The following is a 43,552-nucleotide window of genomic DNA, read 5'->3' as shown; positions in this document are numbered from 1 at the left end:
GACCGGCATCCTGGCGGACGTCGAGGCTTGAGTGGGGCTCGGCGTCGCGGTTCGGTGGCTTTCGGATGGCAGAAAGACATTCGTAAAAAAGAGACGCCGAAGTAATCAAACAAGCAAGACGGAAAGCCTGCCTATTCGCAGGTCTTCTTCTAGCGAGTTTTGCGGTTTAGAGCGCGCGGATCGAAGCGATGTCCGCCAAACATTGGAACAAGGAAAGGGATTCAAATTGACGCAGCATGCCATCATCACCGGCGGGTCCAGTGGCATTGGCCTGGCGCTTGCAAAAAAATTAGCGGCTGCCGGGTATAACGTTACGATTCTCGCGCGCGATGCGGAGCGTCTCGACACCGCACGCCTCGAAATTGAATCGGCGCGACGCGGCACGGATCAGCGTGTTCTAGCCATTAGCGTAGACGTGGTCGATCCGCAAGCGGTACAGGATGCAGTCAATAGCGCCGTGCATGCGTTTGGCGCACCTGCGTTGGTTGTTGCGAGTGCAGGCATTGTCATTCCCCATATTTTCGAAGAGTTGGCCATTTCTGCCTTCAAGCAGACGATGGACATCAACTATCTGGGCAGTGTCTATCTTGTGCGCGCGGCATTGCCATCGATGCAGCAAGCTGGCCAAGGACATATCGTTCTGATCTCCTCCGGCGCGGGACTCTTGGGGGTCTACGGACTTTCCGCATACACGCCGACCAAATTTGCGCTACGCGGCCTTGCCGAAGTGCTGCGCGCGGAGCTACGCCCCGAAGGCATCGACGTGTCGGTGGTCTATCCGCCCGATACCGATACGCCGATGCTGCGTGAGGAGATCAGGATCCGACCTGAAATCACGAGCCGGATCGCGGCCAAGGCAAAAGCCATGACCGCAGACGAAGTGGCCGATGCCATTTTGAAGGGAGTCGCGAAGAAGAGGTTTTCGATCACGCAAGGATTCGAGCTTGGTGCGTTGGCCTATTTTGCTGGCGTGATCGCGCCATTGGTCAATCGCTTTCAGTTTGACCCGTTGATTGCTCGCCTTCACAAGCGGGGAAAACAAGCCTGACGAACAGGATGAGCTCGCAACTAGCCAGGCGGCTGGACAAGCGGGCTCTACGACTTTGAGGTCGTGAAGTCCATCAACGCGCCCCGTCCTCGCTGGCTCAGGACACCGTCGCGCGCCAGCGGCGCAATATGCCGTATTCTGTCCGTGCAAAAGTTCGGACATCGCTGCGGTTCACCGCCATGACAGGAAACGCCCATTTACCCGTAGTGGACCCCGGCGTCCCATTCGACGTCGAATGGGACGCCGGCGAACTCGGTTGCGGGGAACTGCTGCTCAAGCTCCGTGTGACGCTGCGGACCATGCCTGGGCAAATCATCAAACTCGTCGCACTGGATCGCGGTGCGATCGAGGATATCCCTTCGTATTGCCGGATCACCGGACATCAGTTGTTGTTGGCGGAACCCGAGAAAGGAATCTTTTTCATCAAGGCGAAAGGCTGATGCCGTCCGTGGTGGAGCGGCGTTTGCCTTCAGCAATCCACCGCGCAAGAGAACCGGGAGAATATCGTGTCTGGAAAATTCGTAGTCAGTCTGACTCGAGCCAAGGACGACGCCGACAGGGCGACGGTTGCTTTCGTCGTCGCCAATGCGGCCGTTGCCAGCGAGAAGGAAGTGGTCGTCTTCCTGAACATCGAGGGTACGCGCCTGTCCCAGTCCGGTTACGCCGACGACATTCATGAACCCGGCTTCGCGCCGCTCAAGGAACTCATCACCAGCTTCGTCGAAGCGGGCGGCCAGATTTACGTCTGCTCGCCGTGCTTCAAAAAGCGCACGCTCGACGAAGACAAGCTGATCCCCGGCGCCAGGATCGTCGGTGGCGCCATGCTCGTCGAATTCATGAGCGACGCCTGTCCCAGTCTCAGCTACTGAGGGCGCCATGACAACTCGGCACACGTTTGCCGATGCGGCCGGCATGGCAGCGTCGTGGGCGCTCGATCCGTTCATCGATACGCCAGGCCGTCGGTTGCGCCGCGCCTGGTTGCGCGCCTGTGCATCGCCGCTACTGCTGACTTACACGCAGGCAGCGGGCAAGCGCGCAGAGAAGACAGGGAAGATCGGGGCGCCAGCATGATGAAACCTTCCACGCAACATTCGCATGAGCCTGCCGTCAGTTTCGACGGCGGCGATCTCGATTGCGGCAACGGCCTGCTACTGCTGATTCGCAAGCACATTGATCCGCTCGAACGCGGGCAGTTGCTGGAAATACAGTCGACGGAAACCTCGGTCGAAGCGGATCTGCCCGCATGGTGCCGCATGACGGGCAACGAACTTGTGTCGTGGACGAAGGACGGCAAGCGCCGGAGTTTTCTCGTGAGCAAAGGTGCGTTCACGGGCAAGGGGACCCAGTCACCGCGCAACGAGGCATCACCCGAACGCGATGCGCGTTCGCGTGTGTCGATCCGGATCGTGCCGGTGACGATTCCGGCTTCGTTGCCCGCGCCATCGCCGGCACCGTCGATCCGCCCGCTGTCGGTGATGGGCGTCGGCAGCTGGCCGCGACCGCGCTGGATGCTTCAGGCGCTGCATGAACACATGGAGGGCCGGCTCGACGACGCGACTTTCCAGGCCAGTGCCGATGATGCCGTGCAACTGGCGATCGCCGCGCAGCTACGCGCGGGTGTGGACGTGGTCACGGACGGCGAGCAGCGGCGTGACAGTTACGCGAGTTTCGTCGGCGGTCTGCTCGATAACTGCCAGTTGATTCCGCTGACGGATCTGTTGCCGTATGTGGATGACCCGCAGGCCTTCGAGCAGGAGTTGCGCGCGCTCGATGTCCCGGCGGGCGAGGTGCGTCATCCGGCGGTGTTCGGCCCGCTCGGGCGCAGCAAGCCGCTCGCGGTGCATGAAATGACTTATGTCCGCAGCTTGACTGATCGGCCCGTCAAGGTCGCGCTGCCTGGGCCCTATCTGCTGACCCGGACGATGTGGATGGAGTGCATTTCCGACCGTGCCTATGAAAGCCGTGCGGCGCTTGCGGCGGATGTGGTCCGCGTGCTGCGCGAAGAACTGGCCGCGCTGCTGGCGCAGGGCGCCGCGCTCGTGCAGTTCGACGAGCCGGTGCTGTCCGAAGTGGTGTTCTCCGGCACCACGAGTCAACGCAGCTTCATGTGCGGCGCGCTATCGGAAAAGGGCGACCCGCAAACCGAACTGGCTTTCGCGCGCGACCTGCTGAACGCAGTGGTCGACGGTTTTCCGCCCGAGCGGGTTGCGGTGCACATGTGTCGGGGGAACTGGACGACCGACGAAAGCAAGGCGATGACGGGCGACTATCGTCCGCTCGTCAATACCCTGGCCGTGTTGAATGTCGGCACGCTTTTCCTCGAACTCTGCACGCCGCGCGCCGGGGAAATGGCGATCCTCAAGACGCTGCCCGACTGGCAACGCATCGGCGTGGGGCTCTGTAACCAGAAGCACGCGCACGTCGAATCGCTCGATGAAGTGCTGCGCAAGGCCGAAGAGGCGATCGGCCTGTTCGGCAAGGATCGGGTGCTGTTCAATCCGGACTGCGGTTTTGCGACGTTCGCGGACGCGCCGGTGAATAGCGCCCAGATCGCGGAAGCGAAGTTGCGCACGCTTGCTCAGGCCGCCGCGATTCTGCGTGAGCGGCACGGCGTTTGATGGGTTTGTGGCAGAGCCCTGTCAATGAGCGCTGGGTTGGATCTGCCACCGAAGCCCTTTACCGGCGCATCTGCGTTTGCAGCGCCCTGATTCGCAACAGCGCGACGATGCTGATTGCCGCTGCCCCCATCAGATAGAAACTCGGCGCCAGCTTGTTGCCCGTGACGCTGATGAGCCACGCAATGACGAATGGGGCGAAGCCGCCAAAAATCGTCACAGCGATGTTATAGCCGAGCGACATGCCGGTAGTACGCGTTTGCGTGGGGAACAATTCACTCAACAACGCAGGCAAGGCGCCGTAATAAGCGACCATGACGATGCCGACGAAGATCTGGACGCCGAGCATGACGGCAAACGTGGGATGCGTCGCCAGCGTATGGAAGGCGGGCCAGGCGAGCAGCAGGAACAGCACCGCCGCGCCGAGCATGATGCCGGTGCGGCCATGCGTGTCCGACCACGCGCCCACGAGCGGTGCGCCGACCAGTTGCACGACGCCGGTCGCGATGATCGCGGTGAACGCCGCCGAGGACGGAATACCCAACTGCTTGACCGCATAGGTCGGCATATACAGGATCAGATAGGACGACACGGTTGCCACCACCACCGCACCGATCGCCAGCACGAGTCGCTCCTTCTGGTTCTGGAAGGTATCGGCCAGCGGCGTTTGCGTGGCTTCGGCGGCGAGAAATTCAGGCGTCTCGTCGAGCCGTTTGCGGATGAAGTACGCCACGGGGCCAATCAGTAGGCCGAATAAAAACGGAATGCGCCAGCCCCAGCTCTGCATTTGCTCGGGGCTGAGCGTGCCGGTCAGGAACGAGCCGAACAGCGCGGCCAGCAACGTGGTGAGGCCCTGGCTGGCCGCTTGCCAACTGGCGAAAAAGCCACGCCGATCCGGCGCGTGCTCGCTCAGAAAAGCGGTCGCGCTGCCGAACTCGCCGCCCGCGGAGAAGCCCTGGATCATGCGGGCCAGCACGATGCCCAGCGGTGCGAACACCCCGATCGAGGCATGCGTGGGCATCACGGCGATCAACAGGGTGCCCGTCATCATCAGCAAGATCGACAGGGTCAGCGCCGCCTTGCGGCCCGCTCGGTCGGCATACACGCCGAGCACGATTGCGCCCAGCGGGCGCATGAAGAACGAGACGCCGAACGTGCCGAGCGTGAGCAACAGCGACACCGAATCGTCCCCGGCCGGGAAGAAGAGCCTGGAGATGGTGACTGCGAAAAAGCCATACACCACCAGGTCGAACCATTCGAGTGCATTGCCGATCGACGCGGCGGCGATGATGCGCCAGGCGCGCGGGGGCGCTGTCACAGCGGCCAGAGAAGGGGCTGATGCCTGAGTCATAGTGTCTCCAGTTTGTCGTTATGTATTGGCGGTCGGGTTCAAACCAGGTCCCGGGGAGGAATGGGCTCGGCGACGAGGCCGCACAGCGCCTGAAGCATTGCGACCCGGCTTTGGCCCAACACCATGCCTTTCCAGACGTCGTGATCGCAGTAAAAGGCATCACGGATGGTTTGGCGGATCTGGCGTGCAAACGCTGCAGGTGCGTCCGGATGAGCGCGCAACCATGCCTCGCCCCGTAGGGTATCGACCATGCTCTCGAAGGGCACCGTGCCAAACTCAAGCGCCATCAGCGTGTGGCGGGCGTCCGGGCAGGCTGTGTAAATGGTCGACGCGAGATGCCCCGTAATGTCGGCCGACGTGGACGTTCCGGCAAACGGCACCGCAATGTCTTGTCCCCACCATTGTTGCGCACGCGCGACCTCGCCCGAATCGCGTCGTCCCGCGAAAATCTTTTCGCCGTGTCCGCAGGGGCCGAGCCCGGTGTGAACGTCGATCCAGCCGATATCGGCGAACCCGCTGGCATGGGTGCGCAACACCTGGTCTAGCGTGCGCAAGGACTGGCTGCGCCCCTTTCCGCCGAAGAAGATGCCGTCCGCGTGCGTGTACTGGCCTCGGGAAACGGCGTCGCGGTAGCGGGTCCGACCATGTTGCTCGATGTACGCAGCGATGGCTTGCTGATTCTCGCGGGTGGGAGGCCATTCCGGAGGCACCAGCAGCGGGTGCAGGTCCGGGTAGTCCGGGTTGTCGGGCAGCGGATCGGCGAAGGACTGCGCGTTGCGGTTCAGGTCGATGTTGTTTTCGTTGGTACGGCTCAGCCACGAAAAACCGTAGGGGTTGATCGCATGGATCAGCAGCAGCGCAATACCGGACTCGGCGGCCCGCGCCAGCAGTTCTTCATCGTCGAGCAGCGCCAGTTGGCAGGCGGAGCCGCAAAACCCTTCCACACCATGCGTGGCCGACGTGACGATCAACAGACGTTGCGCGTTCCGGGCTTCGATGATTGCGATATCGGTGGCGAGCGCCTCGCCCAGCGAGCCGATTGCATCGATCGGAAAAGAGGCTACGCGGGCCGGGCGTGCCCGCGCGGCGGCGAGGAATCGCTCACGCGCTTGCGCATAGTTCAGCGAAAAATAGCGATCGGCGGCTTTCATGTGTCTCCGGATGAACTGTCGTCGTTTAATCGGCGTGCACTGCGGAAGTGAGCAGCAGCTTGGCGTCACTCCGATCGTATAGATTGGGCATGATCAGAAGAAGATATAATTTTCGTCACTGTGATCAGCTTTTGTTGTCATCCGCAGGGGAAGTCTTGTGAAATTGCAGCAACTACGCACGTTTGTCGCGGTCGCGGAGCACCGCAGCATTCGTGCTGCGGCGCGTGCCTTGTTTGTGTCCCAGCCGGCAGTGACGCGCACCATTCGCGAACTCGAACGGGATCTCGATGTATCGCTGCTGCGGCGCAGTGTTTCGGGTGTCGAACTGACCGATGCGGGATTGGCCTTTAGCGTGCGGGCCAACCTCTTGCTGGAAGAAATGCGGCGCGCCAGGGAAGAGCTTTTATTCATGAAGGCGGGAGGGCATGGTCACGTTGCCGCGGCGGTGACGTCGACCGTCGGCCTGACCTTGCTGCCGGACGCCCTGGCGGCATTCAGGCAGCGGTTGCCTCAGGCCAGGCTCAGCCTCACGGAGGACGGCGGGGCAACTGCCCTGCAAAAACTACAGAACGGCACGCTCGACTTCGTTATTGCCAATACCGTTCCGGACAGCCTGCCGTCGGAGTTCGATCAACAGCCGCTGTTCCTGATGCAATTGATGGTGGGTGCAAGGAACGATCATCCCTGCGCGGCTGCTGAATCCATTCAGGAGTTGCAAGACCAATATTGGGTCGTTCCGTCGCTCAACATGGAATTCGTTTCCCGCTTGTTCGTTTCGCGAGGGCTGAGCGAACCGTCGCAAGTATTGAGTTGCGAGTCGTTTGGCATCGCGACCCACCTGGTTGCCAGTATGGATCTGATCGGACTGTTTTCGGCCGCGCTTTTCGATAAGGTGCTGGTGCCGCTCGGCGTGCGCGCGTTGGCGCTTCGCGAGACATTGCCGCCGATCGAAGTCAGCATTCTGACGTTGCGCGGTAGCCGCCTCACGCCCACGGCCCAGTGCTTCGTAGAGTGCTTGCAGGCCGTGCCGTTGCCAGACGGTATGCTGGCTTCTGGGCGTGAATGATTCGCGAGCGATCAGGGGTGGGCGCGACGAGCGTGCACGGCGCCGGAGAGGCCGCGCAGTGCCCAGAATAGCTTCACGGTACATGACGATGCGCAGGCGATAGCCCAACTCAGGCGACGCAACACTTCATGTTCGCAAAGCATGGCGTGTTACGCGACTGTCCGAGCGCGATTCACGTCTGCGATCGATGGGCGATCGCAGTTCGAGATTCGACCCGGACAGCTTCGCTCACGGTCAATGCATCGTTGACCTAATGAACGAATCAGGGCATCGGCACCCGTTTGACCATTCGAACGCAAGAGCTTGATGCTGCCCGCAACCGCCACGCTGAAACAGCAGCGGCTACGCGGCAGGCCTCGGCTCAAAAACCCTCTGCTTCCAGAGGGCCTTATTCGAAAGGTCGCAGCAGCTTAATGCCCGTGCGCTTCGCGGAAACCCGTGTCCTGTTCGAGGTGATGATCGGGGGTGTTGCCCCGCAATCCCACCGCGATGATGAAAAGGACACCAGCGAAGGGCCAGCCATAGATTGCCAACGAGAGGCAAAGCCAGCAGGCATCTAATGGGGGGTAAGTTTGGAGCGCCCAGACAAGGCAGGCGACGGGCAATATCAGGAGACACACCGCCGAACGATACAGAAAGACGGCGGCCTTTGCGTTCTTGAGCGTCTGGGTTTGCATGCCTGGCTCCATTAGGAATGGCACTGAGACATAGAGTCGCACGGTCGCCATTTCACGAACACTCAGTGAATTCCCTGACATTTGCCCTCGTACGAGGTGCGGCAATGCAGCAGGAAATAGCCTGAATATGCAGTGGTATTTCATCCATTGCTCGTTGCCGAAATCACTGCTCAAGTCGCACTGGATTGGCCGAGTGCGATGACAAGACGTCTTTTACTTCATCCATGCCGCCGCTTGTCGTGGTGCTTCGGCAAGCCTGTAAATGAAGTGGTTAGCGTGAGCATCAATGGCTGAAAGGCGCAAACGTACTATCTGGATAACGAAACACCATTCGCGCTTAGACATTCACGAGACCCTCAAAACAGGCCGATTTGTGCATCGATATGATGCTGCGTCGCGACGAATTCGGGTGCTTGCCCGTTAGCGAGTTACATGAAAAAAATGAGGCGTTATGGCCCTACCAGACGCATGACAGATCGCGGGAGGTATCCGCGCGATGCGAATTCGCTGAAATGCCGCAAAGGCCTGGAAAATCGCCGATAGCAAACACCTGCACCGCTGCGGTTTTTCATGCATCGTTTCATGTGATATTTGCGAACATCGCGAACCGTTCGAAGTCCCGATGTTTTGATTCCGGCGATCCAGCAAGGATGTCTGGCGACGAGGTCGGTGCCGAAAGATGGCGGGTTGACCGCTTGCCTCGTGCTCGCCTACGATCTGGGCTTAGCGGTGCAGGCCGCTTCCGGGTCCGCGGAAAGGGTTGAACCCACCTGTCGTCGCGAAGCCAGGATTGTCTCCATCCTTTGTGCTGCCGGTATTGCGGACCTTCGGCCAGACTGCACGAGGATGTCCATGAAAACGCTGCCCCCCAGGGCCAATGCCGAACACCTGAAAAAGCAGGCCAAAGAACTTCTGGGCCTGTACCGCAAAGGCGATCCGCAAGCGGTCGCACGCTTCATCCAATCGCTCCCGTCCGCCGCCCATCGCACGCCTGCCGAGGTGCTCGCCTTGCAATTGCGCCTGCATGATGCACAGTCCTGCATCGCGCGCGAGTATGGCTTTAATGCGTGGGCGGATCTCAATGCCTTCGTGGAGGCGAACGCGATCGCACAGCAGGCGCAATCGACGCTGGTTCGCCGCTGGCTCGATCTTGCCTATGGCGGCGATGTGACCGGCAGCTACGACGCCGCCCGCCCACGCGTCGCCGCACAATTGCTGCGCGACCACCCCGAACTGATCGCCGCCGATGTCTGGGTTGCCTGCGCGGCGGGGAATCTCGACGCCGTGCAACGGGCGGTGCGCGCCGATCCCGCATGGGTCGGCCGCGCCGGGGGCGCGCTCGGCCTTGTGCCGCTCGTGGCCGTGACGCATTCGGGCCTCGGACAACTGCCGGACTATGCCGGCCGCTTGCGCGCGTGCGCGCGCTATCTGCTCGATGCGGGCGCCGACCCGGACCAGCGGATCGGCAACCGCTTTGCGCCGGCCTCGCTCGCCGCGCCCGACGAAAGCGCGCCGCTTTCCGCGCTTTACGGCGCGGCGGGCGTCATGCGCGATCCGGTGCTCACGGCGATGCTGCTGGAGGCGGGCGCCAATCCCAACGATGGCGAATCGCTCTACCACTCGCTCGAAAATCCGGCGTGCACGCGTCTATTGCTCGATCACGGCGCGCGGGTGAGCGGCACGAATGCGCTGCGCCGGGCGCTCGACATGCCCGATGCTGAGGCGCTCGAATTGCTGCTGGCGCACGATGGCGACCCGAACGAGCCGGCGGGCGAAGGCCCCACGAAAATGTGGGGCGCGCCGTTGCTGCGGGCCATTGCCGTGCGTTGCCCGGTTCGCCACATCGACGCGTTGCTGAAGGCGGGCGCCGATCCGCGGGCGCAGACCGCCGCGGGCGTCAGCGCGTATCGCCTCGCCATGCAGACCGGGCTGCCCGAGGTGGCCGAACGCTTGCGCGCAGCGGGGGCGCAGGAGACCTTGAGTGCGCAAGACCGCTTCGTCTCGGCCTGCGCGCGCGCCGACGCTGTCGAGGCTCGCCGCCTCCAGGCGAGTCATCCAGAATTGCCGCGCGCGATCGAAGGCGAGCCGTTGCGGCTGCTGGCCGATGCCGCCGCATGGGGCTCGGGCGACGCGGTCAGACTCATGGTCGAGCTGGGCTGGCCCATCGACGTGCGTGGCGGGGACTGGGACGCATCCGCGCTCAATCACGCGATTTTCCGCGGCGATGCGGCGCTGGCGGCCTTTCTGCTGGCGCATGGCGCAAACTGGCGCGAGCCGCACGGCTATGGCAGCGATGCGCTTGGCACGCTGTCGTGGGCGTCCGTGAACGAACCGGTCAGCGTCGAGCGGCCCGATTGGCCGTCGTGCGCGCGTGCGCTGGTCGCGCATGGCCTGCCCGCGATCGGGCGCGCTCCTGCGGACCCGGAACGGCTGTTGGTCGACGGCCGGCCGATGCGGTTTTCGGAAGACGTGACCGAGGCGTTGCTGCAAGCGGGTGATTCAACACCCGCTTCGACTTGATCAGACGGAGCGACGCACGCTCAGTGGTAGACCGTTTTGGAGGATTGCAGCTTCGTGAGCGTGCCGTCCTTGAAGCGGAACCAGCCTTCCGGGCCTTGCATCACGACTTCATCGGGTTGCCAGAACACGCGCTTGACGCTCATTTGGGCTCTCACGTGCTGCACGAGCGGCGGTTGGCGGCGCAGGTCGTACAGCACGGGGCCGTATGCGGACTGCACGAGCATGCGCGAGACCGTGTCGGGGTTGGCGCCCGGTTCGTCGAAATGCGTCAGCGTTTTCGCGTCGAAGCGGTCGATCATGTCATGACCGAGCATGGCCACGAAATCGTGGTCGTCGCGCACGAATTGGAGCGCGCCCGCAGGGGTGGCGAACGGGCCAGGCGCGCTGGTTTGCGCATGAGCGCCAGTCGCGAAAGCGGTGGCGCAGAGGGCGGCGAGGAACAGGTGTTTCAGTCGTTTCATGTTGCTTTCCAGATAGGGGCGGATTCGTCATGCTCATGTTCGTTATGCTGCACCGATCATGCGAGACGCCGGACGCGACACTGTAATCGCAATGCACGGTTTCCGGTGAACGGCGAGGGGCACAGCGCGCACCTGTGCGGGTTCCCTCGCCTCGATCTGGAATGCGGCTCGCCGCTGGGAGCCCAGCCTAGTGGCGGGTTTCTTGCGCCGGCATTTCGATCACACGCTGACCGCCCGCAGTGGGAACCGTGGACGCCGCTGCGGCCCGCGGCTTGTACGCCGTGGACCCAACGGTGACGGGAATCGACAGCACGCTGGTTCCCGATGGCGTTGCCGCAAACACGTTGAGGAAGTACGCGCCATCGGTCGCGGCCTGCACGACGACCTTGTCCTCAACGGTCCCCTTGCCATCCGGCGTAAGCCGCTTCTGGTCCGCTCCCGCGAGCTTGAGCGCCCCCTCGGTCGCATACGTCACATTGGCGCCTGATGCCGGCAGGCCGGTATAGCGGACAGTCACGCCGATCGGGCTTCCCGCCGCACCGCGCGCGGCGGCGGCCTGAACGACCACGCCGCCGTAACTCTTTCCGGTGAGCGCGGGCGTTTGCGCGCAACTCACCTGCGCGCCGATCAGCAAAGTGGCTGCGAGCACGAGCAGATTCATTTTCATGGTGTGTTCCTTGTTATGGATTGGCCGTCTTCATCAAGACGTTTGCGCAGTAGGACATCGGCGCTGTCTCTGTCGACGAATCGAGAGCGCGCGCCGACATCATGTCGGCGGCGTAGACGCCTGCAGCCGGGAATACATAGGTCGAGACCGTTGAGCTGGTCGACGTCAGGTTCAGTAGGGGCTTGCCCTGGCTGTAGACGATCACGCCAAAGTCGTTCACGCTCTCGTCCCTGGCTGCCGGTACTGTCGTGAACTGGTACGCGCCCGCCGCAGGAACCGTCACGCGCAAATGGCGATAGACGCCGAGCTTGTTGTCGGTCCCATACTCCGTCGTCACGCACGCGGTGATGGACTGGCCAACGGTGAGCGGCAAATAGACCGGTACGGCCGCGCTATTGTCGCCGCCCGGATCGCCCGAGGACTTCGTCTGTGTTCCCCACGCATCGAGCTGGCTACCTCCCTGTACTGCGATGTCGCCAAGAAGCGCATCGAGCTTGCTCTTGCCGGCGTCGGTCAGGGCCGGCCGCAACGCGGTCGCAAACGAAAATGCGCTGGTCAGCGCGGGCGTGGTTCTTTCGCCATTGAGCAGCGCGTGGTAGAGCGGCGCAAAGCCAATGTCGGCCGACTGGCTGGCCGAATACAGGAAATTGCCGACGGCGGCCTCGTTCGCCCACGATTTTGCGTCCGCAGGCGGTACCTGATCGAGGTGCAGGGAAACACTCAATACCGACTGCCTCGCGCCGGCCGTGTCCGTGTAGACCGGGGTGCCGCGCATCATCGACGAGAACGCATTGCCGAAGCCCTCACCAAACGCGACGCGTATGTCGAGCATGTTTGCGGCGCTGTGATCGCCGCCGATACTGTCCGAGCGCGAGAGGTTCGCCTCGACGTAATGGCCGAACTCATGGACGATCACGCTGCTGTCGTATTCGTCGGTATCGACGTCTTCTGCGCCGAGGATATAGAGGCCTTTGCTCTGATCCGCCCGCTGATAGTGACTCGTTGTGATGAAGCCGCTGTTCGCGTCGCCCGAAGTGGGGCGGTTATTGATGCTCCAGAAGATGTTGAGCGCGGGCAACGCGACACCCGGTTCGGCGCGATGAAGTTGCCGCGCGGCGTTGACGGTCTGGTCGAGAATCGCGAACGGCGCGGCAGTGCGCGCGCCGCCGTAGTTCGCGCCGGTCCACCCGGAGCCGGCGTTCAGGTCGAGCTTCGTTACGCCCGTGGTCGGGGTGAATACGCTGCCGCGCATCGAGTAGAGCGGTGCCGTATCGGGCGAAGCGCTGTATTCCGGTGCGGTGTTGTCGCGAACCTTGATGGTGTAATCGGGTGTGCTGGCCGGGCCCTCGAAAGCCTGGGCGGTCACACGCACGTAGCCGGGCTTGCCTGACGGCGCGTTGAGGGTGTAGGCGCCGGTATCGTCGGTGGTCGTGTTGCCGAGTATGGTGGCGCCGTCGCTCGATACGAGTTCGACCAGTGCATGGCTAACGGGGAGCTGGGTCGTTTTCGAGTAGTCCAGACCGCCCGTGCTGCCGGAGGTGGAGGCAGTCGTGGGAACGCTGTCGTAAGTGATTTTCCCTGAGATTGTGGGGGTGGCGACCGCGGGCGGTGGCGAAGGCGGCGAGATATTGTTCGTCGCGCCCCCGGAAGTCGATGAGCTGTCTGAACCGCCGCCACATCCCGCCAGCACGGCTGCGGTCAAGGTGCAGAAGGAAAACCGGAACGCTCGTTTCGTTCGATTTAATGGTTTTATTCTATGCATCGCCATTTCTTACAATCTCCTGATGTTTTCAGGGTCGCGATAGTAGATAAGTCATGCCTGCGCTACGATCAGACAATTCCGAATTGAGATGAATTGTCAAAAATCGCAGTCATGCTGGGAGATTCGGTGCAATTAAAATCAATATGGATTGCTTATGAATGGATGGTGAATCACGAGGACGAAGGTGCGCGGTGGCCGTGATGAGCGGCTGGTTTCCCGCGACGCAAGCCAGGCAAGACGCATGATTGCGGCTGGTGTGTAGCCGCGTTGCTCCGGCAAGCGACGACGCTCTCGATATAATCGACGCTCTATCCAACGAGGACCTCGCATGAAATCCCTGATCGCCTTGATCGCCGCGGCCACCGTCGCATCGACCGCATTCGCCGCCAACCCCGTCGTGAAACTGCCCTCGGGCGTCGTGGTCGAGCAGCTCAAGCAGGGCACCGGCCCGCAGCCGAAAGCCGAAGACGTCGTGCGCGTCAACTATCGCGGCACGCTGGCCAATGGCACCGAGTTCGACAGCTCGGCCAAGCATGGCGGCCCGGCGAGCTTCCCGCTCAACCGTGTGATCCCGTGCTGGACGCAAGGCGTGCAGACGATGAAGGTCGGCGGCAAGGCGAAGCTGACCTGCCCGGCGGCGACCGCCTACGGCGATCGCGAAGTCGGCCCGATCCCGGCGAACAGCGATCTCACGTTCGAGATCGAGCTGCTGGGCATCGGCCAGTAAGCGTGCATCTGCCGCGCGCGGCGTGAGGCCCAGCCATGACGCGTCTGGCCAGCCCGATCGACGCGGACCGCCTCGACGACGAATGGCTCGAGGCGGACGGCGCGGGCGGCTTCGCGTCGGGCACGCCCGGCACCGCGCGCACGCGCCGCTATCACGCGCTGCTGCTTGCGGCCACGCAGCCGCCCACGGGGCGCGTGGCGCTCGTGAGCGGCATCGAAGCGTGGCTCGAAGACGGCGAGCGCAAGATCGCGCTGACGGCGCAGCGCTACGCGCCCGATCTGCTCTCCGTCGATATCACGCCCTACCTCGCGAGCTTCGACACCTTGCCGTGGCCGACATGGCGCTACCGGCTGGACGGCGGTGCGGTCCTCATCGCCGAAGTGTTCGTGGCGAAGGCGAGCCGCGAGACCGTGTTGCGCTGGCGTCTTGAGGCGCCAGCCGGAACGCCTGACGATACCCACGCAATCACCCTGAAAGTCCGCCTGCTGATCTCGGGCCGCGACTATCACGGGTTACATCACGAGAATCCATCGTTCGCGTTCGATGCCCAGATCGACGGCGAGCGGGTGCGCTGGCAACCCTACGGCAATCTCCCCGCGATCGTGGCGCTCTCGAACGGCCGCTATACGCACGCACCGGACTGGTATCGCAACTTCTGCTACACGCGCGAACAGGAGCGCGGTCTCGACTTTGTCGAAGACCTTGCGACGCCAGGCGTGTTCTCGTTCGACCTTGGCAAAGGGGACGCGGTCCTGCTGCTGCGTGCATCCATGCGCGACGCCAACGATGAGAACGATGAAAGCGCTTCAAGCCGCGCGCAGCGGCTCGCGGGCCTCGAAGCCTTGCGCCGTGTGTCGCGGGGCTCGCGCCTGCACGGCTCGGCCAATGCCTACGTCGTTGCGCGTGGCGATGGCCGAACGATCGTCGCGGGCTACCCCTGGTTCACCGACTGGGGGCGCGACACCTTCATCGCCATGCGTGGCCTCCTGCTCGCGAGTGGCCGCACGGAGGATCACGAGGCTGCCGGCGCGATCCTGCTCGAATGGTCGACGACGGTTTCCGAAGGCATGCTGCCCAACCGTTTCCCCGACGTAGGCGGCATGCCCGAATACAACTCGGTCGACGCCTCGCTATGGTTCGTAATCGCGGTGCACGACTTCTTCGCGGCGGCGAATGTGCCACCGGAAACGCGGCGAGTGCTGCAAGGCGCGGTCGACGCCATTCTCGACGGCTATGCGCGCGGCACGCGTTACGGGATCGCCGCGGACCCCCGCGATGGCCTGCTGCGAGCGGGCGTGCCAGGCGTGCAACTCACGTGGATGGACGCGAAGGCGGGCGGTTGGGTCGTCACGCCGCGCATGGGCAAGCCGGTCGAAATCCAGGCGCTATGGATCAACGCGCTGCGCATCGCGAGCGCGTGGGATGCGCGCTGGCATGAACTCGAAGCGCGCGCGAGCGCTGCGTTTGCGGCGCGTTACGTCGATGCCGCCACGGGCGCGCTGGCCGATGTGATCGACGTCGATCATGTCGACGGCAAGATCGACCGCGCGATCCGGCCCAATCAGATTTTTGCGGTGGGCGGCCTGCCGTTCGCTCTGCTCGAAGGCGACGCGGCGCGCGCCGTGCTCGCGCAGGTCGAGGCGCATCTGCTCACGCCGATGGGCTTGCGCACGCTCGCGCCAACCGATCCCGCGTATCGCGGCCAATATCGCGGCGGCGTGCTGGAGCGCGACGGCGCGTATCACCAGGGCACGGTGTGGCCCTGGCTGCTCGGTCCGTTCGTCGATGCCTGGCTGCGTGTTTACGGCGATGATGCGGCGCAGCGAGCGAATGCGCACGCGCGCTTCGTCGCGCCCCTGCTCGCGCATCTCGACCACGCCGGGCTCGATCACATCAGCGAAGTCGCCGATGGCGACGCGCCGCACAGGCCGGGCGGCACGCCGTTCCAGGCGTGGTCGCTCGGCGAGTTGCTGCGCATCCTTGAACGGCTAGGCGAGCGCGGCTAGCGCGGGTCTTGCCGCCGCGCTGCGGCTCTGCTGGCAAACCGCGTAGCATGAGGCTCTCGACGCGCCGGAGCGTCGTCCATCGCCCGCCGCTCGACGGGAAGGGGATCCCATGCTGCAACGTGCCGCCGGTCTCAACCTCACTGCCGAAGGCCAGCGCCTGTATTCGGACGACTACGCCCGCTGGCAGCGCTGGGGCCCTTACCTGAGCGAGCGCCAGTGGGGCACGGTGCGCGAAGACTATAGCGAGTACGGCACCGCCTGGGATTACTTCCCGCACGATCACGCGCGCATGCGCGCCTATCGCTGGGGTGAAGATGGTCTTGCCGGTTTCGCCGACGAGCGGCTCGGCTGGTGCGTGTCGCTCGCGTTATGGAACGGCCACGATGCGATCCTCAAGGAGCGGCTGTTCGGCCTCACGAACCAGCAGGGCAATCACGGCGAGGACGTGAAGGAGTTGTACTTCTACCTCGACGGCACGCCGACGCATTCGTATATGCGCATGCTCTACAAGTACCCGCATGCGGCGTTTCCCTATCAGGATCTGATCGACGAGAACGCGCGGCGCGCCACCACGCTGCCCGAATACGAGATCCTCGATACCGGCGTGTTCGACGACGAACAATATTTCGATGTGCAGATCGAATACGCGAAGCACACGCCGGAAGACATGGTCATGCGTGTGACGGTGGAGAATCGCGCCGGGCACCATGCCTCGCTCGATGTGCTGCCGCAGATCTGGGCGCGCAATACGTGGTCGTGGAAGAACCAGAGCGGCAAGCCCTCGCTCACGCGCGTTTCATCGGCCGGGAAGGAGGGGGAGCACGTTGTTGCGCGGGGCGATCGGCACGAGCCGCTGGTCGTCACGGCCGAATCGAAAGACGGCCAGGTCGAGTGGCTTTTCTGCGAGAACGACACCAACGTGCAACGGCTCTTTGGCATGAACGGCGTCGGGCCGTTCAAGGACGGCTTCAACGACTATGTCGTGCACGGCGAAGAAGGGGCGATTCGCCGCGACGCGGGCACGAAGGCCGCCGCCCGCGTGCATGTCGAACTGGCCGCGTACGGTCGCGCCGTCGTCACGTTTCGCTGGCGGCCGCTGTCCGTGCCGAAGGAGGAGGTGCCGCTCGACATCGACGCACTCTTTGCCCAACGTCTTGCCGAGGCCGACGCGTTCTACGACGCGCTGCAACGCGACATCGAAAGCGCCGACGCGCGCCTCGTGCAGCGCCAGGCGCTGGCAGGCATGCTGTGGTCGAAGCAGTACTACGAGTACGACGTGCACCGCTGGATCGAAGGCGATCCGCTGCAACCGGTGCCGCCCGCGAGTCGCCAGTACGGGCGCAACGCGGACTGGCGGCATCTGTGCAACGGCGACATTCTGTCGATGCCCGACAAGTGGGAGTACCCGTGGTACGCCTCCTGGGATCTCGCGTTCCAGGCGGTGGCGTTCGCGCTGGTCGATCCGATGTTCGCGAAGAAGCAGATGCTGTTGCTCGTGAAGGATCGCTACCAGCATCCCAACGGCCAGCTGCCCGCGTATGAATGGGCTTTCGGCGATGCGAATCCGCCGGTGCACGCGTGGGCGGCGTGGCGTGTCTATGAGATCGACCGCTCGATCACGGGTCATGGGGATCGCGAATTTCTCGAACTGATCTTCCACAAGCTGCTGCTGAATTTCTCGTGGTGGGTGAACCGCAAGGACGCCGACGGCCACAACATCTTTCAGGGCGGTTTTCTCGGACTCGATAACGTTGGTATCTTCGACCGGTCTTCGCCGCTGCCAACAGGCGGCCGGCTCGATCAGGCCGACGGCACCGCCTGGATGGCGGCCTATGCGCTGGACCTGATGCGCATTGCGCTGGAACTCGCGTTTGCCAATCACGTATTCGTCGATATCGGCGTGAAGTTCTTCGAGCACTTCCTGTACATCGCAGGCGCGGTGAGTTGCGACGATGGCTGCGATACGGGCCTGTGGGATAGCGTCGACGAGTTCTTCTACGACAAGCTGCGCTTGCCCGACGGCACCATCGAGCCGTTGCGGATGCGCTCGATCGTCGGCCTGATTCCGCTTTTCGCGGTACGTGTGCTGGAGGAGCAGGTGCATGGCGGCCTGCCGGGTCTGCGCGACCGGCTCGTCTGGTTCCTCGAACATCGCCCCGATCTGGCGCGGCTGGTTTCGCGCTGGAATCAGCCGGGCAAGGGCAATGCCTTGCTGCTCTCGCTATTGCGCGGGCATCGCATGAAGGCGCTGCTCAAGCGCGTGCTCGATGAAAGCGAATTCCTGTCCGCGCATGGCGTGCGCGCGCTGTCGCGCACGCATCTGGACGAGCCGTTCGTGTACCGTTACAACGGCTGCAATTTTGGCGTGAAGTATTTGCCGGGCGAATCCGATTCGCGCGTGTTCGGCGGCAATTCGAACTGGCGCGGCCCGATCTGGATGCCGGTGAATTATCTGCTGATTGAGTCGTTGTACGAGTTTCACCGCTATTACGGCGACGAATTTCTCGTCGAATATCCCACCGGGTCGGGCAAAAAACTCTCGCTTGCGCAGATCGCCGACGAACTGGCGCGGCGCATCACGACGCTGTTCTTGCTCGACGGCAAGAGCGAGCGTCCGGTAATGGGCGCTTATCCGCAACTCCAGGCCGACCCGCGCTGCCGCGACCTCGTGCTGTTCCATGAATACTTCCACGGCGACAATGGGCGCGGTATCGGCGCATCGCATCAGACGGGCTGGACCGGACTGGTCGCGTTGATGTTGCAGCCGCACGTCATGAGTCCGTCGGGCAATGTGCCCGCCGCGGGCGAACTCAAGGAAGCGTGATTGTCTCGCTTAGCTCGTCTTGCCGGGCGACGTGCCATGACGCGCGAGAAACCGGTCGAGCTGGCTCGCGAAGGTATTGCTGTCGCGTGTGGAGAACGGCGCGGGGCCGCCCGTTTCGATGCCCGCGCTGCGCAACTGGTCCATCACGTCGCGCATCGTCAGGCGTTCCTGGATCGTTTCCCGCGTGAACCAGTTGCCGCGTGGATCGAGCGCGTGGGCGCCCTTGTCGAGCACCGCGGCGGCAAGCGGAATGTCCGCGGTGACGACAAGGTCGCCCGCCGAGGCGAGTTCGACGATGCGGGCATCGGCAACGTCGAACCCCGCCGGAACCTGAATCGCCTTGATGAACGGCGACGGCGGCGTGCGCAGGTACTGATTGGCGACCAGCGTGACACAGACCTCGACGCGACGCGCGGCCCGAAACAACATGTCCTTGATGACCGACGGGCAAGCGTCAGCGTCGACGAAAATCTGCACGAGGGGGTGTCCGGAAATTCAAACGGCGATCATATAGCAAAAATCAGGCGAAAATGATCGCGCCCTCGTGAGAAAACGCTGGATCGCGCGCATTAGTGATGGCAGCGCGTTTCCCAGTGGTGATGGACCTTCACCTTGTGGCAATTGTGGTGATCGTAGGCGAAAGCCGGCTGGATCGCGGCAAGCGAGGCCGCCATCGTGGCGGCAATCAGAAGCCATTTCTTCATTGCAGATTCTCCCTGTAGTGAGGCGGCCGGAAAGGGTTGGCGAGGCCGCGCACTGCTGGAGCAATTGGCGCGCCTGGCCAGCCGCGCCTTGCCGGCCGCGCCTGACGCAACCGTGGTAGGGTGGCTGCCGGGCGGCATGCGGCCCCATCACCCCTAACCCCGGATCATGGACAATCTCGCAGACATACGGCTTTTCGTCGAAGCGGCCGGTCAGGGCAGCCTGTCGGCGGCTGGCAGGAAACTCGGGCTGTCGCCCGCCGCCGCCAGCGCGCGCCTCGTGAAGCTCGAAGGCGTGCTACGCACGCAACTCTTCGAGCGCTCCACGCGCAGGCTGCGCCTCACCGACGAAGGCCGCATCTATCTCGCGCATTGCCAGCATGCGCTGCAAACGCTCGAAGATGCACGCGCGGCGCTACAGGCGGGCCACGCCACGGTGGGCGGCGCGCTGCGCGTGTCGGCCACCTCGGACTTCGGGCGCGCCGTGCTGCGCCACTGGCTCGACGAGTTCAACGAGCAGCATCCTCAGGTCACGCTCACGCTGGTGCTCTCCGATTCGCTTTCGCATCTGTTGCAGGACGATATCGACATGGCGATCCGCTTCGGCGTGCCTGCGGATAGCGGCATGGTCGCGAAGCGTCTCGCCGACAATCGCCGCGCGCTGTGCGCGTCGCCCGACTATCTGGCCGCGCATGTCACGCCGCAGCATCCCGACGAACTAGGTGAGCTGGACTTCATCCTGCTCGCCTCTGCTTCAGGCGTGGCCAACCAATGGCGCTTTTCGCGCGGCGACGAGACCGCGTTGTTCACGGCGCCGCCCGAGCGCTCGCGGCAGACCAACGATGGCGCGCTTGCACGCGAATGGGCGATCGAAGGGCGCGGCGTGGTCATGAAGTCGATCTGGGATATCGGCGCGGATCTTCAGGCCGGGCGGCTGGCGTTGCTGCTGCCCGAATGGCGCTGCCCCGAGGTGCCCGTGAACGCGCTGTTCCAGCGCACGCCCTATATGGCGCCGCGCATACGCACCTTGCTTGATTTCCTCGAACAAAAATTCGATCAGGCATCCGAAGTATTGAAGCCTTATCTGTCGTAGGCTCGCTCCTTACCCTTCATGATCCGACTCGAAGACCTCGTGATTTTCGTTTCTGCCGCCGCCAATGGCAGTCTGTCCGCCGCCGCGCGCCAACTCGATCTCACGCCCGCCGTGGCGAGCGCGGGTCTCAAGCGGCTGGAGGCGGAACTGGGCGTGCGGCTGCTGGCCCGCTCGACGCGCAGCCTGCGCGTGACCGCCGACGGCGAGCGCTACCTCGAATTCGCGCGCAATGCCATCGAACAACTGGAGGCGGGGCAAAACGCCGTCGCGCATGGGCGCAAGATGATTGGCGGCACGGTGTCGTTGTCGATGCCTTCGGATCTCGGGCGCAACCTGCTGGTGGGCTGGCTCGACGCATTCCAGGCGCTGTATCCGGCCGTTTCGTTGCAGGTGCGCATTGGCGACCAGATCGCGGACATGTTCCGTGCGCCCATCGGTCTGGCGATCCGCTACGGCGTGCCCGAGGATTCGAGCCTCGTGGCGCTGCCGCTCGTGCCCGACAACCGGCGCGTGCTGTGCGCCACGCCCGATTACTTCGCGCGCCACGGCCGGCCTGCGACGCCCGCCGATCTGTCGCGCCATAACTGCCTGCGCTTCGCGTTGAGCGATACGCTGCACGACCGCTGGACCTTCTTCCACGACAACGAACCCGTCGTCGTGAGCGTGCACGGCAACCGCAGCAGCGACGACGGCGAACTCGTGCGCAAATGGGCGCTGGCGGGGCTGGGCCTCGCCTACAAGTCGCGCCTCGACGTCCTCGCCGATCTCAAGGCCGGTCTGCTGGAGAGCGCAATGGAGCACTACGGGACCGAACACGCGCCGCTCCATCTGGTTTGCGCGCATCGTGCGATGCTTTCGCCGACGGTCAGCGCCCTGCGCGACTTCCTTCAGCAGCGCTTCGCCGCCTACCTCGCCTGATTGGCCGGACTCTTCCCCGGCCGCATTTTCAATCCTGCGTTGAAACTGATTGCGCGCCTGCCTGCTGGGTTGGACGCGCGAATTCGCTCATCATGCCCCCATGACGAACAGCGAACGGGACGGAGGGCAAGGTGCTGATCGCAATCGCGCGTTTTCATTTGCGGCCCGAGCGGGCGATGGCGTTCGAGGCGGTATGGCAGATGGCGAGCCGTGTCCTGGCGAACCAGGGCGGCTATCGTGGGCACCGGCTCGGTCCTCAATGCGAAGACGCTGGCTGCTACGTGCTGGAGATCGAGTGGGACAGCCTCGATGCGCAAAGCGCCTTCATGGCGCACGCCGATTTCCCGCCGTTTTTGCGCATGCTCTGGCCGTACTTCGCGGCGGACCCCGAACTGATTCACTTCGAACCGCTGCATGGCTCTTGATGTCCCGTCGACGTTTCGCTGATTCGCCGTGCTTTTTCTTGCCGATATAACTGGAGCTACATGATGAAAGCGATTGGTTACCACCGCAGCCTGCCGATCACCGACCCCGACTCGCTGATCGATCTGGAACTGCCCGAGCCGACGCCGGGCGCCCACGATCTGCTCGTCGAAGTCCGCGCGGTCTCCGTCAACCCTGTAGATGCGAAGGTGCGTGCGCGCATGGCGCCCGAGGACGGTCAGGCCAAGGTGCTGGGTTGGGACGCGAGCGGCGTGGTGCGCGCCGTCGGCCCGCAGGTGACCCTCTTCAAGCCGGGCGACAAGGTCTGGTACGCCGGTTCGCTCGTGCGCCCGGGCACCAATAGCGAGCTGCATCTGGTGGACGAACGCATCGCGGGCCCGATGCCCGCGACGCTGGACTTCGCACAGGCCGCAGCATTGCCGCTCACCACCATCACCGCGTGGGAGTTGTTGTTCGATCGCCTTGGCGTGCCCGAAGGGAAGGACGCAAGCGGCAAGGCGCTGCTCGTGATCGGCGCGGCGGGCGGCGTGGGCTCGATCCTCGTGCAACTGGCGCGTCAACTGACCGGCCTCACGGTGATCGGCACGGCCTCGCGTCCCGAGACCGTGCAGTGGGTGAGCGAACTGGGCGCGCATCATGTGATCGACCATACGAAGCCGCTTTCGCAGGAACTCAAGCGCATCGGGATCGACGGTGTGGAGTACATCGCGAGCCTGAACCAGACGGATCATCACTTCGACGAGATCGTCGCTTCGATCAAGCCGCAAGGGCGTCTCGCGTTGATCGACGACCCCGAGGTATTCGACTTCCGCAAGCTCAAGAGCAAGAGCGTGTCGTTGCATTGGGAATTCATGTTCACGCGTTCGATGTTTGGCACGGCGGATCAGATTCGCCAGCACGAGTTGCTCGGCCGTGCCGCGCGCCTGATCGACGACGGTGTGTTGCGCACGACGCTCAACGAGCGCTTCGGCACGATCAACGCGGCGAATCTGCGCCGCGCCCATGAATTGATCGAGACCAATCGCGCACACGGCAAGATCGTGCTCGAAGGCTTCTGATCGCCTTCGATCCTCTCGGAGGCGTGTGGACGCCGGGATATACTTCGCTTCGTGAGCGGGCGCGCCGGTTGGCGCGCCCGCGTTATTTCATCCTTCATACGAAGCTTCGATCTTCCGGCGGTGACCCATGGACCTCGTCCAAAGCATGCGAGTCTTCATACGTGTCGTGGACGCGGGCAATTTCACCGCGGCGGCCAACGCGCTGAACACGACCACGGCCTATACCTCGCGCGCGGTGTCCGAGCTCGAAGCGCATCTGCGCACGCGCCTGTTCAATCGCACGACGCGCAAGATCACCCTCACTGAAGCGGGCGAGCGCTTTCTCTCGCGCAGCCGCCTGATCCTCGAGGATCTGGAGCAGGCCGAATCCGAGGCCCGCAACGCGACGCTCGTGCCCTCGGGGCGGCTGCGTATTCACTCGATGAGCGGCTTCGGCACGCGCTATGTGGTACCGCTCGTCACGCGTTACATGGAGCAGCAGCCGCTCGTCGAAGTGGATCTCACGCTGCATCAACGTATGCCGGACCTGCTCGAAGAAGGGCTCGACATTTCCATCGTGCTGGCGCAGTCGCTGAAAGAGTCGAACTATGTCTCGCGCACGCTCGGCAGCATCTTTAACGTCATGTGCGCGTCGCCGGAATATCTCGCCCGGCACGGCATGCCGCAGACGCTTGCGGACCTCGACCAGCATGCGTGCCTCAAGCTCGTGATGCCCTCGGGCGAATCGGAGTCGTGGGTATTCGAGAGCGACGCGGGCGTGGAAACTTTCGCGCCACAGAAGATGCCGTTTTCGGTGAATCTGCCCGAGGCGCTGGCGGAGGCGATCGCATGCGGCATGGGCGTGGGCGTGCTGCCGGTCTCGACCTTCGTGCGCGAACTCGCGGCCGGGCGCCTTGCGCGCGTACTGCCCGAGTACCGGCTCGATGTGCGCAACATCTACGCGATCTATCCTTCGCGCAAATACCTGGACGCGAAGGTGCGCACGTGGATCGAGTTCGTGAGCGAACATTTGCCGCCGTTGCTTGAAAGCGACACGGCGGCCATCGCGTAAGCGGTACTTAAGCCTTGTTTGATGAAGTATCGGGCAAGGCTGACCACTTGATTGCGTGCACAACCATCGTGCTTTTATGCACTCGTGTTGTGCAGGCGCGGCGCGCTCATCTTGAACCAGGCCTTCGCGATCTTGCCGTCGACGACCTCATAGACGGCGAGCACATCGACTTCGCCCACGCCTTCGGGAAAGTCGCGTGTGACGCGCTCCTGATCGATCACGGTATTGCCCACCACGCCCCGATGGAGCAGATGACCATGCAGATGCGGTTCTTCGAAGCGCGTGACATGACGCGCGCGAATCTGCTGTGCGCCGCTCGCGAGCAGGCGCGAGGGGAACTCGTAGTACTCGGCGTCGTCGGCCCAGCAGGCCATGAAAGTGTCGATATCGCGCGCGTTATAGGCGACGAGTTGCCGCTCGACGGGCGCGACGAGATCGGCGGGAAGGGTGTTGGGGAGGGGCGTATCGGGCATCGCGTCGTTTCCTTATATGAAAGAGCGTTGCCGATTCTAGCTTGCGAAGGAGCGGGCTGTGACCGGGATCGATGCGCGGGCAACGATCCCGGTCAAGAGAGGCGACCGGCGATGCAGGCATCGCCGGTTGCGGGGAGGCTGACGACTTACTTCGTCGCGAGTTCGCCTTCCACGGCGCTTTGTTCGGCTTGTTCTTGATGCGCGCGCGAGAGGCGGCCCATCAGCGGCAGCAGCAGGATCGCGAGCAGGGCGCCCGCGGCGGCGAGCCAGCCCAGACCATCGAACAGCTTCGTGTAAAGCGGCAGCGATTCGAGCGGCGAGAGATTGCCTTGCGGCATCTTCGCGAAGGTCGCGACCACGCTGCCCAGGTATTGCGACACGCCGGTGGCCACGAAGTACGCGCCCATCATGAAGCCGCTCATGCGAGCCGGCACGTAGCGCGCGATCATCGCAAGGCCCAGGCCGCTCACGAGCAGCTCACCCAGCGAGTAGAGGCCGTAGCCCGCCACCATGAACCACGACGACACGCGGCCGTCGACGGCGTAGCGGCCGCTCGCCGCGTAGACGAAGAAGCCCGCGGACACCACGACGAAGCCGAGCGCGTACTTGGCCGCAACCGGCACGTCGCCGCCACGGCTCGCGAGGCGCGAGTAGATCGTCGCGAGAATCGGGCTCATGACCATGATCCAGATGGGGTTGAGCGCCTGGAATTGCGCCGCGCTCCAGCTGAACAGCGTCGTGCCGAACAGGCGGAAGGCCGGATCGACGTTGTGCACCGCGAACAGCGTGAGCGAGGTGGACATCTGCTGATAGAACACGAAGAACAGGATCACCTGCAGCACGAGGATCAGCGCGGCCACGAGACCCGAGCGCTCCTGGCGCTCGCAGGTCATCAGCATCCAGCCGAAGATCGCGAGGATCGCCACGCCAGCGGTATAAACGCACGCCACGGCGAGCTTCTTGTCCTGCAGCACGAACATGGTGAGCGCGCCCAGCACGACGCCGCCCGCGAGCACCCACGCGAGACGCTTCCACTGGATCGGTTCCGCATCGGGAATCGAGCCGATCTGCGCGAGCGTGCGTTGCATCAGGAAGAAGTTGGCGATACCGAGCAGCATGCCGCCGCAGCAGACCGCGAAGGCCGCATGCCAGCCCCAGTGATCCTTGATCCACGGCGTGAGCAGCATCGACACCGTCGAGCCGATATTGACCGCCATGTAATAGATCGTGAACGCCGCGTCGATACGCGACTCGTCGCCTTCATAAATGCGGCGCACGAGATTGGCCGCGTTCGACTTGAAGAGACCGTTGCCGACCACGATCACGCCGAGCGAAGCGTACAGATGGCCGAGATGATCGTTAGGCAGTGCGAGCATGAAATAGCCCGCGAACAGAATGGCCGCGCCCAGCACCATCGAGCGGCGCGAGCCCAGCACGCGATCGCCGATCCAGCCCCCAATCGAGGGCGACGCATAGACGAGCGCAGCGAACGCGCCCCAGGTGAGCGTGGCGTGCTCTTCGTTAAAGCCCAGCCGCTCGACCATGAAGAGGACGAGCAGCGCCGCCATGCCGTAATAGCCAAAGCGCTCCCACATCTCGATCAGGAAAACCGTCGAGAAGGATCTCGTCCGTGAAACCGATGAATTCATTGTGACCTCAATTTGCTGCAAATTTGCTGCGATAGTGGCGATGACACGCGGGTTGCGTGCGAATGGGAAGCGGGCCGCAACTCACGCCGGAGTTGTGCCGCTGGTCAGGACGGCGCTTATGGCGCCAGGTGATGTCATATCTCCTCCTAGGTGAGTCTGCGGATCGCGCAGATACCAGGTTTACAATTTCATATTTGTCTGATCGTCCATCACAGTGACGGCGCGGATCTCGCTGACGCACTGTTTTGGTGCCGGATCCTATAAGGGAAATTTCGGCAAGGCGCAAGGGTATCAAACGAGATTTACTTATATCAAACAATTTTTGACGACAATTTACGTTCCTGATATGGTTTCTTCAAGTGGAAAGCAGGACCCGGCTGCGTTGGCGCTCGGCGAAAAGATCCGCGCACTGCGCCAGCGGCTGAGTCAGACGCTCGACCAGACGGCCACGGCGGCGGGTATTTCGAAGCCGTTTCTGTCACAAGTGGAGCGCGGTCTGGCTTCGCCGTCGTTGACCTCGCTCTCGGGTATTGCGCGGGCGTTGGGTGTGACGATGCAGTATTTCGTCGAAACGCCATCGGAGGAACGTTCGGTCAAGCGGGGTGATCAGCTCGAATTTTTCGGCTTCGCGCATTCGGCGAACCTGTTCGCCCGACTCACGAATTCCGCCGGAGGACGCCAGCTCGAATCGATCCTCGTGCGCCTGCCGGTGGGCAAGACGCGCGCGGAAGTCACCACGCACGCAGGGGAGGAGTTTCTCTACGTGATCGACGGTGAGTTGACGCTGGCACTGGAAGGCAAGTCGTTTGTGCTCCAGGCAGGAGACTCGGCACATTATCAGTCCACGGTGCCGCATAGCTGGGGCAACAATGGCAGCAAGGAAGCGGTGGTCGTCTGGGTTGGGACGCCACGGCTGTTTTAAGCGGGGAATAGCCGGAACATTCGAGGCATCGAATGTTTCCCTGTGTGTAATTGTAAGGATGACGAAATGAAGAACCCTCAACTGCTGCCAGCGCGAATATGACGCTGGCCGTTCCGGCTTAAGACGACGTGCGGGCCGCGCGCCGTCGGTTTCATTCGAATAAGACAAATACCCATCCCAAGATAATGAAAAAAACGTCCGTTCTGACGGCGGCGCTGGTTGCGCTCGCCCTTACCCAGGCAAACGTCGCATCCGCAGTCGCCATTCCCCACGGTGTCACCCTGGCCGCAAGCCAGGAGTTGACCCGCCAGGTCCCTGCCGAAGTCGAGTCGCTCGATCCGGCTCATATCGAATCCGCCACCGCCAACTCCATCGGCCTCGATCTGTTCGAAGGCCTCACGCGCATCGACGCGCAGGGCGCGGTCGTGCCTGGCGTCGCCAGCGCATGGACGCGCACGGCGCCCGATACGTGGCAATTCCATCTGCGCCACGACGCAAAGTGGAGCGACGGCCATCCCGTCACCGCCGGCGATTTCGTCTACGCCTGGCAGCGCGTGGTCGATCCGAAAACCGGCTCGCAGTACACCATCCTGGTGGAGTTCGTGAAGAACGCGCGCGCCGTGATCGCGGGCAAGATGCCGCCTTCGGCACTGGCCGTGCGCGCCATCGACCCCTACACGCTGGAAGTGAAGACCGAAGAGCCGGTGGCGTTCTTCCCCGAAGTGGCCGCGATGTCGACCCTCGTGCCCGTTGATCGCGCAACGATCGCCAAATTCGGCGATGCCTGGACGCGCCCCGGCAATCTCGTCAGCAACGGCGCGTATCAGCTCGCCGACTGGCAGCCGAACAACCGCCTCGTCGTGACGAAGGACCCGCACTACTGGAACGCCGCGCAGGTGCCTGTCACCAAAGTGACGTGGATGCCGGTGGAAAGCGACGAAACCGCCATGCGCATGTATCAGGCGGGCCAGTTCGATCTGACCTATTCGATTCCCTCGGGCCTGTTCGGCCAGATCTCGCATCAGTTCGCCCCGGACCTGAAGGCCGGTGTGCAGATTGCCACGTACTACTACGCATTGGATAACAACGATCCGGCGTTCCACGATCCGCGCGTGCGTCAGGCGCTCTCGATGGTGATCGACCGCGACCTGTTGACCTCGAAGCTCACCCAGGCGGGCGAGCAGCCGGCTTACGGCCTGATCGTCAAGGGCACCAAGGGTGCGCTGCCGTTCACGCCGGAATGGGCCGCATGGCCGATGAGCAAGCGTGTCGATTACGCACGCGGTCTGCTCAAGGCGGCGGGTTATTCGGATGCGAAGCCGCTTACCTTCACGCTCACCTATAACACCAGCGATCTGCACAAGAAGGTCGCACTGTTCGCCACGACCGAATGGCGCACCAAGCTCGGCGTGAATGTGAAGCTCGAAAACGTCGAATACAAGGTGCTGCTCAAGGAGCGTCACGAAGGCAAGGTGCAGGCCTCGCGCGACGGCTGGTTCGTGGACTACAACGACGCCATGTCGTACTTCGACCTGCTGCGCTGCGGCGGCGTGCAGAACGACGACCACTACTGCAATCCGAAGGTCGATGCGCTCGTGCAGCAGGCCAACAGCCAGCTCGACGACACGAAGCGCGAGCAACTGCTGACCCAGGCCCACACGACGGCGATGAACGACTATCCGATGATCCCGCTCTTCCAGTATTCGGCGGATCGTCTCGTGAAGCCTTACGTGGGCGGCTATTCGGCGACCAACTACGTGGACCAGCGCGCGTCGCAGGACATGTACATCATCCGTCACTGAGCACGCGGGGCACACCATGCTGGCTTATACGCTACGCCGCGTGATGTGGGCGGTGCCGACGGTGCTCTCCGTCATCACCGTCTGCTATCTGCTGCTGCACCTCACGCCCGGTGGTCCGTTCGACTCCGACAAGAAGCTCTCGGCGGAGGTGCTCGCCAACCTCAACGCGAAGTACCACCTCGACGAGCCGCTCTGGAAGCAGTATCTGGACTACCTGGGCGCGCTGCTGCACGGCGATCTCGGGCCGTCGCTGCGCTACACCGACTGGTCGGTCAACGATCTCGTGCGCCGCGCGCTGCCGGTGAGTTTGGGCATTGGCGGGATTTCGGTGCCGATCGCACTGGTGCTCGGCGTAGCGCTCGGCACGCTGGCCGCCGTGCGCCGCAACAGCCTCGTCGATCACTTCGTCATGCTGCTCGGCAATCTGGGCAACGTCGTGCCGCCCTTCGTGCTGGGGCCCGTGCTGGTCTGGATCTTCGCGGTCCTGCTCAAGACCAGTGCGGGCCAAAGCTGGCTGCCCGCGGGCGGCTGGGGAGACGGCGCCTGGTCCTATCGCGTGCTGCCCGTCGCGCTGCTGGTGATCATCAACATGGCGTCGATCGCGCGGGTGATGCGTGGCAGCCTGATCGAAGTGCTCTCGGGCAACTTCATCCGCACGGCGCGCGCCAAGGGCCTGCCCAACCGCACCATCGTCCTGCGCCATGCGCTGCGGCCCGCGCTCATGCCGGTGGTCTCGTTGCTCGGTTCCGTGTGCATTTCGTCGATCACGGCGGCGGTCGTGACCGAATCGGTGTTCGCCCTGCCGGGCCTCGGCCAGCTCATCGTGAACGGCGCGATCAATCGCGATTACACGCTGGTGCTCGGACTCGTTGTTCTCACAACGGTCGTGGCCGTCCTGTTCAACCTGCTCGTCGACCTCGCTTACGCGTGGCTCGATCCGCGCATTCGCTACTGATCCAGGTCCGTCCCATCATGAATAGCCAATCCTCCTCTGCGGCGCAGGCCGCACAGGCGGCGGGTGGCGCTGCGCGCCGCATGCCGCCCGCGCTCGCGCGCTTCCTGCGCCACCGCGCGGCGCTCGCGAGCCTCGTGATCCTGTTGCTGATCGCGCTCGCGTGCTTCGTCGGTCCGCTGCTGCTGCCGAACGCCCCGGCCGACAGCGACTGGTCCGCCATCAGCCTCGCTCCCACCTTGCAGGGCACACACTGGTTCGGCACCGACGAACTCGGCCGCGACCTGCTGGCCCGCACGCTCGTGGGCGGGCGCGTGTCGCTCGAAGTCGGTCTGCTCGGCACGCTCGTGACGGCGCTGTTCGGCGTCGCCTACGGCGCGACCTCGGGCTACCTCGGCGGGCGCGTGGACGCCACGATGATGCGCATCGTCGACATGATGTACGCGATCCCCTACATGCTGATCGCGATCCTCATGATGACGCTGTTCGGACGCGCGTTCTATCTCGTCGTGCTGACGATCAGCGCGTTTTCGTGGCTCGACATGGCGCGCGTGGTGCGCGGCCAGACGCTCTCGCTGCGCACGCGTGAATTCATCGACGCGGCGCGCGCCATCGGCGTGCGGCCCGCCGTCATCATCGCGCGTCATATCGTGCCGAATCTCGCGGGCATCGTCGCCGTCTATGCGACCGTCACCGTGCCCAACATCATCCTCACCGAGTCCGTGCTGTCGTTCCTCGGCCTTGGCGTGCAGGAACCGATGACGAGCTGGGGCGTGCTGATCGAAGACGGCGCGCAGAAGCTCGAAGCGATGCCCTGGCTGCTGCTGTGTCCCGCGCTGATGCTGTGCGCGACGCTTTACTGCGTGAACTTCGTGGGCGATGGCCTGCGCGACGCATTCGACCCGAAGGAGCGCTGACATGGCCCTGCTGGAAGTCAAGGACCTGAGCGTGACGTTCGCGCGGCGCGATGGCGGCGCCGACGCACCGAGCGTCACCGTGGTCGACAAGGTGTCGTTTTCGCTCGAAGCGGGCGCGACGCTCGGCATCGTCGGCGAATCGGGCTCGGGCAAGAGCCAGACCGTGATGGCGCTGCTCGGCCTGCTCGCGGGCAACGGCCGCGCGAGCGGCGAGGCGCTCTATCGCGGCGAGAACCTGCTGACGATGAAGCCCGCCGCGCTCAACCGCATTCGCGGCAGCCGCATCGGCATGGTGTTCCAGGACCCGATGACCTCGCTCAATCCGTTCCTCACGATCGAGCGGCAGATGACCGAGACGCTGGAGCTGCACCGTGGCGCGTCGCGCCGCGAGGCGCGCAAGCTCGCCATCGAGGCGCTGGAGCGCGTGCGCATTCCCGACGCGGCGCGCCGCATCGGCATGTATCCGCATGAGTTTTCGGGCGGCATGCGCCAGCGCGTGCTGATCGCCGCCGCGCTGATGATGGAGCCGGACGTCCTGATCGCCGACGAACCGACGACGGCGCTCGACGTGACCGTCCAGGCGCAGATCATCGAATTGCTGCGCGAACTGAACCGCGAAAACGGCACGGCCATCGTGCTCATCACGCACGACATGGGCGTGGTGGCGGAGTTGTGCGACGACGCGATGGTGATGTACGCGGGCCGCACGGTGGAGCGCGCGAGCGTGCGCGAGTTGTTCGGTCGACCGTTGCATCCGTACACCACGGGTTTGCTGGGCGCGCTGCCGCGCCTCGATATGCCGCTGGATCAGCCGATGCAGACGATCCCCGGCAATCCGCCGATGCCTGGCCGGATCGGCGCGGGTTGCGCATTCGCGCCGCGTTGCGCAAGCGCGATGGCGCGTTGCCATGAGGCGAGGCCCACGCTCGAAACGATTGGCGAGCGCGTACGCGCCTGCCATCTGCCCGTCGAATCGCTTTACGGAGTGCCTGCATGAACCCGACCGCACAAATCGTCGCCAATGCGCAGGCCCATGCTGACAAAAACGCGGATGAGACCTTGCTGAGCGTGCGTGACCTCAAGGTCCAGTTTCGCGTCGCGAAGGGCGGCTGGCCGTGGCAGAAGGCCCAGTTGCGCGCGCTCGACGGCGTCTCGTTCGACGTGCGCCGTGGCGAAACGCTGGGTCTCGTCGGCGAGTCGGGCTGCGGCAAGTCCACGCTCGCGCGTGCGCTGATCGGCCTTGCGCCCGTGACCTCGGGCAGCGTGAACTGGCGCGGCAAGGAAACCGTGCGGGGCGCACGCCGCGACCTGAGCACGCTGCGCCGCGACGTGCAGATGATCTTTCAGGACCCCCTGGCATCGCTCGACCCGCGCATGAGTATCGGCGAGATCGTCGCGGAGCCGCTGAAGACGCATGCGCCGGGACTCGGGCGTACCGAGATCGAGCGCCGCGTGCTCGCGATGATCGAGCGTGTCGGCCTCAATGCGCAGCATCTGCCGCGTCGCGCCCACGAATTCTCGGGCGGTCAGTGCCAGCGTGTCGGCATCGCGCGCGCGCTGATCGGCGAGCCGCGTCTCGTGATCTGCGACGAGCCCGTTTCGGCGCTCGATGTCTCGATCCAGGCGCAGATCGTCAATCTGCTGCGCGACCTGCAACGCGAGCTATCGCTTTCGCTGCTGTTCGTCGCGCACGATCTCGCGGTCGTGAAGGCGATCAGTCATCGCGTGATGGTGATGTATCTGGGCCGCGTGATGGAGCTGGGTTCGCGCGAGACCGTCTATGACGCGCCGCGTCATCCCTATACGCAGGCGCTGCTCGCGGCCGTGCCGCTGGCCGATCCCGACGCGGCGCGCGCGCGCCGTGTGCCGCTGCTCGCGGGCGACATGCCTTCGCCGCTCAATCCGCCTTCGGGCTGCGCATTTCACACGCGCTGTCCGAAAGCCACGCAGCGTTGCGCGAGCGAGAAGCCAGCGCTGCGCTCGATCGGATCGGGCGCTGCGTTGCGTGGCGAAGTCGCGTGCTGGGAGGCGTCGGCGCTGCTGGGCGCCACTGCTTGAGGCCGTCACTGGCCAGGACCTGAGAGAAGAACAGGCGACGCGGGGACAACACTCGCGCCGCAACCGCATTTCGCGGCGTGGCTGACCGCTACGCCGTGGAATTTGGCCGCCGCGCTACCGCCGGCGGCCTAGGGGATCGGAGGGTACACCGCCCGACGATCCAGCATATAACGACGTGAAGACAAAATGATGAAAACAGATCGCAGGAAAAACAAGGCGACATCGACGATCATGCTGGCCGCATTGGGCTTGCCGCTTGGCGTGAGCGCGCAGGCCTGGGCCGATGACACCCCACAGGCGGCGACCCTGCAAGCGCAGGCGATTACCCCGCAGGCGGATGCGAAGGCCGTCGACAAGAAGGCGCAGGCAACCGCGCAGAACGGCACGATCGTGGTGGCGCAGGCCAATGTGCCGCCCGCGAATGGGGCGTCCGCACAAGGTCAAGCCCAGAACGGCGCGCTGCTGCTGGCGGCAGGCTCGCCCGACCAGAGCGCGAACCGCGTGACGGTGGCGAATAACGCGCCGCAGGCCCAATCGAGCCAGGCGCGCAGCAATGGTTTTATCGGCGACAGCCACCTCACCATCAATCTGCGCAACTACGCGGACCAGCTCGACATGCAGGGTGGTCCGCATCGTCACGCGTGGATTCAATCGGCGCAGGTCAACTATGAATCGGGCTTCACGCAAGGGCTGATCGGCCTGGGCGTGGATGCCTCGCTGTTCGGCGCGCTCAAGCTCGACGGCGGCGCGGGCGCGGGCAACATGGTGCACGTCGGCAAGGATGGCGGCGGTTCCAACCAGCTCGCGTGGGCCTATCCCGGCATGTACGACGTGAAGGCGCGCATCTCGGACACGGTGGTCAAGTACGGTCTTCAGCAGGTCGTCAACCCGTTCATGGAGCCGCACGACAATCGTTCGCTGCCGCCGACCTTCCTCGGCTTGTCGGTCGTGAGCAAGGACGTGACGGATGTGATGCTCGAAGGCGGCAGCTTCACGCGCGCCAACGATCGCGGTCACACCAACCTGAGCAACCTCACGAGCTCGTACGGCGGTGTGCGTATCGACCGCCTGAGCTACGTGGGCGGTACGTGGGACTACGCCAAGGGCGGTACGCTCTCGCTCTACGCCGATCAGGCCGATGACGTCTGGCGCCAGTACTACGGGTCGGTTGAGCAGAGCATCGGCGATCCTTCGACGATCAAGTGGACCGGCTTCGGCAACGTCTATTCGACGCACAATACGGGCGATTCGAAGGAAGGCGAGATCAACAACAACGCGATCAGTTTCTCGATTTCGGCGCAGCACGGCCCGCACTCGATCCTGTTCGGCTACCAGCACATCATCGGCAACCAGTTCTTCGATTACCTGAACGAGACCAACGGCATCTATCTCGTGAACTCGATGGACGTGGACTACAACGCACCGCACGAGCAATCGTTCCAGGCGCGTTATACGTTCGACGGCAAGTACGCGGGGCTGCCCGGCGTGAAGGCGATGTTCTGGTATCTGACCGGCTGGGGCGCGGATGCGTCGGCCGAAGCGCAGATCAACGCGTCGACGTCGAGCCCGCTGCACGACCTGTACTGGAAGGACGGCCAGCCCGTGCACGGCACGCACCACGAATTCGGTTTCGTGCCGTCGTACACGCTGCAAAGCGGCCGCTTCAAGGACACGAAGGTCACCTTCATCGCCATGTGGCACCACGGCTCGAAGTACTACTCGGACGCGAGCAACATGGAATACCGCCTCGTGATCAACATGCCGATCAAGGTGTTCTGATCGGCACGTCAAGCGCCACGGTATGAAAAACGGGGCTATGCGCGGCAGTCTGCGCATAGCCCCGTTGTCTTTCGGGCGGTGCTCGAAAGCAGGTATTAACGCACCGGAATGATGAGTTGTTCGCCGACCAGAATCAGATTCGGGTTCGGCAGGTTGTTGCGGCGCTGGATGTCCCGATAGCGCGCGCCGGCGCCCAGTTGCGCGGCGGCGATGGTGTTGAGCGTGTCGCCGCGCCGCACTGCATAGGTGTGCTCACCATGACCGGCCGCGATCACATCGGCCTGATCGCTGCGGAAGTATTTGCGCAGCAGGTCCAGATACGCGGGCGATTGCTTCACGCGGCCGATTGCGCTGTTCAGATACACCAGCAGATTCTGGTCGTTCGCACGCACGCCAATCTTGTAGCTGATCGACGATCCATCGAGTTTGGTCTGCGCGAACTTGAGATCGCTGCCCTTGATGGATTCGACGGCGAACGGGTAGTCGTAAATGAACGCGTCGACCTGATGCCCGTCGATGGCCTTGGTGATGAACTGGTCGTCGGCGTCGTTGACTTCGACGAACTGCGTGTTCGGGAACTGGCGCGTGACGAAGGCCTTCACGTCGGGGTCGCCTTGCAGAACGCCCACGGTCTTGCCTGCGAGGTCCGCCGCCGAATGGATCGCCGAACCCTTCTGCACGATCAGCGCATAGCCGAAGTCGTCCAGATACGGATTCGTGTAGAGCACGCCTGCGGGCGTGTTGTCGGGGAAGGTCAGGCCGTCCATCGCGATGTCTACGGTTGGCGTGCCGTTGTCGGTCGTCAGCAACTGGCGCGGTACATCCTTGTAGGCGCTCACTTCGTGATGCGTGTCGATGGTGATAGGCCCGTTGGCGCTGAATTCGGGTTCGCCGAACAACAGCTTGGCGAACTCGTAGTTGAAGCCGTGGGGCGTACCGTTGGTTTCGCCATAGATCGGCTCGCTCGGGTTCTCTACCGAAATGCGCACGACGTGGTTTTGCAGGATCTGCTGCCGCGTGTCCGCGTTGGGCGTGAAGCTGGCGGGAATCGGTTGCGGCGCCACAGGCTGCGGCACGGCGGTCTGCGCCGATTGCGGGGCGGCAGGCGTGGATTGCGAGCTATTGCCGACGTCGAGCGCGGCCCCGGGCTGCGTGTCGCCATGCTTGCCGATCAGGCCATGTTGCCAGGCATAGTACGCGCCGTAGACGATCGCGACACTTGCGACGAGGCCGAGGAAGCGCTTCGCACCAGTGGTCAACTGCATGAGTGGACTCCTTAGTTTTTGTAGCGGGTGTAATCGATCGGGCCGGGCGTCGGTGTTTGCCCCTTCGCAGACGCAGCATGCCCCGGTTCGGTCAGGCGCGCGGCAGGCGTGAAGTCGATCTGCCGGCTGTTGAGGTCGGCGAGCAGTTGCAGGCCGCGTTCGGTATCGGCGTCGTCGCGGATCTCCACCGCGTCGATCACCTTCACGCTGTCCTGCACATACGCGCGCATTTCGCCCATTTTTGCGGCGGTGTCATCGTTGATGTAGTCGACCAGCATGTCGCGCAACTCGTTGACCGTGGTCGTGCGGCTGAACGCACGCCGAAAGCCGCGCCAGGCTTCGGTCATCGAATTCACGGCCTCGTATTCCTTGACCTTGAGGCGGATCTTGAATTCGGCTTCGTCCTGCATGCGCCGGAAGGCGTTTTCGGCTTCCACCAGATTGTTGTAGGTCGCGTTCAGTTCGTCGTAGACCTTGCCGGTGCGCTGGATCGCGGCATCGAGCTGGCCAATGCGACGCGCGTGCGAATTGATCTCTTCCTGCGGACGATTCTTGCGCGCCATCGCCAGCGCTTCGCGCTTGAGTTGCTCCTGCTCTTCCTTGAACTCCTCGATGGTTCGGCGCACGGCTTCGACGCGCCCGCCGCCTTTGACACGCGCGTCGGAGGCCTCGTCGATCATCTTGGCGATTTCCTTGGAGAGGATGCGCTCCGTGGCCGCCGGATCGTATTTGATGATCGAATAGGTGAGCCCTTTCATGAGCAACTGATAGGCGAGCCAGAGGCGGCTGCGCAGCGTGGAGTCGAATACCAGCACGTAGACGAGACCCACGGCAATCGCGCCGAAAAAGACCGCCGCGGCCGTGTTCTCCATCAGCCTCGCGATATAAGGCATGACCTTGCCCGCGCCCCAGACGAGGCCGCCGAGCGCCGCCACGCCCACCACCATGCCGACGCCGCCTTCCTTCGTATCCCAGAACGAGCGCACGCGCTTCTTGATGCCGGTTGTGACGATATCGTTAGCCATGTGCCGATTCTCCAAGATAGCCCTGAAGCTTCTTCACGATGCCGTCATATTTCTGCACGAGCGTCGAGCGCACCGACTCGAAGTCGATCTTGGCCTTCGCCAGTCCCGCCGTCTTGCTGGTGATGGACTTGCTCACCTCATCCTTCTGCGCGTTTTTCTCAGCAAGCTGGCGGGCGAGTGCGCCGATCTCGTCGTTCAGGCGCGTCTCCTGTTCGCGCAGCGAGGCGATCTCCGCTTCGGAGCGCGTGACGAAGGCGCTAGCGAAGTGTTGCTGCTCCTTGGCGAGCACGTCGGCGTGGGAATTGACGGCGCCAAGCAGCGTGTCGAGGTTGGTCTTCACGCCCAGCAGCGCCGCGCGATAGCGCTGCTGCTCGTCCGGCACGGCTGCGGCGATCGACTGGCTCATCTCGGCGAAGGCGCGGTAGGGCGCATAGGCCGGATTGTCCTGAATGAGCGTGTCGATGCGCTTTTCGAGGTCGGCGACATCGAGTCCGCTTGCAGCGCCGGGTTGCCCCGCCGACGCGGGTTGAGTGTCTTGAGCCGTGCGCGTGGCGCTGGCTGTCGAATGGCTTTCGGCCTCGGGCGTGGGCGATTCAGCGGACGAAGCCGACTCGTCCACGATCACCAGATTCACCACCTTCTTGAGACCTTCTGGAATTTTCATTCAGTCCTCTCTGGGTGTTTGCTGACGACGCAACGACTATTGCGCGCTCATTGTGCGCCGCCCACAACGAAAATCAAGAGGCGCTTGAGCGGTCGAGCATAGCTGCTATGCGCACAGCATGATCTTGAAAATATGCACGATGATTCGATGTGACAGTTGGATGGCTGTTGAAGCGCGAAGCAGGGGATGCACACGTCATCATCGATACTTCTGTAAATGATTCGGTATGCGAAATAATGTGCGAGGCCAGGCGATCAGAAAATGTGGGCGCCGTCATGCAGACGCCTGATAGCGCCGCCGCGCCAGCGGGAAAAGTCTGCCGAATCCGCCGGGTGGTCGCTTACGGGTATGTCCCAACCCGAGCCCGCGAGGAAGGCGTGACGCAACGCGTTACGATATCCGGTGCAACAACGAAATGACCATCCGCGCCACGCGTTAGGGGTGCGGGCACTCATATTGCTACACAAAAAGATTTGCGGCGCCCAGAGCCGCCAGCGAAGGCCATGGCATTCCAGTACCATGCATGGCAGGAGCCGCCGCGTGGCCGAAAGGCTGGAGGCTCGTCGGCGGCGGGCGTCCGTTCTGCAAGGAGACATCACGCATGCGTGCAATGCCTTATCTAGACGGCTCCACCAGCGAAGCCCCGGTGCGCGATCTTCGCCGCGTGCCTATTCATCCCGATTACTGGTATCCGCTCGCCTGGTCGCGGGAACTCAAGGCTGGCAAGGCGCTGGGCGTGCATTTCGCGGGCGATCCGATCGTGCTGGTGCGCACGCAATCGGGCAAGGTGTTCGCGCTGGAGGACCGCTGCGCGCACCGCCAGGTGCCGCTGCACAAGGGCGTGGTCGACGGCGAGTCGCTGCGCTGCGGCTATCACGGCTGGACCTACGACTGCTCCGGCCAGTGCGTCGACGTGCCGTATCTTGGCCGCGAGCGCCTGCCCAACGGCGTGCGCGCCTACCCGTGCCGCGAGGCGCACGGCATGATCTTCGTGTTTCCCGGCGATGCCGCGCTGGCCGAAGAGCGCCCGGTGCCGTCGCTCGCCTCGGCGGAAAACAAGGCGTACAAGACGCGCCGCTTCGGGCGCGCGGTCAAGTGCCACTACTCGTTCATGCACGAGAACCTGATGGACATGAACCACCAGTTCCTGCACCGCCGCCAGATGGGCCAGATGCGCGCGCGCTCGCTGGGCCGCCGGCGCGGCGACGGCTGGATCGAGGTGGACTACACCTTCAAACGTATGGAGGGCAAGCAGCCCAGGGGCGAGGCGCTGGTGTTCGGCGCGGGCAAGCAGCGCGAGGACAAGAGCGACGTGATGACCATCCGTACGCAATACCCGTATCAGACGCTACAGATCCGTTCGGGCGACGACACACTCGTGATGGACCTGTGGATCGTCTATGTGCCGCTCGACGCGCAGCAGCGCACGAACCGCACCTTCGGGATGCTGTCGATCCGGCGGCCTTCCGTGCCGTTTTTGCTCGACGCCGCCTGGCCCCTGCTGGTGTGGTTCACGGAGCGCATCTTCGCGGAGGATCGCGCCATTGTCGAGCTCGAACAGGCCGCGCACGACCAGCAGGGCGCCGACTGGAACCATGAGGTCTTCCCGGTCATCAACGAACTGCGCGATCTGATGCGCACCTTGGGCGCGCGCACGGTCATTCCGATCCGTGCGGTGACGGACCTCGCATGATGTGACTTAAGGTGACTTGAGGTAACTCAGGCGCCCGCTTTCGCACGCGGCTTTGCGGCGGTTTTGGCGGGCGCCTTCTTCGCCTTCTTGAGCTGATTGAATTCGATGGCGGCGCGAATCAGCGCCTTGAGTGCGCGCGCATTGACCTTGTCGCCTTCGAAGAAGTCGATCGCCCGCCGCGCGTTGCCCTCCAGCCCCGCATTGAAGAGACCCTCCGGGTCCGGCAGGCTCGCGCCGTACTGGAAGGTCAGCTTCACCTTGCCCTTGTGCGCGTTCGCCACGGCGATGATGCCGTCGCGCGACCAGACGGGGCTGCCCATCCACTTCCATTCCTCGACGATGTCCTTGTCCGCCGCGAGAATCGTCTTGCGAACGTTGGCAAACGTATCGGCTCGCCAGTCGGCGATACCGGCGATCAGGGCGTCGATCTGTTCGGATGGGGTCATGATGTCTCCGCGCGCGTGTAAAAACTACAAACGACACGACTCCACATGCTTCAGTGAATGCTGCGTGCCGCCGTCCACAAATCCTGCGAGCCGATACCAGCATGCCACGCGTCGAATTGCGCGCGCCATGCCTCGAAGGGCTCGGTGAGCGGATGGCGTGGATCGCCGCTCAGCGAATACGCCATGCCTTCGATCAGCCAGCGGGGTTGGGTCGCGACCGCGAGATTGCCGAGCACTTCGGCCTGCCGGTAGTGAATCAGCTCGTGCGCCAGATAGAACGACTTCCAGCCGCGCGGCGCGACGATCACGCCGAAGTCGCCCACGGTTTGCGCCGCCTGCGCGCCAAGGCCGAACGCCTGCGCGCAGGCCGCGGTCGAGCAGAACACCACGCGCGGCGCGTCGCGGAACGGCCCGAGCGCGTCGCGTGCCGTCGCATAGCCCTCGCGATAGAGCGTGCGCGCGGCGTCGAAGCGGGCCGGGTTGTCGGTGCAGAGCGTGTCCTTGATGCAGAGGATGCCGGGCACGAGCGTCGGCGCGATCACACGCAGCGGCTTGACGAGAGCGAAGGCGGCCAGCGGCATGGCGACGAGCGCCGCTACGGCGATGCACAACAGGCGCTTCTTGATGGACATGGTGAGCAGCGGCGAGTTCAGGGTGCGGGCAAGCTTAGCATCGCTGCCCGCGCGCCGGATGCGACCGTGCCCGGACGTGCTCAAAGGTGCCTCAGTGCACCGTGAAGCTGTAGTGCCCCGTCGTGCGATGGCCGTCCGCGGCCACGGCGATCCACGTGACCTTGTACTGGCCCGCGCTCAGCGTATCGAGCGGCACCGACATGCGCTTCTTGTTGTTCGCATCGACGGCCGCCTTTTCGCGGATCACCGACTTGCCCGCCTTATCGACGACGTCGATCGAACTGAAGGCCGGTTCGAGCGCATCGTCGAAGTCGATCGTCACGGCGTTCTGCGCGCTCGTCACGTTCGCGCCGGCGGCCGGCTCCTGGTGGGTCGGGTAGGCATGGGCCCAGGCGAGTTGCGCGGCGCCGAGCGCGAGTGCGGCGGCGGCCAGGCGAATAGCGGCAAATTTCATTTCGGGTTCTCCTTGAGAGCGATTATTGGAACAGCGGTTTGCCGATGGAGTTCGGCGCCACGTCGTCGAAAAAGATGTGCGTCTGCACGAGGATGCCCACGTGCGAGCCGCTGGCGCGATTGACCGGAATCTGCGCCTCGATGCCCAGTTGACCGTAACGGTTGATCCAGATGAAGCCTGGATTGATCGTGCCGGTCGTCTGCCCCTGGCTGCGCGAGAGCGGCACTTCCACGAGCGGGATCAGGTTCGAGAACGGCTGCGGCAGGCCGAGATCATGCACATGCTGTTGTAGATACGGCAGGCTGTACTGGAAGGTGAAGCCGTAGTTGAAAGCGTTGGGCTGGCCCGCGCCGGTCGTGAGCGACGGCCCCAGCGCGCCGGTGATGGCGATCGGGCGCAACCACGCGAGCGAGTCGGGCAGATCGCCCATGCCCTTGCCCGCGTAGAGCGTGGGCGACAGGGTTGAAAAGTTGTCGGCGATCGCGCGGCTGCCGGTGCCGCCGAGTTCGGCATCCACGCCCACCGAGGTCATGAACTCGTGCGCGTCGTTCACGTAGAGCAGGTACTTGAGGCCGACGCCGAAGGTGTCGAAACCGCGCGCGGTCGGGTTGTTCTGCATCACGTAGCCGCCGTCGACGGAAAGCGCGAGGCGCGACGTGAGGAGTTTGTCGTACTCGAAATCGAACGAGTTGATGCTCTGGTCGCCGGCGTCGCCGGGCACGCGGACGTGGCCGTATTGAAGATCGGCCTCGTCGCCGACGCCGGGGTCGTCCACGGCCATCGTCGCCGGAAAGACGCGGTCGCCCGCAATCGCGTGGGCCTGGGCCGCACGCGGTGCGACGATCAACGAACAAGCAAGCGAACAAAGCAGGGCGCACGCGAGCGAAGCGGCCGTGCGCGGGAAAAGGTCAGACGTGAAGCGCTCAGACATGAAGCGTCCTGGTGCAATGAAGGTGCGCGCATCGACATGACGCGCGTGCAGACACGCGGCGACACGCAAGGGCGCATCGTCGCGAACACGGGCACGATCAGGTCAAACCAGGGGCGGGGCGCGCGCGAGCGCGAAGGTCAGCGGCTCGACGCGCGCAAGGCGCTCGAAGCGGGCGGCGACGCGCGCATGCACGAGGCGCGTGGCGAGCGCGAGCGACACGGGCACGCCGGGCATCACGGGCAGATGGGCCAGCAGGTTACAGTAGCCGCAGTCCTGCAGGTCGCTATTGCTGGCGTGTGTGTTGCCGCTTGTTTGATGGGCGCCCTGCACGTGCTGCATCGACGGCATATCGCAATGCGCCGACATCGTGAGCAACGAGGCGGAAGGCGTGGTCTGCGCCGCAAGCAGGTGCGAGATCACCGGGGCGAGCGTCGTCATCAGGATCGCAAGCGTCCCTAATAGACTGACCAGCCTGAGATGAAACCGGCGCACGATGCAAGGAAAAAACGGCGGTAAGGAAGCCGCGATTATGCCACGGGTGCCGTGGGGCTTCTGGGCAAATCCCGGTCATATCGTCGCATTCATGATTGCGTGATGCAGGTCAACGATGTCTGTAGACCCATTTGCACACGTTTCGTCATTTAGCTAAACTTCAAAATGAAAAATGGAGATTGCTAGATGGACGACATCAGCCGTATCAGCGCGCTTGCCAATGAAAGCCGCCTCGCCATCATGCGCTGGCTGAAGGCGCCGCGCCGCCATTTCCCGGTCCAGCCGCACGGCAATATCGACGAACTGGGCGTGTGCTGCACCTTCATCACGGACAAGCTGGGCATCGCGCCCGCGACCACCACGCGCCATATGCGCATCCTCGCCGACGCCGGACTCGTGCGCGCCACGCGGGTCGGCAAGTTCACTTACTACAAGCGTATCGACGCCGAGCTCAAAAAGCTCAGCCGCGAACTTTCACAACTCTGAAAGGCCCAGCATGGATGAACTCGCACTACTGGCGGACGCGGATCAGCGCGCCCATCGCTATCTGGCTTCGGTGGCGCAGCGCCGCGTGTTTCCCGACGCCGCCGCATTGGCCGGTCTCGCGGCCTTCGACGAAGCACTGCCCGATGTCGGCGCGCCGCCGGCCGACACATTGCGCTTGCTCGACGAAGCAGGTTCGCCCGCCACCACCGCGTCGAATGGCCCGAACTACTACGGCTTCGTGATTGGCGCGGCGTTGCCCGCTGCTGCTGCGGCTGAACGCTTGATGCTGGCGTGGGACCAGTGCGCGTCTACTTTCGATAACTCGCCGGCTGCGGCCACCGTCGAGCGTGTCGCGGGGCGCTGGGTGGTCGAGGCGCTGGGCCTGCCGCGCGAGAGCGCCGTGGGCTTCGGCACCAGCGCCACGGCTTGCACGCTCGTTGCAATTGCCGCCGCGCGCCGCGCTTTGCTCGCGCGCAAAGGCTGGGACTTCGACAACGACGGTTTGATCGGCGCGCCCGAGGTCAAGGTGGTGATCTCCGAACTGGTGCATATCACCGTGAAAAAAGCGTTGCGTGTGCTTGGCTTCGGCATGAACCGTCTAATCGTTGCGCCCGTAGATAGTTGCGGGCGCATCGATGCCGCTCGTCTGCCCGCGCTCGACGACATGACGATACTCTGCGTGCAGGCGGGCGAAGTGAACACCGGCGAGTTCGACCCGTTCGCCGCGATCATTCCGCGCGCGAAGGCTGCGGGCGCATGGGTCCATGTGGAT

43 protein-coding genes (1 of these 43 cut by a window edge) are annotated in these 43,552 nt (G+C 63.8%); 25 read left to right on the top strand and 18 right to left on the bottom strand.

From position 1 onward, the window contains the following. Positions 1-226: 226 nt before the first annotated feature. From U5782_RS16720 to U5782_RS16700, 5 genes are all read left to right on the top strand, one after another. Positions 227-1,048 carry an SDR family oxidoreductase gene (locus tag U5782_RS16720; RefSeq protein WP_322044950.1) on the top strand — a complete coding sequence of 274 codons (822 nt, stop codon included), beginning with the start codon at positions 227-229 and terminating at the stop codon, positions 1,046-1,048. A 179-nt stretch (positions 1,049-1,227) separates the two neighbouring features. Continuing rightward, positions 1,228-1,488, top strand: coding sequence for a sulfurtransferase TusA family protein (locus U5782_RS16715; RefSeq protein ID WP_322044949.1), 261 nt, complete (start codon positions 1,228-1,230; stop codon positions 1,486-1,488). Positions 1,489-1,554: 66 nt separating this feature from the next. Beyond that, a complete protein-coding gene (locus tag U5782_RS16710; protein ID WP_322044948.1) occupies positions 1,555-1,917 on the top strand; it encodes a DsrE family protein in 363 nt (120 codons plus the stop codon). Between the two features lie 7 nt (positions 1,918-1,924). Further along, entirely contained in the window at positions 1,925-2,119 is a 195-nt protein-coding gene (locus U5782_RS16705; protein ID WP_322044947.1) for a hypothetical protein, read from the top strand. Then, positions 2,116-3,666: a 5-methyltetrahydropteroyltriglutamate--homocysteine methyltransferase gene (locus U5782_RS16700; RefSeq protein WP_322044946.1), complete on the top strand. Its 1,551-nt coding sequence runs from the start codon at positions 2,116-2,118 to the stop codon at positions 3,664-3,666. The genes U5782_RS16705 and U5782_RS16700 overlap by 4 nt, the downstream gene beginning before the upstream one ends. Before the next feature lie 58 nt (positions 3,667-3,724). On the opposite strand, the gene U5782_RS16695 is transcribed toward U5782_RS16700, so the two are convergent. Beyond that, positions 3,725-5,014 carry an MFS transporter gene (locus U5782_RS16695; protein ID WP_322044945.1) on the bottom strand — a complete coding sequence of 430 codons (1,290 nt, stop codon included), beginning with the start codon at positions 5,012-5,014 and terminating at the stop codon, positions 3,725-3,727. A 38-nt stretch (positions 5,015-5,052) separates the two neighbouring features. After that, positions 5,053-6,165 carry a M14 family metallopeptidase gene (locus U5782_RS16690; RefSeq protein WP_322044944.1) on the bottom strand — a complete coding sequence of 371 codons (1,113 nt, stop codon included), beginning with the start codon at positions 6,163-6,165 and terminating at the stop codon, positions 5,053-5,055. 157 nt (positions 6,166-6,322) lie between these two features. Between U5782_RS16690 and U5782_RS16685 the strand changes: the two genes are divergently transcribed. Continuing rightward, positions 6,323-7,231, top strand: coding sequence for a LysR substrate-binding domain-containing protein (locus tag U5782_RS16685; RefSeq protein ID WP_322044943.1), 909 nt, complete (start codon positions 6,323-6,325; stop codon positions 7,229-7,231). A 410-nt stretch (positions 7,232-7,641) separates the two neighbouring features. Here the strand turns inward: U5782_RS16685 and U5782_RS16680 are convergent, their stop codons facing one another. Next, complete coding sequence (locus U5782_RS16680) at positions 7,642-7,908, bottom strand: hypothetical protein (RefSeq protein WP_322044942.1); 267 nt, start codon at positions 7,906-7,908, stop codon at positions 7,642-7,644. Between the two features lie 852 nt (positions 7,909-8,760). Here U5782_RS16680 and U5782_RS16675 point away from each other — a divergent pair. Further along, positions 8,761-10,428, top strand: coding sequence for a hypothetical protein (locus tag U5782_RS16675; protein WP_322044941.1), 1,668 nt, complete (start codon positions 8,761-8,763; stop codon positions 10,426-10,428). Positions 10,429-10,448: 20 nt separating this feature from the next. Here the strand turns inward: U5782_RS16675 and U5782_RS16670 are convergent, their stop codons facing one another. From U5782_RS16670 to U5782_RS16660, 3 genes are all read right to left on the bottom strand, one after another. Then, entirely contained in the window at positions 10,449-10,880 is a 432-nt protein-coding gene (locus U5782_RS16670) for a hypothetical protein (protein WP_322044969.1), read from the bottom strand. 196 nt (positions 10,881-11,076) lie between these two features. Then, entirely contained in the window at positions 11,077-11,556 is a 480-nt protein-coding gene (locus U5782_RS16665) for a hypothetical protein (protein WP_322044940.1), read from the bottom strand. 13 nt (positions 11,557-11,569) lie between these two features. Continuing rightward, positions 11,570-13,258: a hypothetical protein gene (locus U5782_RS16660; protein WP_322044939.1), complete on the bottom strand. Its 1,689-nt coding sequence runs from the start codon at positions 13,256-13,258 to the stop codon at positions 11,570-11,572. 388 nt (positions 13,259-13,646) lie between these two features. Between U5782_RS16660 and U5782_RS16655 the strand changes: the two genes are divergently transcribed. The 3 genes from U5782_RS16655 to U5782_RS16645 all read left to right on the top strand — a co-directional run bounded on the left by U5782_RS16655 (position 13,647) and on the right by U5782_RS16645 (position 18,875). Beyond that, complete coding sequence (locus U5782_RS16655) at positions 13,647-14,045, top strand: FKBP-type peptidyl-prolyl cis-trans isomerase (protein WP_322044938.1); 399 nt, start codon at positions 13,647-13,649, stop codon at positions 14,043-14,045. A 35-nt stretch (positions 14,046-14,080) separates the two neighbouring features. Then, on the top strand, positions 14,081-16,051 hold the full coding sequence (locus U5782_RS16650) for an amylo-alpha-1,6-glucosidase (RefSeq protein WP_322044937.1): 1,971 nt from the start codon (positions 14,081-14,083) through the stop codon (positions 16,049-16,051). 109 nt (positions 16,052-16,160) lie between these two features. Then, positions 16,161-18,875 carry an MGH1-like glycoside hydrolase domain-containing protein gene (locus tag U5782_RS16645; RefSeq protein WP_322044936.1) on the top strand — a complete coding sequence of 905 codons (2,715 nt, stop codon included), beginning with the start codon at positions 16,161-16,163 and terminating at the stop codon, positions 18,873-18,875. 9 nt (positions 18,876-18,884) lie between these two features. Here the strand turns inward: U5782_RS16645 and U5782_RS16640 are convergent, their stop codons facing one another. Continuing rightward, a complete protein-coding gene (locus U5782_RS16640; RefSeq protein ID WP_322044935.1) occupies positions 18,885-19,352 on the bottom strand; it encodes a YaiI/YqxD family protein in 468 nt (155 codons plus the stop codon). A gap of 92 nt (positions 19,353-19,444) precedes the next feature. Next, entirely contained in the window at positions 19,445-19,579 is a 135-nt protein-coding gene (locus U5782_RS16635) for a hypothetical protein (protein WP_322044934.1), read from the bottom strand. A gap of 166 nt (positions 19,580-19,745) precedes the next feature. Between U5782_RS16635 and U5782_RS16630 the strand changes: the two genes are divergently transcribed. The 5 genes from U5782_RS16630 to U5782_RS16610 all read left to right on the top strand — a co-directional run bounded on the left by U5782_RS16630 (position 19,746) and on the right by U5782_RS16610 (position 24,140). Further along, positions 19,746-20,669 carry a LysR family transcriptional regulator gene (locus U5782_RS16630; protein ID WP_322044933.1) on the top strand — a complete coding sequence of 308 codons (924 nt, stop codon included), beginning with the start codon at positions 19,746-19,748 and terminating at the stop codon, positions 20,667-20,669. Between the two features lie 18 nt (positions 20,670-20,687). Continuing rightward, a complete protein-coding gene (locus tag U5782_RS16625; protein WP_322044932.1) occupies positions 20,688-21,587 on the top strand; it encodes a LysR family transcriptional regulator in 900 nt (299 codons plus the stop codon). 131 nt (positions 21,588-21,718) lie between these two features. Next, positions 21,719-22,012 carry an antibiotic biosynthesis monooxygenase gene (locus U5782_RS16620; protein WP_322044931.1) on the top strand — a complete coding sequence of 98 codons (294 nt, stop codon included), beginning with the start codon at positions 21,719-21,721 and terminating at the stop codon, positions 22,010-22,012. 63 nt (positions 22,013-22,075) lie between these two features. Beyond that, on the top strand, positions 22,076-23,089 hold the full coding sequence (locus tag U5782_RS16615; protein WP_322044968.1) for a zinc-binding alcohol dehydrogenase family protein: 1,014 nt from the start codon (positions 22,076-22,078) through the stop codon (positions 23,087-23,089). Positions 23,090-23,216: 127 nt separating this feature from the next. Further along, the gene (locus tag U5782_RS16610) at positions 23,217-24,140 is read left to right on the top strand and encodes a LysR family transcriptional regulator (RefSeq protein WP_322044930.1); all 924 of its coding nucleotides are present in this window, start codon (positions 23,217-23,219) and stop codon (positions 24,138-24,140) included. 74 nt (positions 24,141-24,214) lie between these two features. Here U5782_RS16610 and U5782_RS16605 read toward each other — a convergent pair whose 3' ends face one another. Further along, positions 24,215-24,613 (bottom strand): nuclear transport factor 2 family protein, encoded by a 399-nt coding sequence (locus tag U5782_RS16605; protein ID WP_322044929.1) that lies wholly within the window; start codon positions 24,611-24,613, stop codon positions 24,215-24,217. Between the two features lie 146 nt (positions 24,614-24,759). Further along, complete coding sequence (locus tag U5782_RS16600; protein WP_322044928.1) at positions 24,760-26,262, bottom strand: oligopeptide:H+ symporter; 1,503 nt, start codon at positions 26,260-26,262, stop codon at positions 24,760-24,762. Positions 26,263-26,608: 346 nt separating this feature from the next. Here U5782_RS16600 and U5782_RS16595 point away from each other — a divergent pair, with 346 nt between their 5' ends. The 7 genes from U5782_RS16595 (at position 26,609) to U5782_RS16565 (ending at position 34,692) form a co-directional block, all read left to right on the top strand. Continuing rightward, the gene (locus U5782_RS16595; RefSeq protein ID WP_322044967.1) at positions 26,609-27,184 is read left to right on the top strand and encodes a cupin domain-containing protein; all 576 of its coding nucleotides are present in this window, start codon (positions 26,609-26,611) and stop codon (positions 27,182-27,184) included. A 185-nt stretch (positions 27,185-27,369) separates the two neighbouring features. Further along, positions 27,370-28,986 (top strand): peptide ABC transporter substrate-binding protein, encoded by a 1,617-nt coding sequence (locus tag U5782_RS16590; RefSeq protein WP_322044927.1) that lies wholly within the window; start codon positions 27,370-27,372, stop codon positions 28,984-28,986. 16 nt (positions 28,987-29,002) lie between these two features. Continuing rightward, on the top strand, positions 29,003-29,941 hold the full coding sequence (locus U5782_RS16585; protein WP_322044926.1) for an ABC transporter permease subunit: 939 nt from the start codon (positions 29,003-29,005) through the stop codon (positions 29,939-29,941). A gap of 80 nt (positions 29,942-30,021) precedes the next feature. After that, the gene (locus tag U5782_RS16580) at positions 30,022-30,855 is read left to right on the top strand and encodes an ABC transporter permease (RefSeq protein ID WP_322044966.1); all 834 of its coding nucleotides are present in this window, start codon (positions 30,022-30,024) and stop codon (positions 30,853-30,855) included. Between the two features lies 1 nt (position 30,856). Further along, complete coding sequence (locus U5782_RS16575) at positions 30,857-31,852, top strand: ABC transporter ATP-binding protein (RefSeq protein ID WP_322044925.1); 996 nt, start codon at positions 30,857-30,859, stop codon at positions 31,850-31,852. Then, positions 31,849-32,913, top strand: a complete 1,065-nt coding sequence (locus tag U5782_RS16570) for an oligopeptide/dipeptide ABC transporter ATP-binding protein (RefSeq protein WP_322044924.1) — start codon at positions 31,849-31,851, stop codon at positions 32,911-32,913. Before U5782_RS16575 ends, U5782_RS16570 begins: the two co-directional genes overlap by 4 nt. A 189-nt stretch (positions 32,914-33,102) precedes the next feature. Next, positions 33,103-34,692: an OprD family outer membrane porin gene (locus tag U5782_RS16565; protein ID WP_322044965.1), complete on the top strand. Its 1,590-nt coding sequence runs from the start codon at positions 33,103-33,105 to the stop codon at positions 34,690-34,692. Between the two features lie 95 nt (positions 34,693-34,787). Here the strand turns inward: U5782_RS16565 and U5782_RS16560 are convergent, their stop codons facing one another. The 3 genes from U5782_RS16560 to U5782_RS16550 are packed head-to-tail and all read right to left on the bottom strand — an operon-like array spanning position 34,788 to position 37,646. Next, entirely contained in the window at positions 34,788-35,957 is a 1,170-nt protein-coding gene (locus U5782_RS16560; RefSeq protein WP_322044923.1) for a LysM peptidoglycan-binding domain-containing protein, read from the bottom strand. Positions 35,958-35,968: 11 nt separating this feature from the next. Then, entirely contained in the window at positions 35,969-36,982 is a 1,014-nt protein-coding gene (locus U5782_RS16555; protein ID WP_322044922.1) for a hypothetical protein, read from the bottom strand. Next, positions 36,975-37,646, bottom strand: a complete 672-nt coding sequence (locus U5782_RS16550; RefSeq protein ID WP_322044921.1) for a hypothetical protein — start codon at positions 37,644-37,646, stop codon at positions 36,975-36,977. The genes U5782_RS16555 and U5782_RS16550 overlap by 8 nt, the downstream gene beginning before the upstream one ends. A gap of 601 nt (positions 37,647-38,247) precedes the next feature. On the opposite strand from U5782_RS16550, the gene U5782_RS16545 reads away from it, so the two are divergent. Continuing rightward, entirely contained in the window at positions 38,248-39,339 is a 1,092-nt protein-coding gene (locus tag U5782_RS16545) for an aromatic ring-hydroxylating dioxygenase subunit alpha (protein ID WP_322044920.1), read from the top strand. A 26-nt stretch (positions 39,340-39,365) separates the two neighbouring features. On the opposite strand, the gene U5782_RS16540 is transcribed toward U5782_RS16545, so the two are convergent. From U5782_RS16540 to U5782_RS16520, 5 genes are all read right to left on the bottom strand, one after another. Further along, entirely contained in the window at positions 39,366-39,785 is a 420-nt protein-coding gene (locus U5782_RS16540) for a DUF1801 domain-containing protein (protein ID WP_322044919.1), read from the bottom strand. A 50-nt stretch (positions 39,786-39,835) separates the two neighbouring features. Continuing rightward, complete coding sequence (locus U5782_RS16535) at positions 39,836-40,417, bottom strand: hypothetical protein (protein ID WP_322044918.1); 582 nt, start codon at positions 40,415-40,417, stop codon at positions 39,836-39,838. Positions 40,418-40,508: 91 nt separating this feature from the next. Continuing rightward, the gene (gene copC, locus U5782_RS16530) at positions 40,509-40,871 is read right to left on the bottom strand and encodes a copper homeostasis periplasmic binding protein CopC (protein ID WP_322044917.1); all 363 of its coding nucleotides are present in this window, start codon (positions 40,869-40,871) and stop codon (positions 40,509-40,511) included. A 22-nt stretch (positions 40,872-40,893) separates the two neighbouring features. Further along, positions 40,894-41,802, bottom strand: a complete 909-nt coding sequence (locus tag U5782_RS16525; RefSeq protein WP_322044916.1) for a hypothetical protein — start codon at positions 41,800-41,802, stop codon at positions 40,894-40,896. 102 nt (positions 41,803-41,904) lie between these two features. Continuing rightward, complete coding sequence (locus tag U5782_RS16520) at positions 41,905-42,294, bottom strand: DUF2946 domain-containing protein (protein ID WP_322044915.1); 390 nt, start codon at positions 42,292-42,294, stop codon at positions 41,905-41,907. 186 nt (positions 42,295-42,480) lie between these two features. Here U5782_RS16520 and U5782_RS16515 point away from each other — a divergent pair, with 186 nt between their 5' ends. Together U5782_RS16515 and U5782_RS16510 are read left to right on the top strand one after the other, a co-directional pair. Then, positions 42,481-42,780 carry a helix-turn-helix domain-containing protein gene (locus U5782_RS16515; protein WP_322044914.1) on the top strand — a complete coding sequence of 100 codons (300 nt, stop codon included), beginning with the start codon at positions 42,481-42,483 and terminating at the stop codon, positions 42,778-42,780. Positions 42,781-42,790: 10 nt separating this feature from the next. Further along, on the top strand, positions 42,791-43,552 hold the 5' portion of the coding sequence (locus U5782_RS16510; RefSeq protein ID WP_322044913.1) for a pyridoxal phosphate-dependent decarboxylase family protein. Its footprint extends 597 nt past the window's final position; only the first 762 of its 1,359 coding nucleotides appear in the window; its start codon is at positions 42,791-42,793; the stop codon falls past the right edge of the window.

The sequence above is a fragment of the Paraburkholderia sp. J67 genome, assembly GCF_905220265.1.
GTDB lineage: Bacteria > Pseudomonadota > Gammaproteobacteria > Burkholderiales > Burkholderiaceae > Paraburkholderia.
The sequence above is the reverse complement of the archived record's forward strand: the minus strand, read 5'-3'. Positions and strand labels throughout refer to the sequence as shown.

What these genes read in the sequence shown, in the direction of transcription:
- U5782_RS16715 (WP_322044949.1), top strand. Translation starts at nt 1,228, where the DNA reads ATGACAGGAAACGCCCATTTACCCGTAGTGGACCCCGGCGTCCCATTC.
- U5782_RS16705 (WP_322044947.1), top strand. Translation starts at nt 1,925, where the DNA reads ATGACAACTCGGCACACGTTTGCCGATGCGGCCGGCATGGCAGCGTCG.
- U5782_RS16700 (WP_322044946.1), top strand. Translation starts at nt 2,116, where the DNA reads ATGATGAAACCTTCCACGCAACATTCGCATGAGCCTGCCGTCAGTTTC.
- U5782_RS16695 (WP_322044945.1), bottom strand. Translation starts at nt 5,014, where the DNA reads ATGACTCAGGCATCAGCCCCTTCTCTGGCCGCTGTGACAGCGCCCCCG.
- U5782_RS16690 (WP_322044944.1), bottom strand. Translation starts at nt 6,165, where the DNA reads ATGAAAGCCGCCGATCGCTATTTTTCGCTGAACTATGCGCAAGCGCGT.
- U5782_RS16680 (WP_322044942.1), bottom strand. Translation starts at nt 7,908, where the DNA reads ATGCAAACCCAGACGCTCAAGAACGCAAAGGCCGCCGTCTTTCTGTAT.
- U5782_RS16675 (WP_322044941.1), top strand. Translation starts at nt 8,761, where the DNA reads ATGAAAACGCTGCCCCCCAGGGCCAATGCCGAACACCTGAAAAAGCAG.
- U5782_RS16665 (WP_322044940.1), bottom strand. Translation starts at nt 11,556, where the DNA reads ATGAAAATGAATCTGCTCGTGCTCGCAGCCACTTTGCTGATCGGCGCG.
- U5782_RS16655 (WP_322044938.1), top strand. Translation starts at nt 13,647, where the DNA reads ATGAAATCCCTGATCGCCTTGATCGCCGCGGCCACCGTCGCATCGACC.
- U5782_RS16650 (WP_322044937.1), top strand. Translation starts at nt 14,081, where the DNA reads ATGACGCGTCTGGCCAGCCCGATCGACGCGGACCGCCTCGACGACGAA.
- U5782_RS16645 (WP_322044936.1), top strand. Translation starts at nt 16,161, where the DNA reads ATGCTGCAACGTGCCGCCGGTCTCAACCTCACTGCCGAAGGCCAGCGC.
- U5782_RS16635 (WP_322044934.1), bottom strand. Translation starts at nt 19,579, where the DNA reads ATGAAGAAATGGCTTCTGATTGCCGCCACGATGGCGGCCTCGCTTGCC.
- U5782_RS16630 (WP_322044933.1), top strand. Translation starts at nt 19,746, where the DNA reads ATGGACAATCTCGCAGACATACGGCTTTTCGTCGAAGCGGCCGGTCAG.
- U5782_RS16625 (WP_322044932.1), top strand. Translation starts at nt 20,688, where the DNA reads ATGATCCGACTCGAAGACCTCGTGATTTTCGTTTCTGCCGCCGCCAAT.
- U5782_RS16615 (WP_322044968.1), top strand. Translation starts at nt 22,076, where the DNA reads ATGAAAGCGATTGGTTACCACCGCAGCCTGCCGATCACCGACCCCGAC.
- U5782_RS16610 (WP_322044930.1), top strand. Translation starts at nt 23,217, where the DNA reads ATGGACCTCGTCCAAAGCATGCGAGTCTTCATACGTGTCGTGGACGCG.
- U5782_RS16605 (WP_322044929.1), bottom strand. Translation starts at nt 24,613, where the DNA reads ATGCCCGATACGCCCCTCCCCAACACCCTTCCCGCCGATCTCGTCGCG.
- U5782_RS16600 (WP_322044928.1), bottom strand. Translation starts at nt 26,262, where the DNA reads ATGAATTCATCGGTTTCACGGACGAGATCCTTCTCGACGGTTTTCCTG.
- U5782_RS16595 (WP_322044967.1), top strand. Translation starts at nt 26,609, where the DNA reads ATGGTTTCTTCAAGTGGAAAGCAGGACCCGGCTGCGTTGGCGCTCGGC.
- U5782_RS16590 (WP_322044927.1), top strand. Translation starts at nt 27,370, where the DNA reads ATGAAAAAAACGTCCGTTCTGACGGCGGCGCTGGTTGCGCTCGCCCTT.
- U5782_RS16585 (WP_322044926.1), top strand. Translation starts at nt 29,003, where the DNA reads ATGCTGGCTTATACGCTACGCCGCGTGATGTGGGCGGTGCCGACGGTG.
- U5782_RS16580 (WP_322044966.1), top strand. Translation starts at nt 30,022, where the DNA reads ATGCCGCCCGCGCTCGCGCGCTTCCTGCGCCACCGCGCGGCGCTCGCG.
- U5782_RS16575 (WP_322044925.1), top strand. Translation starts at nt 30,857, where the DNA reads ATGGCCCTGCTGGAAGTCAAGGACCTGAGCGTGACGTTCGCGCGGCGC.
- U5782_RS16570 (WP_322044924.1), top strand. Translation starts at nt 31,849, where the DNA reads ATGAACCCGACCGCACAAATCGTCGCCAATGCGCAGGCCCATGCTGAC.
- U5782_RS16565 (WP_322044965.1), top strand. Translation starts at nt 33,103, where the DNA reads ATGAAAACAGATCGCAGGAAAAACAAGGCGACATCGACGATCATGCTG.
- U5782_RS16560 (WP_322044923.1), bottom strand. Translation starts at nt 35,957, where the DNA reads ATGCAGTTGACCACTGGTGCGAAGCGCTTCCTCGGCCTCGTCGCAAGT.
- U5782_RS16555 (WP_322044922.1), bottom strand. Translation starts at nt 36,982, where the DNA reads ATGGCTAACGATATCGTCACAACCGGCATCAAGAAGCGCGTGCGCTCG.
- U5782_RS16550 (WP_322044921.1), bottom strand. Translation starts at nt 37,646, where the DNA reads ATGAAAATTCCAGAAGGTCTCAAGAAGGTGGTGAATCTGGTGATCGTG.
- U5782_RS16545 (WP_322044920.1), top strand. Translation starts at nt 38,248, where the DNA reads ATGCGTGCAATGCCTTATCTAGACGGCTCCACCAGCGAAGCCCCGGTG.
- U5782_RS16540 (WP_322044919.1), bottom strand. Translation starts at nt 39,785, where the DNA reads ATGACCCCATCCGAACAGATCGACGCCCTGATCGCCGGTATCGCCGAC.
- U5782_RS16535 (WP_322044918.1), bottom strand. Translation starts at nt 40,417, where the DNA reads ATGTCCATCAAGAAGCGCCTGTTGTGCATCGCCGTAGCGGCGCTCGTC.
- copC (WP_322044917.1), bottom strand. Translation starts at nt 40,871, where the DNA reads ATGAAATTTGCCGCTATTCGCCTGGCCGCCGCCGCACTCGCGCTCGGC.
- U5782_RS16525 (WP_322044916.1), bottom strand. Translation starts at nt 41,802, where the DNA reads ATGTCTGAGCGCTTCACGTCTGACCTTTTCCCGCGCACGGCCGCTTCG.
- U5782_RS16515 (WP_322044914.1), top strand. Translation starts at nt 42,481, where the DNA reads ATGGACGACATCAGCCGTATCAGCGCGCTTGCCAATGAAAGCCGCCTC.